At 74.3% G+C, this 57,671-nt stretch carries 44 protein-coding genes and 1 other RNA gene (1 of these 45 running past the window's edge); 19 read left to right on the forward strand and 26 right to left on the reverse strand.

Annotated features, from left to right (window positions below; genetic code table 11):
* Positions 1-1,718, forward strand: a 1,718-nt coding sequence (locus ACFQ11_RS18840; RefSeq protein ID WP_378300278.1) for an ABC transporter substrate-binding protein, incomplete at its 5' end; no start/stop codon positions are given.
* 66 nt (positions 1,719-1,784) lie between these two features.
* Here the strand turns inward: ACFQ11_RS18840 and ACFQ11_RS18845 are convergent.
* Together ACFQ11_RS18845 and ACFQ11_RS18850 are read right to left on the reverse strand one after the other, a co-directional pair.
* Complete coding sequence (locus tag ACFQ11_RS18845; RefSeq protein ID WP_378300280.1) at positions 1,785-3,071, reverse strand: sensor histidine kinase; 1,287 nt, start codon at positions 3,069-3,071, stop codon at positions 1,785-1,787.
* On the reverse strand, positions 3,068-3,721 hold the full coding sequence (locus ACFQ11_RS18850) for a response regulator transcription factor (RefSeq protein WP_378300282.1): 654 nt from the start codon (positions 3,719-3,721) through the stop codon (positions 3,068-3,070). The genes ACFQ11_RS18845 and ACFQ11_RS18850 overlap by 4 nt, the downstream gene beginning before the upstream one ends.
* A 207-nt stretch (positions 3,722-3,928) precedes the next feature.
* Between ACFQ11_RS18850 and ACFQ11_RS18855 the strand changes: the two genes are divergently transcribed.
* Positions 3,929-4,141 carry a hypothetical protein gene (locus tag ACFQ11_RS18855; protein ID WP_378300284.1) on the forward strand — a complete coding sequence of 71 codons (213 nt, stop codon included), beginning with the start codon at positions 3,929-3,931 and terminating at the stop codon, positions 4,139-4,141.
* A gap of 315 nt (positions 4,142-4,456) precedes the next feature.
* Here ACFQ11_RS18855 and ACFQ11_RS18860 read toward each other — a convergent pair whose 3' ends face one another.
* The 3 genes from ACFQ11_RS18860 to ACFQ11_RS18870 all read right to left on the reverse strand — a co-directional run bounded on the left by ACFQ11_RS18860 (position 4,457) and on the right by ACFQ11_RS18870 (position 7,506).
* A complete protein-coding gene (locus ACFQ11_RS18860) occupies positions 4,457-5,266 on the reverse strand; it encodes an inositol monophosphatase family protein (RefSeq protein ID WP_378300286.1) in 810 nt (269 codons plus the stop codon).
* Positions 5,263-6,192, reverse strand: a complete 930-nt coding sequence (locus ACFQ11_RS18865; RefSeq protein WP_378300288.1) for a ferrochelatase — start codon at positions 6,190-6,192, stop codon at positions 5,263-5,265. Before ACFQ11_RS18865 ends, ACFQ11_RS18860 begins: the two co-directional genes overlap by 4 nt.
* Positions 6,193-6,300: 108 nt before the next feature.
* Complete coding sequence (locus ACFQ11_RS18870) at positions 6,301-7,506, reverse strand: lytic transglycosylase domain-containing protein (protein ID WP_378300290.1); 1,206 nt, start codon at positions 7,504-7,506, stop codon at positions 6,301-6,303.
* Between the two features lie 269 nt (positions 7,507-7,775).
* Between ACFQ11_RS18870 and ACFQ11_RS18875 the strand changes: the two genes are divergently transcribed.
* Positions 7,776-9,086, forward strand: a complete 1,311-nt coding sequence (locus ACFQ11_RS18875; protein WP_378300292.1) for a D-arabinono-1,4-lactone oxidase — start codon at positions 7,776-7,778, stop codon at positions 9,084-9,086.
* Position 9,087: 1 nt separating this feature from the next.
* Here ACFQ11_RS18875 and ACFQ11_RS18880 read toward each other — a convergent pair whose 3' ends face one another.
* Positions 9,088-10,173 carry a hypothetical protein gene (locus tag ACFQ11_RS18880; protein ID WP_378300294.1) on the reverse strand — a complete coding sequence of 362 codons (1,086 nt, stop codon included), beginning with the start codon at positions 10,171-10,173 and terminating at the stop codon, positions 9,088-9,090.
* Positions 10,174-10,611: 438 nt separating this feature from the next.
* On the opposite strand from ACFQ11_RS18880, the gene sepH reads away from it, so the two are divergent.
* On the forward strand, positions 10,612-12,456 hold the full coding sequence (gene sepH, locus ACFQ11_RS18885; RefSeq protein WP_378300296.1) for a septation protein SepH: 1,845 nt from the start codon (positions 10,612-10,614) through the stop codon (positions 12,454-12,456).
* A 44-nt stretch (positions 12,457-12,500) separates the two neighbouring features.
* Here the strand turns inward: sepH and ACFQ11_RS18890 are convergent, their stop codons facing one another.
* The gene (locus ACFQ11_RS18890) at positions 12,501-13,877 is read right to left on the reverse strand and encodes a PH domain-containing protein (RefSeq protein WP_378300298.1); all 1,377 of its coding nucleotides are present in this window, start codon (positions 13,875-13,877) and stop codon (positions 12,501-12,503) included.
* 113 nt (positions 13,878-13,990) lie between these two features.
* The gene (locus ACFQ11_RS18895; RefSeq protein WP_378300300.1) at positions 13,991-14,551 is read right to left on the reverse strand and encodes a PH domain-containing protein; all 561 of its coding nucleotides are present in this window, start codon (positions 14,549-14,551) and stop codon (positions 13,991-13,993) included.
* A gap of 235 nt (positions 14,552-14,786) precedes the next feature.
* Here ACFQ11_RS18895 and ACFQ11_RS18900 point away from each other — a divergent pair, with 235 nt between their 5' ends.
* Both ACFQ11_RS18900 and ACFQ11_RS18905 read left to right on the forward strand, forming a co-directional pair.
* Positions 14,787-15,791, forward strand: a complete 1,005-nt coding sequence (locus tag ACFQ11_RS18900) for an ATP-binding cassette domain-containing protein (protein ID WP_378300302.1) — start codon at positions 14,787-14,789, stop codon at positions 15,789-15,791.
* Positions 15,788-16,597 carry an ABC transporter permease gene (locus ACFQ11_RS18905; RefSeq protein ID WP_378300304.1) on the forward strand — a complete coding sequence of 270 codons (810 nt, stop codon included), beginning with the start codon at positions 15,788-15,790 and terminating at the stop codon, positions 16,595-16,597. The genes ACFQ11_RS18900 and ACFQ11_RS18905 overlap by 4 nt, the downstream gene beginning before the upstream one ends.
* Before the next feature lie 102 nt (positions 16,598-16,699).
* Here the strand turns inward: ACFQ11_RS18905 and ACFQ11_RS18910 are convergent, their stop codons facing one another.
* Entirely contained in the window at positions 16,700-18,007 is a 1,308-nt protein-coding gene (locus ACFQ11_RS18910) for an NAD(P)/FAD-dependent oxidoreductase (protein ID WP_378300377.1), read from the reverse strand.
* Between the two features lie 452 nt (positions 18,008-18,459).
* On the opposite strand from ACFQ11_RS18910, the gene ACFQ11_RS18915 reads away from it, so the two are divergent.
* The 3 genes from ACFQ11_RS18915 to ACFQ11_RS18925 all read left to right on the forward strand — a co-directional run bounded on the left by ACFQ11_RS18915 (position 18,460) and on the right by ACFQ11_RS18925 (position 23,671).
* Positions 18,460-19,041, forward strand: coding sequence for a YbhB/YbcL family Raf kinase inhibitor-like protein (locus tag ACFQ11_RS18915; RefSeq protein ID WP_378300306.1), 582 nt, complete (start codon positions 18,460-18,462; stop codon positions 19,039-19,041).
* Positions 19,042-19,254: 213 nt separating this feature from the next.
* Positions 19,255-21,204, forward strand: coding sequence for a hypothetical protein (locus ACFQ11_RS18920; protein ID WP_378300308.1), 1,950 nt, complete (start codon positions 19,255-19,257; stop codon positions 21,202-21,204).
* Positions 21,205-21,409: 205 nt separating this feature from the next.
* Positions 21,410-23,671, forward strand: coding sequence for a SulP family inorganic anion transporter (locus ACFQ11_RS18925; RefSeq protein ID WP_378300310.1), 2,262 nt, complete (start codon positions 21,410-21,412; stop codon positions 23,669-23,671).
* Between the two features lie 81 nt (positions 23,672-23,752).
* Here the strand turns inward: ACFQ11_RS18925 and ACFQ11_RS18930 are convergent, their stop codons facing one another.
* From ACFQ11_RS18930 to ACFQ11_RS18950, 5 genes are all read right to left on the reverse strand, one after another.
* On the reverse strand, positions 23,753-23,980 hold the full coding sequence (locus ACFQ11_RS18930; protein ID WP_378300312.1) for a hypothetical protein: 228 nt from the start codon (positions 23,978-23,980) through the stop codon (positions 23,753-23,755).
* Positions 23,981-24,204: 224 nt separating this feature from the next.
* An RNA gene (gene rnpB / locus ACFQ11_RS18935) (RNase P RNA component class A) lies at positions 24,205-24,591 on the reverse strand.
* A 40-nt stretch (positions 24,592-24,631) separates the two neighbouring features.
* The gene (locus ACFQ11_RS18940) at positions 24,632-25,720 is read right to left on the reverse strand and encodes a bifunctional RNase H/acid phosphatase (RefSeq protein ID WP_378300314.1); all 1,089 of its coding nucleotides are present in this window, start codon (positions 25,718-25,720) and stop codon (positions 24,632-24,634) included.
* Positions 25,717-26,460 carry a zinc ribbon domain-containing protein gene (locus ACFQ11_RS18945; protein WP_378300316.1) on the reverse strand — a complete coding sequence of 248 codons (744 nt, stop codon included), beginning with the start codon at positions 26,458-26,460 and terminating at the stop codon, positions 25,717-25,719. The genes ACFQ11_RS18940 and ACFQ11_RS18945 overlap by 4 nt, the downstream gene beginning before the upstream one ends.
* Complete coding sequence (locus tag ACFQ11_RS18950) at positions 26,457-27,272, reverse strand: Nif3-like dinuclear metal center hexameric protein (protein WP_378300318.1); 816 nt, start codon at positions 27,270-27,272, stop codon at positions 26,457-26,459. Before ACFQ11_RS18950 ends, ACFQ11_RS18945 begins: the two co-directional genes overlap by 4 nt.
* Before the next feature lie 110 nt (positions 27,273-27,382).
* On the opposite strand from ACFQ11_RS18950, the gene ACFQ11_RS18955 reads away from it, so the two are divergent.
* The 3 genes from ACFQ11_RS18955 to ACFQ11_RS18965 all read left to right on the forward strand — a co-directional run bounded on the left by ACFQ11_RS18955 (position 27,383) and on the right by ACFQ11_RS18965 (position 28,742).
* Positions 27,383-27,907, forward strand: coding sequence for a pyridoxamine 5'-phosphate oxidase family protein (locus ACFQ11_RS18955; RefSeq protein WP_378300321.1), 525 nt, complete (start codon positions 27,383-27,385; stop codon positions 27,905-27,907).
* A 90-nt stretch (positions 27,908-27,997) separates the two neighbouring features.
* Positions 27,998-28,315 (forward strand): DUF6191 domain-containing protein, encoded by a 318-nt coding sequence (locus ACFQ11_RS18960; protein WP_378300323.1) that lies wholly within the window; start codon positions 27,998-28,000, stop codon positions 28,313-28,315.
* A 37-nt stretch (positions 28,316-28,352) separates the two neighbouring features.
* Positions 28,353-28,742: a hypothetical protein gene (locus tag ACFQ11_RS18965; protein ID WP_378300325.1), complete on the forward strand. Its 390-nt coding sequence runs from the start codon at positions 28,353-28,355 to the stop codon at positions 28,740-28,742.
* Positions 28,743-28,768: 26 nt separating this feature from the next.
* Here the strand turns inward: ACFQ11_RS18965 and ACFQ11_RS18970 are convergent, their stop codons facing one another.
* The 4 genes from ACFQ11_RS18970 to ACFQ11_RS18985 form a co-directional block, all read right to left on the reverse strand.
* The gene (locus ACFQ11_RS18970; RefSeq protein WP_378300327.1) at positions 28,769-29,998 is read right to left on the reverse strand and encodes a glycosyltransferase; all 1,230 of its coding nucleotides are present in this window, start codon (positions 29,996-29,998) and stop codon (positions 28,769-28,771) included.
* 156 nt (positions 29,999-30,154) lie between these two features.
* Complete coding sequence (locus tag ACFQ11_RS18975; protein ID WP_378300329.1) at positions 30,155-30,577, reverse strand: acyl carrier protein; 423 nt, start codon at positions 30,575-30,577, stop codon at positions 30,155-30,157.
* Positions 30,574-34,884: a beta-ketoacyl synthase N-terminal-like domain-containing protein gene (locus ACFQ11_RS18980; protein WP_378300331.1), complete on the reverse strand. Its 4,311-nt coding sequence runs from the start codon at positions 34,882-34,884 to the stop codon at positions 30,574-30,576. The genes ACFQ11_RS18975 and ACFQ11_RS18980 overlap by 4 nt, the downstream gene beginning before the upstream one ends.
* Positions 34,881-43,316, reverse strand: coding sequence for an SDR family NAD(P)-dependent oxidoreductase (locus ACFQ11_RS18985; RefSeq protein ID WP_378300333.1), 8,436 nt, complete (start codon positions 43,314-43,316; stop codon positions 34,881-34,883). The genes ACFQ11_RS18980 and ACFQ11_RS18985 overlap by 4 nt, the downstream gene beginning before the upstream one ends.
* A 210-nt stretch (positions 43,317-43,526) precedes the next feature.
* Here ACFQ11_RS18985 and ACFQ11_RS18990 point away from each other — a divergent pair, with 210 nt between their 5' ends.
* Both ACFQ11_RS18990 and ACFQ11_RS18995 read left to right on the forward strand, forming a co-directional pair.
* On the forward strand, positions 43,527-44,000 hold the full coding sequence (locus tag ACFQ11_RS18990) for a universal stress protein (RefSeq protein WP_378300335.1): 474 nt from the start codon (positions 43,527-43,529) through the stop codon (positions 43,998-44,000).
* A gap of 70 nt (positions 44,001-44,070) precedes the next feature.
* Positions 44,071-44,877, forward strand: coding sequence for a hypothetical protein (locus ACFQ11_RS18995; RefSeq protein WP_378300337.1), 807 nt, complete (start codon positions 44,071-44,073; stop codon positions 44,875-44,877).
* Here ACFQ11_RS18995 and ACFQ11_RS19000 read toward each other — a convergent pair.
* From ACFQ11_RS19000 to ACFQ11_RS19020, 5 genes are all read right to left on the reverse strand, one after another.
* Positions 44,858-45,442, reverse strand: coding sequence for a hypothetical protein (locus ACFQ11_RS19000; RefSeq protein WP_378300339.1), 585 nt, complete (start codon positions 45,440-45,442; stop codon positions 44,858-44,860). The two genes, ACFQ11_RS18995 and ACFQ11_RS19000, sit on opposite strands and share 20 nt — an antisense overlap.
* A 140-nt stretch (positions 45,443-45,582) precedes the next feature.
* Positions 45,583-46,596 carry a glutamine synthetase GlnII gene (gene glnII, locus ACFQ11_RS19005; RefSeq protein ID WP_378300341.1) on the reverse strand — a complete coding sequence of 338 codons (1,014 nt, stop codon included), beginning with the start codon at positions 46,594-46,596 and terminating at the stop codon, positions 45,583-45,585.
* A 373-nt stretch (positions 46,597-46,969) separates the two neighbouring features.
* On the reverse strand, positions 46,970-49,567 hold the full coding sequence (locus ACFQ11_RS19010; RefSeq protein ID WP_378300343.1) for an FtsX-like permease family protein: 2,598 nt from the start codon (positions 49,565-49,567) through the stop codon (positions 46,970-46,972).
* Between the two features lie 4 nt (positions 49,568-49,571).
* A complete protein-coding gene (locus tag ACFQ11_RS19015) occupies positions 49,572-50,321 on the reverse strand; it encodes an ABC transporter ATP-binding protein (protein ID WP_378300345.1) in 750 nt (249 codons plus the stop codon).
* Positions 50,318-51,361 (reverse strand): amidohydrolase family protein, encoded by a 1,044-nt coding sequence (locus tag ACFQ11_RS19020; protein WP_378300347.1) that lies wholly within the window; start codon positions 51,359-51,361, stop codon positions 50,318-50,320. The genes ACFQ11_RS19015 and ACFQ11_RS19020 overlap by 4 nt, the downstream gene beginning before the upstream one ends.
* 104 nt (positions 51,362-51,465) lie before the next feature.
* On the opposite strand from ACFQ11_RS19020, the gene ACFQ11_RS19025 reads away from it, so the two are divergent.
* Positions 51,466-51,963, forward strand: coding sequence for a MarR family winged helix-turn-helix transcriptional regulator (locus tag ACFQ11_RS19025; protein ID WP_378300349.1), 498 nt, complete (start codon positions 51,466-51,468; stop codon positions 51,961-51,963).
* Between the two features lie 49 nt (positions 51,964-52,012).
* Positions 52,013-52,207: a hypothetical protein gene (locus ACFQ11_RS19030; protein WP_378300351.1), complete on the forward strand. Its 195-nt coding sequence runs from the start codon at positions 52,013-52,015 to the stop codon at positions 52,205-52,207.
* A 264-nt stretch (positions 52,208-52,471) separates the two neighbouring features.
* On the opposite strand, the gene ACFQ11_RS19035 is transcribed toward ACFQ11_RS19030, so the two are convergent.
* Complete coding sequence (locus ACFQ11_RS19035; protein ID WP_378300353.1) at positions 52,472-53,353, reverse strand: MBL fold metallo-hydrolase; 882 nt, start codon at positions 53,351-53,353, stop codon at positions 52,472-52,474.
* A 128-nt stretch (positions 53,354-53,481) separates the two neighbouring features.
* On the opposite strand from ACFQ11_RS19035, the gene ACFQ11_RS19040 reads away from it, so the two are divergent.
* The gene (locus tag ACFQ11_RS19040; RefSeq protein ID WP_378300355.1) at positions 53,482-54,165 is read left to right on the forward strand and encodes a TetR/AcrR family transcriptional regulator; all 684 of its coding nucleotides are present in this window, start codon (positions 53,482-53,484) and stop codon (positions 54,163-54,165) included.
* 234 nt (positions 54,166-54,399) lie between these two features.
* On the opposite strand, the gene ACFQ11_RS19045 is transcribed toward ACFQ11_RS19040, so the two are convergent.
* A complete protein-coding gene (locus tag ACFQ11_RS19045; protein WP_378300357.1) occupies positions 54,400-54,750 on the reverse strand; it encodes a hypothetical protein in 351 nt (116 codons plus the stop codon).
* Positions 54,751-55,943: 1,193 nt separating this feature from the next.
* On the opposite strand from ACFQ11_RS19045, the gene ACFQ11_RS19050 reads away from it, so the two are divergent.
* Both ACFQ11_RS19050 and ACFQ11_RS19055 read left to right on the forward strand, forming a co-directional pair.
* Positions 55,944-56,588, forward strand: a complete 645-nt coding sequence (locus tag ACFQ11_RS19050) for a DUF6932 family protein (RefSeq protein ID WP_378300359.1) — start codon at positions 55,944-55,946, stop codon at positions 56,586-56,588.
* On the forward strand, positions 56,585-57,484 hold the full coding sequence (locus tag ACFQ11_RS19055) for a hypothetical protein (protein WP_378300361.1): 900 nt from the start codon (positions 56,585-56,587) through the stop codon (positions 57,482-57,484). Before ACFQ11_RS19050 ends, ACFQ11_RS19055 begins: the two co-directional genes overlap by 4 nt.
* Positions 57,485-57,486: 2 nt before the next feature.
* Here the strand turns inward: ACFQ11_RS19055 and ACFQ11_RS19060 are convergent, their stop codons facing one another.
* Positions 57,487-57,671: the 3' portion of an HAD family hydrolase gene (locus tag ACFQ11_RS19060; RefSeq protein WP_378300363.1), read on the reverse strand. Its footprint extends 499 nt past the window's final position; only the last 185 of its 684 coding nucleotides appear in the window; the start codon falls outside the window, past its right edge; its stop codon occupies positions 57,487-57,489.

Genomic DNA, 57,671 nt, shown 5'->3' on the forward strand with positions numbered 1-57,671 from the left:
CCGGCGGCACGTGGCCGGGGCGGTCGGGCCCGTCCTGGCCGGGCGGGGAGTTCACCGAGCCGTCCCGGGGGCGCCGCGGACGGCCCCGGACGCGCGTGCTCGCGGGCGCGGGCGGCGCCGCGCTCGTCGCGCTGGTGCTGGCCGGCACCGCGATCCTGGTGCGGCTGGGCGGCGGGGAGGAGACCGGCCCGCCGACCGGGCGGACCGGCGGCACCCTGGCGATGACGGCGCCCGCCCCGCTCGGGTCCGGCGACCGGATCGACCCCTCGCACAGCTACAGCGGCACCGAGCGGTTCCTCGGCAAGCAGCTCTACACCGGCCTGACCGCGGTCGGCGCCGACGGCCGCGTCCGGAACATGCTCGCCACCGAGATCCGGCCGGAGGAGAGCTGCCGGGAGTGGCACATCGTGCTGCGGAACGGGACGACGTTCAGCGACGGGCAGCCGGTCGACGGGCAGGCGTTCGCCCGCGGATGGGCCCGCGCCGCCGTCGCCAAGGAGGGCGCGGGCCCCTACCTGATGGCCGACATCGAAGGTTTCGAGGCCGTCTCGAGCGGCGACGCGGACGACTTCTCCGGGGTCAAGGTGACGCCGAACGGCCTGTCCGTCCGGCTGACCTCGCCGAACTGCGACTTCCCCGCGCGCCTCGCCGACCCCGTCTTCGCGCCGCTGCCGCCGTCCGCCGGCGGGCCCGACAACGAGGCGTTCAACCGGCGCCCGATCGGCAACGGGCCGTTCCTGCTGGAGAGCTACACCCCGGGCAAGGAGGCCGTGCTCGCCCGCAACGGCGCGTGGGCGTTCGGCGAGACCAAGCTGGACCGCGTCGAGGTCAGGCTGGTCCCCGACTCGGCGCTGTCGCGCGGGCTGTTCCAGGCGGACGAGATCGGCTGGGGCCACCTGACCGGCTTGAGCGACGCCGGCGCCGCCGCCGACGACCCGGCCTTCACCACGCGCCCGCTCCCGTACGTCCGGATGCTGGTCCCGCTCACGGCGCGCGGGCCGATGAAGTCGCGGGAGGCCCGGCTCGCGGTGTCGTACGCGCTCGACCGCGCCGAGCTCGCCCGGGTGACCGGCGGGGGCGACCTGCCCGCGCGGGGCCTGGTGCCGCAGTCGCTGCCCGGGTTCGGCCGGCCCGGCACGTGCGCGTCCTGCGACGCGGCGGACGCCGAGCGGGCCAAGCGGCTCGCCGCGGACGCGGACCTCGGGACGGGCACGACCGTCCGGCTGTCGTACCGGACGACGCAGGACGAGGAGAAGCTAGCCGAGGTGATCAAGGAACGGCTGGAGTCGGTGCTCGGCTGGAAGATCGAGCTGAAGGGCACGCCCCTCACCGAGTACGCCGAGTTCCGCGACGGGCTGGTCGCCGACGACGCGTCCGGGCTGGCCCTGTTCGCCTGGGGACCGGACTACGCGAGCCCCTACACGATGCTGTGGCCGCTGCTGGGCGGGACGCTCGTGGCGTCCGGCGACAACGACTACAACAACCTGTCCGGCTGGAAGAACGACCGGTTCGACGAGCTCATGGGGCAGGCCGTCCGCACCGCCTCCGGGCAGGAGCGCACCGACCTGTACAGGCAGGCCGAGAAGTTGGCGCTGGACGACATGGCGCTCGTCCCGCTGATCAACGAGGGCGCCGCCGCGCTGGTGAGCGAGCGGTACGTCAACCTGGAGATGGACTACGACGGCGACCCGACGCTCGCGACCGCCGCCCTGAAGTAGCCCGCCCCCGAAGTGGCGCCGCCCTGAAGGCCGCGCCGGGCCGCGTTCACGACGGGCGCGCGCCCGTCAGCCCGGTGGCAGGCGGACGGTGACGATCAGCCCGCCGCCGGGCCGGGGCGCGGCGTACACGGCGCCGCGGTGCGCCAGCACGACGGACCGGACGATCGACAGGCCGAGGCCCGCGCCCTTCGCCGACTCGACGCGGTCGGCGTTCAGCCGCCGGAACGGCTCGAACAGCCGCTCCACCTCGTACGCGGGCACCACCGGGCCGGTGTTCTCGACCTGGACGGTCGCGTAGCCGTCCAGCAGCCCGGTGCGGATCCACAGCTCGCCGCCGTCCGCGTTGTGCTTGATCGCGTTCTCCACCAGGTTCGACACCAGGTGTTCCAGCAGGACCGGGTCGCCCGACGCGGTGCCGGAGGTCAGCTCCGGGTGCACCGCGACGTCGTTGTCGTGCTCGCGGCGCCCCGAGTGCTTCAGGACGGTCGACGCCACCTCCGCCAGGTCCACCGGCACGCGGGTGGTCAGCTCCCGCTCGCTGCGGGCCAGCAGCAGCAGGCCCTCGATGAGCCGCTCGTGCCGCGCGTTGGTCGCCAGCAGCGTCCGCCCGACGGCGCGCAGGTCGTCCGACACCTCCGGGTCGCCGAGCGCGACCTCCAGCAGCGTCCGGTTGATCGCGAGGGGCGTGCGCAGCTCGTGCGAGGCGTTCGCGACGAACCGGCGCTGGGAGTCGAACGCCTCCCCGAGCCGCTCCAGCATCGCGTCGAAGGTGTCGGCGAGCTCCTTGATCTCGTCCTCGGGGCCCTCCAGCGCGATCCGCTCGTGCAGGGTGCTCTCCGACAGCCGCCGCGCCGTCGCGGTGACCCGCTGCAGCGGGCTGAGCGCCCGGTCGGCGACGAACCAGCCGAGCACCAGGGTGATGATCCCGACCCCGGCGAGCGCCACCAGCGACCGCCCGACGAGCTGCTGCATCGTCTGCTCGACGAACAGGCGCTGCAGCGCCGCCGCCTGCTCCGGCGTGATGGCGGGCCCGATGATCCGGACGTTGCCGAGGATGTTCGCCACCAGGACCGACACCACGAACAGCAGCAGCGCCCCGGCCATGAAGAACAGCAGCCCGTACAGCAGCGTGAGCCGCAGCCGGACGCTCATCCGGCTCGGCAGCCCGTGCACGGCGCCGAACCCGTCGCCCTCCGCGCGCCACACGCCCTTGGAGCCCGGCGCCGGGACCTGCTGCGGCCCCGGGCGCCGCCAGGGGCCGGTGCGGCGCCCCCCGGACACCGACGTCGGCTGCGTGTCGGCCGTCCCGGTCTGCTCGGCCGGGTCGCCGTGGGGTTCCGGTGCCGCCGTCACAGCCGGTATCCCACGCCCGGCACCGTCTCGATGACCGGCGGGTCGCCGAGCTTCTTGCGGAGCGTCATCATCGTGACCCGCACGACGTTCGTGAACGGGTCGATGTGCTCGTCCCACGCCTTCTCCAGGAGCTGCTCGGAGCTGACGACGGCGCCGTCCGCGCTCAGCAGCACCTCCAGGACCGCGAACTCCTTGCGCGTCAGATCTATCTGCCGGCCGTCCCGCGCCACCTCGCGGCGGCCCGGGTCCAGGCTGACGCCCGACCGCTCCAGCACGGGCGGCAGCGGCGCCGCCGCGCGGCGGCCCAGCGCCCGCACCCGCGCGATCAGCTCCGCGAACGCGAACGGCTTCGCCAGGTAGTCGTCCGCGCCGATCTGCAGGCCCTCCACGCGGTCCTCCAGCTCGCCCGCCGCGGTCAGCATGATGATCCGCGCGGGGTACCGCTGGGCGACGAGCTGCTTGCACACGTCGTCGCCGTGGACCTTCGGGACGTCGCGGTCCAGGACGATCACGTCGTAGTCGTTCACGCCCGTCCGCTCCAGCGCCCCGGCGCCGTCGTAGGCCACGTCCACCGCCAGCGCGTCCCTGCGCAGGCCGGTGGCGATCGCGTCGGCGAGCACCCGCTCGTCCTCGACGACTAGAACACGCACTCGTTCCCCCTCCGGTCGGACGGGCCCGTGCAGGTGCGCGGCCGCCCCGCGTTACAGATATGCCATGCGAGCCGTAAGACCCCCGTAAGCAGGCGTTCAAGGCTCCGCCGGGTCCCGTACGCAAGAATCCGCGAAAATTGCATAGGCGAACAGGTTTGCTTCAAGCGTACGTGTGGGTAGGGATGGGCACGATCCGGGAGGAGGCTCATGGGCGAGTTGACGCGCACTATCCAGCAGCGGCTCGACGACGCGTACGCGTCGCTGCGGAGCGCCCACGCAGATGGGGACGCCTACCTGGCGGACATCCGCCGGGAGGAGATCAGCGAACTGCGCCGGATCGCAGCGAACCACGACATCGTGTACCCGGGCGGCGACGCCGTGTGCCCGGGGGGCGACCCCCTGGAGCCCCCGGTGCGGTGATGGGACGACCCCCAGGGGGCGACCCCTGGAGACCGTCGACGCCGGACGATCCTCGCGTGCCGCGGCAGGTGATCGCACCCCTTCGACCTCCGTACGCGCGCTCGGGTCGCCCGGCTCCACGCTTCGCACGACTCCCGGCGCCGGGCGCCTGCGGCCGAGCGAGGCGTGCCCCGTGGTCGATGCTGCGATGTCGGCCGCCTGCCGTGCAGGCGGCCGACTCCGGTCCTTCCGGGTCCGGTCGTGCGCACCGATCGGCGATGCCTCTCTCAGTCGAACGACCCCGTCGTCTCGGGCCCTGCCGGTCCTGGGCCCTGTCTAGTCCTGGGCGGGGTTCAGAGGCGACAGGAGGTCGTGGAGGGCGTCGAAGACGTCCGGGGCGGCCGCGAGGGTGAACTCGGGGCCCGGGGGCGTGCCGTGCATGCCGGCGACCCGGCCGCCCGCCTCCTCGACGATCAGCGCGCCGGCGGCGATGTCCCATGCCTGGACGCCCCGCTCGTAGTAGGCGTCCACCCGGCCCGCCGCGAGGGAGCACAGGTCGACGCAGCAGGAGCCGCCGCGGCGGATGTCGCGGACGTGCGGCAGCACGCCGGTGAGCACGCCGGCCTGGCGGGCGCGGCGCTCGGCGGAGTAGCCGAACCCGGTCGCGACGAGCGCGCGGCCCAGCGGGACGCCGGTGTTGACGCGGAGCTCGCGGGTGCCGGCGGCGGTGTGCAGGAGCGCGCCGCCGCCGCGGGCGGCGGTGTAGGTCTCGCCGCGGCGCGGCATCTCGACCGCCCCGGCGACGGCGCGTCCGTCCACCTCGGCGGCGATGCTGACGGCCCAGTCGGGCAGGTCGTACAGGTAGTTGACCGTACCGTCGATCGGGTCGATCACCCAGCGGACGCCGCTGCCGCCGGCCCGGGTGCCGCCCTCCTCGCCGAGGAAGGCGTCATCGGGCCGGGCCTCCCGGATGCGCTCGATGACGAGCTGCTCGGCGGCGCGGTCCATCTGGGTGACGACGTCGGTCGGGCTCGACTTGGTCTGCACGACGTCCGGGCCGCCGGCGGGACGCTTGTCGACCAGCATCCGGCCGGCCTCGCGGGCGGTCGCGACGGCCAGGTCCAGCAGTTCCTCGGGCAGGCTCATGCGTTTCCCCGTTCGGTGGGAGGCTGTTCGGTGAGGAGCTCGCGGGCCAGCGCGGCGAAGCGGGGGTCGGAGCCGGGCGTGCCGGCCCGCGCGAACGCCATGCCGAGCTCGGCGGCGCGGTCGGCGGCCTCGACGTCGAGGTCGAACTTGACCTCCATGTGGTCGGAGACGAACCCGATCGGGACGGCCGCGACGGCGCGGACGCCCGCGGCGTGCAGGGCGTCCAGGTGGTCGGTGATCTGCGGTTCCAGCCACGGCTGGGACGGGGGGCCGCTGCGGCTCTGGTAGACGAGGTCCCACGGCCTGCCGGGGGCCGCCTTCGCGGCGACGCGGCGCGCGGCCTCCTCGAGTTCGGCGACGTACGCCTCGCGGTTGGGCTGCGCCAGGGGCACGCTGTGCGCGGTGAAGACGAGGCGCGCGTCGTCCGGCAGCTCGCGCAGGGCGCTAATCGCGGCGTCCGTGAACGGGTCCAGGAAACCGGGGCGGTCCCAGTAGACCGGGAGCTTGTCGATCTCAGGGGCGCCCGGGACCTCTTCCCGCGCGCGCGCGATGTCTTCGAGGTACTGGTCGTTGGTCGAGTAACCGCTGTAGGCGGACGTGACGAACGCCGCGGCGCGCCGGATCCCGTCGTCCTTCATCCGGCGGACGGTGTCGGCCAGGTAGGGGGTCCAGTGTCGGTTGCCCCAGTAGACCGGGACGTCGACGCCGTGGGCCGCGAGGTCGGCCTCGATCGCGGCCTTCAGCTCGCGGCAGAGCCGGTTGATCGGGCTGACCCCGCCGAAGAGGTAGTAGTGCTCGCCCACCTCCTCCAGTCGCTCGCGCGGGATGTCGCGCCCGCGCGTCACGTTCTGGAGGAACGGGATCACGTCGTCGGGACCTTCCGGCCCGCCGAAGGAGATCAGCAGCAAAGCGTCGTACGACGTCATGCCTCCATCCAACCAGCCGCCTTCCGGTGGCCGGTTCCGGCGGGGCTCACGTGTCGCCAAAGCCACACGGGCGGCCGGGCCGGCGCGGGGGTCGGAACTATCAGGGTGTCAGGAGTAGGCGTCCGCGTACGCCTTGGCGAGGTTGAGCACCTTCTGCACGTACCAGTCGGCGTGGTTGTAGTGCCAGACGGCCCGGTAGAGCTGCCGCCCGCCCTGCCCGGCGCCGTTCGCGCACAGGTACTTCGCGGCGCCCGGGATGGCGTCGTACGGGTTCATGATGTCGGCCTTGCCGTCCCCGTCGCCGTCCACCCCGTACGCCTTCCAGGTGGCGGGCATGAACTGCATCGGGCCGAGCGCCCCGGCGCTGGACGGGCCGACGTTGCGCCCGTGGCTGCTCTCGACCTGCCCGATCGCGGCGAGGACCGTCCAGGACAGTCCGGGGCAGGTCGTCGCGGCCCGCTTGTAGAGGTCGAGGTAGTCGGTCGCCCGTCCGCTCCCCGGCGTCCGGTACTCGCTCGCGTGGAGGTTCACGACCTCCACGCCGCCGCCGAGGATCCGCTTCACCGCCTTGACGGTGGTGGCCGGGTCCACGCCTGGGGCGTTGACGAGGACGGCGACGTTCGGGACCAGGCCCATGTCCGCGCCGGCCTTCTCGCTGACCAGCATGTTGACGCCGGGCAGCCCGAGCTCGCCCGCTCCGCCCATGACGAGGTTCGGCATCGTCCGGCCGACCACCGGGTAGCGGGTGCCGCGGCTGAGCCGGAGCTCCTCGGCGACGTCGGGGGTGGTGACGAACCGGTCCGCGGCCAGGGCCGTCCACAGGGCCGTGTTCCTGGCGGTGCCGGGCGGCGTCCACGAGCGGAACGCCGACGGGTCGACGGCCAGCGCGTTGACCGCGCGGTTCTGGAGCTGGATCGCGCCGCCCGCGACCGCCGTCACCTCGCCGACCCTCTTGAGCTTCGCCAGCCGCTCGATCTTCGCGTCCGGGATGGTGGCGGCGCCGACCGCGAGGACGTCCGGCGGCACCACCCGGCGCAGCGGCGCGACGTCGCCGCCGTCGGCCACGGTCACCGGCTCCCCGCGGGCGGCGCTCGGCGGGACGGCCGCGCGGCCGCCGGCGTCGCCGCCCGGGCTCCGCGGTTCGCCCTCGGCCGCCGTCAGGGCCGCGTACACGCCGCCGGACGTGCTGCCGGCCGCGAGGACCGCGATCCCCGCGATGAGCAGGGGAAGGCCGCGGAGCGCCCGCCCCGGGGGCCGCGCCCCGGCGCGGTCCCGCTTCTTCTTCTCCGGCCTGCGCTTCGGCGGGCGTGTCACGGATGGAGGAGCCACAACATTTCCCAACGAGCGTCAGTAGCGGTCGGTTACACGTCTGCGCACATCTTGCCCCGACATACCCCCCGATCAAGGGGGTGACGTCGCGGAATGTTCGCCGGAGGCCCGGATCCCCGTGCGCGAGGCGCGCCCGCGGTTACCGGATAGTACGGTATCGCCCCGTCCGTCCCCGGGAGGGCCCTTCCGGGGACGGACGATCGGTCAGTAAACGTGAACTTTCCTCACGATCGATTGCCGAGTAGAGTCGCCGCATGTCACCCGTGAGCAACCAAACGTGGCGGAACTGGGCCGGGAATCAGCAGGTCCGCCCGCACCGCGTCGCGACGCCGCGGAGCGCCGGCGAGGTCGCCGCGGCCGTCCGCGCGGCGGCCGAAGAGGGCCGCACCGTCCGGATGACCGGGACCGGACACTCCTTCACCGGCGCGGCCGTCGCCGAGGGCGTCATGCTGCGCCCGTCCGCCCTCACCGCGGTCCGGTCCGTCGACACCGCGACCGGGCTCGTCACCGTCGAGGCGGGCCTCCCCATGCACCGGCTGAACCGCCTGCTGGACGAGCACGGGCTCGCCCTCGCCAATATGGGCGACATCCAGGAACAGACCGTGGCCGGCGCGATCCAGACGGCGACGCACGGCACCGGGCGCGACGCCGCCGGACTCGTCTCCCAGATCGCCGCCCTGGAGCTGGTCCTCGCCGACGGGACGACCGTGACGTGCTCGCGGGACGAGCGTCCCGACCTGTTCGACGCCGCCCGCGCGGGCCTCGGCGCGCTCGGGATCGTCACCGCCGTCACCTGGCGGACCGTCCCGGCGTTCCGGCTGCGCGCGCGCGAGGAGCCCATGAAGTGGGACGAGGTCCTCGCGCGGATCGACGAGTTCGACGAGGCCAACGAGCACTTCGAGTTCTACTGGTTCCCGCACACCGAGGGCTGCCTCACCAAGCGGAACAACCGGGTGGAGGGGCCCGCGGAGCCCCTGTCGAAGTTCCGGTACTGGCTGGACGACCAGTTCCTGTCCAACACCGTCTTCGGGGCCATCAACCGGCTGACGCACGCCGTCCCCGCCACGACCCCGTTCGTGAACGGGATCTCCGCCAAGGCCCTGGGCGCCCGCACGTACACCGACACGTCCTACAAGGTGTTCACCAGCCCGCGCACCGTCCGGTTCAAGGAGCAGGAGTACGCGATTCCGCGCGAGGAGCTCGTCCCGGCGCTGCGGGAGATCCGCTCCCTGTTCGCCCGGCGGGACTGGCGGGTCAGCTTCCCGATCGAGGTCCGGCTGCTCCCGCCCGAGGACGCCTGGCTGTCGATGGCGTACGGCCGCCGCACCGCGTTCATCGCCGTCCACGTCTACAACCGCGACGCCCACGAGGACTACTTCGGCGGCGTCGAGGACGTCCTGACGGCGGTCGGCGGCCGCCCGCACTGGGGCAAGCTGCACACCCGCGACGCCGGGTACCTGGAGAAGACCTACCCCCGGTTCGCGGACTTCCGGGCACTGCGGGACGAACTCGACCCCGACCGCCGCTTCGCCAACCCCTACACCCGGCGCGTCCTCGGCGACTGACTCAGTTCCCGGTGCCGGTCGAGGCGTCGCCCGGCCGCCGGCCGTCCGTGCCGCCCTGCTGCTGCTCCTCGCCGCCGGACGTCGCGGACGGTCCGGGCGCGCCCGGCGTCTCCGGCGCGGACGTCGTGGGCCTGCCGGTCGGCCCGTCCGTCGTCCCGCCGGTCGGCTCGCCGCCGGTCGGGCCGGGGGTCGCGTCGCCGGTCGGGGCGGTCTCCGACTCGTCGCCGGACTCGCCGGCGCCGCCGGTGGGCGCCTCCCCCGCCGGGCTCCCGCCGGGGGACTCGGCGGGCGCGGTGCCCTCGCCGGTCGGCGCGTCCGCCGGGGTCTCCTCGCCCCCGCCGCCGGTCCCGTCCCCGTTCCCGCCGAGGACGTGCGTCACGGTGAGGCCGCCGCCGCTGCCGCCCCCGATGGGGCCGCCGGTCGTGGCCTCGTACATCGTGATCCCGCCGAGCACCACGGCGAACACCGCCGCGGACGTCGCCGCGAGCTTCACCCAGTTCTGCCTGGCCCACGCGAACGTCTCGTCCAGCGCGGTGCGCCGCGCGACCCGCCGCCGGGCGTCCGCGCCCGCCTCCGCCGCGAGCGCGCCCGCGACCGTCCGGGACGGGTCGAGGCGCGTCGCGGCCGGGTCGCCGTGCGGGCCGTCGAGGCGCGTCGCGTTCGGATCGCCGAGCGGGCCGTCCAGCCGGGTGGCGTTCGGGTCGCCCGGCCCGGCGCCGGACTCCAGCCGCGTCCTGTTCGGGTCGCCGCCGGGCGGCCGGACCATCGTGCGGGACGGGTCGGCGCCCGCGGGCCAGGCCACGGTCCGGGTCGGGTCGGCGCTCGTCGCCTCCTCGGCCGCCTCGTCGGCCGCGTCCCGGCGGCGCACCGCGCCGTGCACGTGGGACATGTCCCTGATCTGGTCGCGGCCCTGGTCCAGGTAGTGCTTGCAGACGGCCGCGCCGGCGGTCGAGATGACGCTCATCAGCGCGGTGCCGATGACCGTCCCGTACACGCCCAGGAAGGACGCTCCGATCGCGGCGACGGCCGTCGCGACCCCGCTCGCGATCACCTGCGTCGTGCTCAGATCGGGAAGCTTGCGGCGCATTACCCCGATTCACCCCCGTTGAATCCCCCAAAGTACCCGGAATCGAAACTAACGGGACGATCACGGTGTTCCGTCCGGCAACGTGACGCTCGCTACGCGAACGGGTGGAGACGGACGTCCACGTGCGGCACAGTGGGGAAAAGGTTCCTCAAGATTCGCACAGAGCGCCTTCGGCCGGACCCGGGCACCGGCAAGCTTGGTCGGGCGCCCTCTTCCGCGACGTGGAGGGGGCTTCGAGAGCGGCGATGTTCGGACATGCCGGGTACGGTGCTGGCAGCAGGTGTGTCCGGAAGAGAGACTCGGGAACCCGGGGGAAGGGCACGCATGCGCCCTCGGTGGGCAACGGACGGCCGAGCGGTGCGGGAGCGGTGACGCGCTCGCACCGGACTCGCGGTCCGGCGCCCTCCGTGCCGTCAGGACAGGGCAGGAAGGACACGCATGCAGGAGCTGCGCCTCGTCGCGGTCAGCGAGGACGGTACGTACCTCGTCCTGGCCACCGCGGGCCGAGGCACCCGGTTCACCCTGCCCGTCGACGACCGGCTCCGCGCCGCGGTCCGTGGGCACTTCTCCCGCCTCGGCCAGTTCGAGATCGAAGTGGAGAGTCCCTTGCGCCCCAAGGAGATCCAGGCCCGCATCAGGTCCGGCGAGACCGCGGAGGAGATCGCCGAGTCCGCCGGCATCCCGGTCGAGCGGGTCCGCTGGTTCGAGGGTCCGGTCCTGCAGGAACGCGAGTACATGGCGCAGCAGGCGCAGCGCGTCACCGTCCGGCGGCCCGGCGAGTCCACGCCCGGCCCGCCGCTCGGCGAGACCGTCGAGGAGCGCCTCGGCCGCGGCGGCGTCGACCTCGAGGACGTCGAGTGGGACGCCTGGAAGTGCGACGACGGCACCTGGCGCGTCCGCCTCTCCTTCTTCGACAACGGCCGCCCGCACGCCGCCGAATGGGCGTTCGACCCGCGCCGCCGGAACGTCTCCCCGCTCGACGAGATCGCCGCCCGGCTCACCGCCGGGGACTGGGACGACGACGACCTCTCCGACACCGTCACCCCGCTGGTCCCCCGCCGGCCCGCGATGAAGGTCGTCACCGACGGCCGCGACGTGGGCCGCGAGATGCGCGAGGTCGGCCCCCGCGACTTCGGGCGCGGCCTGCCCGCCGAACCCGAGCAGCCGCTCGAGCGCGCCTCCGAGCCGCCGCTGCGCGCCGCCGAGCCCCGCGAGTACATCGTCGAGCGCGGCCGCATCGTCGACCCCCGCCCCGCGTTCCCGCCCGGGCAGCCCGCGCGTCCCCGCGACGCCGGCGCCGACCGCGAGCCCATCCGCCCGTTCGACGACCCCGAGCCCGCGGCCCCGTCCGCCGCTGCGCGCCCCGCCGGGGAGCGCCCCAGCGAGGCGCCGTGGCTCCGCGCGCCCGAACCGTCCCTGGAGGAACTCGAGGAACTCGAGGAGCGCACCGCCCCGGCGGACGCCGAGGAGCCGGAGCCCGCGGACGCCGCACCGGCCGAGACCGCCGAGTCCACCGAGGCCGCCGCCCGGCCCGCCGGGCCCGCCGAGGAGCCCGCGGCCGAAGGGCAGCCGCAGGAGCGGGCCGCCGCCGAGGACGAGACGGCACCCGAGCCCGCGGACGAGGCCGACGGGGCGAGCGGGGACGCGCGTCCGGACGCGGCCGACGACGCCGCCGAGGCACCCGCCGACGAGCCCGCAGAGCCCGCCCCGGCGCGGCCGGAAGGCGACGCGGACACCGACGCCGGCCCGGCCGACGAGCCGGAGAAGCACCGGGAGGCCGCGGCCGGCCCGCCCGCCGAGGAGCCCGAGTCCGCCCGCGAGTCCGGAACCGCAGACGACACCGGGACCGCAGGCGACACCGGGCCCGCCGCGCCGGTCGCCGAGGAGCCCGCCGAGCCCGCGCCCGGCCCCGAACAGGGCGACGAGCCCGCCGCGCGCGAGCAGGCGTCCGACGAACCGGCGCCGCGCGAGGAGGACCGCCGCGAGCAGGACCGGCGCGAAGAGGACCGCCGCGAGCAGACCCGCGAGCAGACCCGGCCCGCCGCGCCGCAGCGCGCGCCGCGCCGCGAGCCCGCCCGGCCGGCCCCGAAGAAGAAGCCCGCCACCCGTCCGACCATGCCCGCCGCGCAGGACAAGCCCGTCACCGGCCCTCCGGCCGCCGCCGCCGCGGACGCCTCCCCGGCACCGCAGCGTCCGGCGCGCGCGCGGCGCAAGTCCAAGGGCAAGCGGGCGTCCGTGCCGTCCTGGGACGAGATCATGTTCGGCGCCCGCCGCCCGGAGTGACCCGCGCCCGGCGGCGGGCCTGACGCCGGGGCGCGGAGCTCCGGTCAGTCGTCCAGGAAGGGACGTACCCAGGCGGGGGTGATCTCGGCGGCGAACGCGATCGCGTCTTCCTCGGCCATGTCGATCGCCGGATAGCCGCCGTCGCCCGCGCCCACGGCGACGTCCAGGGTCGCCAGCCCCAGCCGCCGCTGGAACAGCGTCCGGCGGAGCCGCCAGCCGACGATCGCGCCGTGCTCCACCACCACCTGGCGCCGCCTCAGCGATCCCGAGCGGACGCTCAGCCGTTCACCGTCGGTGACGTGGCCGAGCTGCCGGTACCGGTCGATCCCGAGCGGCACCGCGAGCACCGCCAGGACAGCGCAGGCTGCGGCGATCCACGGGCGGCCCGCCGCCACCGCCAGCAGCCCGACGGCGAACGGCGGCGCGACCGCCCGCAGCACCCGGCGTCCGCGCGCGGCCCGCGGATGGGGGCGCAGCGGGCCCGGCACCGCGCCGACGACCCGCGCGGCCCGCTCCTCGTCGACCCGGCGCGGCGCGGCGGGCAGCAGCCGGCCGCGGTGCGCGGCGTCGCCGAGGCCGGTGACGAGCGCGCCGGTCCGCAGGACGCCGCCGAGGCGTTCGAGGGGGTTGTCGGCCAGCTCGACCCCGCGCAGCCTGCGGCGTTCCAGCGACACGCTCCGCCGGGTGGCGAGCCCCCGCTCCGCGACGATCGAGCCGTCCCGCTCCTCGACGGTGAAGTTCCAGTTGAACAGGCTGAACGCGATCACCGACATGACCGGCAGCGCGAACAGCGCCAGCACGGCGAGCGCGACCACGGCGGCGGGCGGCAGTCCCACCACCTCGTGGCCGACGGTCTCGACCCGCTCCCGGGTGATGAGCCCCAGGTCGTCGCCGAGGTTGTAGAGCGTCCCGAGGAGGCTGCCCGCCAGCGCGAACGGCGTCAGCAGGTAGGCGCCGCTCAGCGGCGCGTACACGTACCAGCGGCGCCGCATCCCGGCCAGGACGCGCCGCGGCGGGGCGCCCTCCGGCTCGTCCGGGGCCCGGTCCAGCAGGACACGGCGCAGCCGCTCCGCCTCGCGCCGCGAGACGGCGTTCAGCGCCGCCTCCCCGCCCTCCGAGCCCGCGTCGATGTGGACGACCGCGAGGCCCAGCGTCCGGTGCGGCAGCGACGTGCTGACGTCCACGCCGCGGATGCGGTCGCGCGGGATGGTCTTCACCGACCGGCCGATCAGCGTCCGGCGGAGTTCGATGCGGTCGTCCCGCAGCGCGTACGTGAACGTGGCCCAGCTCGCCACGTGGAACACCAGGCCGATCCCCAGGCCCGCGAAGGCGAAGTAGAACGCCGTGGACAGCCCGCCCACCGCGAGACCCGTCGCCCCGGCCGCCAGCAGGGCGATCAGCTCCCGGACGGCGCCGACCACGAACGTCAGCGGATGCAGGCGCCGGACGCCCTCGCCGGACTCCGATGAGTCCGGGACGTCCGGAGAGTCGGAGACACGTGGGGTTTTCGCTTCGTCGGGTGTTTCGGGAGGCGTCACGTGGCGTCGTCGCGGAGGTCGTGGGCCCGGTGGGCCAGGTCGTCCGCCAGCCGGGTCGCGACGCCGGCCGGGAGGCCGGAGACCTCGGACGAACCGGTGTGGGAGGCGGTGTTGATCTCGATGGTGGCCAGGCCCAGCAGGCGCTCGATCCAGCCCTGCTCGGTGTCCACGGTCTGGATGCGGCTCACCGGCACCAGCAGCCACTCGCGGCTGAACCAGCCGGTGCGGGTGTACACGACGTCGGCGCTGACCTCCCAGCGGTGGACGCGATAGCGCCAGACGGGCGCGACCGTCACCATCAGCAGCCCGGCGGCGCCCACGACCCACGGCAGGAGGCCGACGCGGTCGGAGAGCCAGCGGGGGAGCCAGTCGGCCTCCGCGTCGCCGAGCCAGGCCGCCACGCCGAGCGACAGCCCGAACGCCAGCCCCCACAGCAGCAGGTACTCGATCGCCCAGTGGGCGATCGCGCGCGGCGAGACCCGGTGCGCGGGCGGCCGCAACCGCGGCGGGCGCGACCGCCCGCCGTCCCCGTGCAGGTCGCGCCGCACCGACGTCACACCGCGAGTGTAAAGGGCCCGGCGCGGCGGGGCGCGGTCGCGGTCGGGGTCGCGGGGGAGCAATCAGCGGCGCGTCAGTGTTCTGTCAGACACGGGTGCCAAGCTGAAAGGACGCCGAGCGCCGGCGTATGGGCGGCGAAAACCGAATGCATCCGGCTCGGGGCAGGCCGTAGGTTGGCGTGCCCGCGGGCGGCGGGATGCACCATCCGGCACATCACTTTCCCTAGGAGAACTCATGTCCTACGCGATCCAGGCCGAGGGCCTGGTGAAGCGATTCGGCGACACGCAGGCGCTGGCGGGCGTCTCGCTCACCGCACAGGCCGGAACGGTGCTGGGCGTGCTGGGGCCCAACGGCGCCGGCAAGACCACCACCACGCGCATCCTCGCCACGCTGATCGAGCCCACCGAGGGCAGCGCCCGGGTCGGCGGCTTCGACGTCGTCCAGGAGGCGCACAAGGTCCGCCAGCTGATCGGGCTCACCGGCCAGTACGCCGGGGTCGACGAGATGCTCACCGGCACCGAGAACCTCGTGCTGATCGCCCGGCTGCTCGGCATGTCGCGGCGCGACTCCAAGGCCCGGGCCGCGGAGCTGCTCGACCGCTTCCAGCTCACCGACGCGGCCGAGCGAGCCGCGAAGACGTACTCGGGCGGGATGCGCCGCCGGCTGGACCTCGCGGCGAGCCTGGTCGGGCGGCCGCAGATCCTGTTCCTGGACGAGCCGACCACCGGCCTCGACCCGCGCAGCCGCAACGGCCTGTGGGACATCGTCCGCGGCCTGACCGACGACGGCGTCACCGTGCTGCTCACCACGCAGTACCTGGAGGAGGCCGACCAGCTCGCCGACGACATCATCGTGATCGACCGCGGCACGGTGATCGCGCACGGCACGTCCGACATGCTGAAGGCGCAGGTCGGCGGGCAGGTGCTCGAGGTCAGGCCGATCAAGGAGACCGACGCCGACGTGGTCGCGCGGATCGTGGGCGAACTGGCCGACACCGTCCCGGAGCTCAAGGACGGGCTGGTGGCCGCGCCGATCACCGACCCGGGCCTGATGCCCGCCGTGGTGCGCCGCCTCGACGAGGAGGGCGTCACGGTCGGCGAGATGTCGCTGCGCAAGTCGAGCCTGGACGAGGTGTTCTTCGCCCTCACCGGCCACCACACCGAAGAAGTCGAAGCCGAGGCCCAGGAGGACGCCGGGGACGGCGACCGGGCCGTGGAGAAGGAAGGGGCCTCCCGATGAGCACCGCGACGCTCACCCCGCGGAACCTGTCGAAACGGGTCTCGCCCGGCACCGGCGCCCGCAACGTCGCCACGCTGGCGTGGCGGAACCTGGTGCAGATCAAGCACAACCCGATGGAGCTGCTGGACCTGTCCATCCAGCCCATCATGTTCGTGCTGCTGTTCGCCTACGTGTTCGGCCCGGCGATGGTCGGCAGCGTGGAGGCGTACCTGCCGGTCCTCATTCCCGGCATCATCGCGCAGAACGCCCTGTTCGCCGGGATGAGCACCGGGTTCGGGCTCAACACCGACATCACCAAGGGCGTCTTCGACCGCTTCCGGAGCCTGCCGATCTCGCGCCTCGCCCCGCTCGCGGGGCGGATCATCGCCGACACCGCCAAGCAGGCGTGGTCGATGGCGATCCTGCTGCTGGTCGGCTTCGCGATCGGGTTCCGGCTCGAGACGAACGTCCTCGCGCTGGTCACCGCGTTCTTCCTCCTGCTGGCGTTCGCGGTGCTGTTCTCGTGGATCTCGGTCTACATCGCGATGATGGTGAGCGAGCCGGAGAAGGTGCAGATCTTCGGGTTCGTGGTGATCTTCCCGCTCAGCTTCCTGAGCACCGCGTTCATCCCGAACACCGACGGGGTTCCCGGCCCGGTGGCGTTCTTCATGGACAACAGCCCGGTGACCCAGCTCGTCGAGGCGCTGCGCGGCCTGCTCGTCGGCGGCCCGGTCATGGACCACGCGCTGCTCGCGTTGGTCTGGGGCGTCGGCTTCTCGCTGGTCTTCGCCCCGCTCTCCCTCCGCGCGTTCAAGAAGCGCGCGTGACCCGGCGCGACACGCCGATCCAGCGGGAAATGCCGGACGCCCCGGCGGTCGATCGACCGCCGGGGCGTCCGGCTTGCGGGTCCGCCGCCGCGGGCGGGGACGTCAGGCCGCGTTCTCCCTGGCCTTCGCCTCGCGGATCTTCTGGTCGTCGAGCGCGGCGAGGAGGAAGTCCGCACGCGGCTGCTCGACCGTCGCGAGCGAGACGGTCTCGCGCTTGAGGAACAGCGCGAGCGTCCAGTCCGCGATGACGCGGATCTTGCGGTTGAAGGTCGGGACCATCGCGCCGTGGTAGCTGCGGTGGAAGAACCACGCCGGCCAGCCCTTGAGCTTGAAGCCCATCGGGTTCGCGACGCCCTTGTGCAGGCCCAGCCCGGCGACGGCGCCCAGGTTGTTGTGCACGTACGGCTTGAGCGTCTTGCCGCGCAGCGACCGGACGATGTTGTCCCCGAGCAGCTTCGCCTGGCGCACCGCGTGCTGGGCGTTCGGCGGGCAGAACTGGCCCTCCTGCGTCAGGTCCGGGATCGCGGCGTTGTCACCGGCGGTGAACGCCCGGACGAGGCCCTCGATCGTGAGGTACTCGGTGCCCTTGACGCGGCCGCGCTCGTCCACCGGCAGGTCGCCGTTGCGGACGACCGGCGACGGCTTGACGCCCGCGTTCCACACGAGCGTCCCGGCCGGGAAGCGGCTGCCGTCCGACAGCTCGATGATCTCGTCCTCGGCCGACTGCAGGAACGTCTTCATCTTCACGTCGATGCCGCGGCCGCGCAGCTGCTCGGCCGTCCACTTGCCCATGTCCGGGCCGACCTCCGGCAGGATGCGGTCGGCGGCCTCGACGAGGACGAACCGCAGGTCCTCCGGGGTGACCTTGCGCATGTACTTGGTGGCGTCGCGGGTCATGTCCTCCAGCTCGGCGACCGCTTCGACGCCGGCGAACCCGCCGCCGACGAAGACGAACGTCAGCGCCTTGCGGCGCAGCTCGACGTCGTCCGTCGACTCGGCGATCTCGAGCTGCTCGAGCACGTGGTTGCGCAGGTGGATGGCCTCACCGACCGTCTTGAGGCTGATCCCGTGCTCGGCCAGGCCGGGGATCGGCAGCAGCCGCGGCACCGCGCCCGCCGCCATGACCAGGTAGTCGTAGGAGATCCGCTCCGGCGGCCCCGCCAGCGGCTGGACGATCGCCCAGCCCTCGTCGTGGTTGAGCTCGGTGACCCGGGCCTTGCGCACCTCGCACTTCGGCAGGACGCGGCGCAGCGGGACGACGACGTGCCGGGGCGAGATGTTGCCCGCGGCGGCCTCGGGAAGGAACGGCTGGTACGTCATGTACGAGTTGGGGTCAACGATGGTGACCTTGACCTCGCCCCGCTTGAGCTCCTTGCGGAGCTTCTTCTGCAGGCGGAGCGCGGTGTACATGCCCACATAGCCGCCACCCACGATGAGGATGTGGGGAGCGCCAGGGGTCCCCTCGGCGGTCCTGGCCATTGCGGCCCTCCAATGTCACGGTCGGCTTGTGAAGACATTCACAAACTACTCGATGAATGCTCCTTGCACCAATCGGCAACCACGAAAGATCTACAGAACTTCCCGATTCGGCAAAGCAGGCCGCTGCAGGACCTGTGAACTTCGCCACTCCTTCGCTGGATTCTCGACGATCGGGCACGAAGCACGCATGATGCACCTCACATCCGTCCGTCCGGCGGACGCCTCCGCCTCACGGCCCGAAAGTCCCGACCCATCACCGCCGAACCCCTAAGGTTGGGGCGGACGAGGGAAGGGAAGGGGGCGCCGCCCGCGCGGGCATCCGGCCGGGACGAAGTCGGACCGGCGGAGCGCGCCGTGCGAACTCGCGCGGGAGCGTATCGATGATGAGCAGAAAACGGCGTCCGGTCCTGGCCGCGGCGGCCGCGCTGGCGCTCGCGGGCACGCTGAGCGGGTGCGGGCTGATCGGCGGCCCCGAGCAGGAGAGCGCCGAACTGTCGGAGTGGTTCACCGTGACGAGCCCGGTGTTCCGCGATGGCGGCGACTTGCCCACGCGGTACGGCTGCACGACGTACCCTGGCGGGCAGGGCAAGACCCCGCCGCTCATCTGGTCGGGGGCGCCGGCGAACACCCGCTCGTTCGCGATCGTCGTGGACGATCCGGACGTCGAGGGCGCCTACGTCCACTGGGTGATCGCGGGCATCGACGGGACCACGCACGAGATCGTCGAGGGCGCCAGGCTGGACAACGCCGTCGAGGGACTGACCACGGGAGACAAGGTGGGCTACGCACCGCCGTGCCCTCCGCGCGGGGAACGGCACCTGTACCGGTTCACCATCTACGCGCTCGACAGCGACGCGCCGTTCGAGGAGGGCGCGTCACTGGCCGAGTCGCTCGGCGCCATCGCCGAGCACACCGTGGGCCGGGGCCGGATCACCGGGAACTTCGGCGCCGAGCGGGCGCGTTGACCGTGGAACCTGACGGCGGGTCGAGGACCGGCGGGTTCGACCGATCGGTGCGGACCGTGTGAGGGTGTCTATGAGCACTAAGGGTGTGACAACGGTCATAGCGGTCGGACAGAATCGGACCGGCTCCGAGGACGACCGGCCGTCGGCGGCGATCGGGACGGACCACGCGTCCGCGCCGGCGGCGTACGCCGGGCCAAGGCATTGGGTGGTGGCATGACTTCAACAATCGTGGTCTTCGGCCTCTTGGTCGTCGTCGTCCTCGTCGTCGTCCTCGTCGTCCTGGGTCTGCGGGCGAGCAAGGCGGGTCGCGACGACGACGACTGGATGGACGACGAGCAGCCGCAGCCGCGCGGACGCCGCGGCGCCGCGCCGCAGGACGAGATGAACGGGCCGGACGACTACGGCTACGACGACGGCGGTTACGGTGCGCCCGCTCCCGGCCCCGACCGCCGCGTCGCCGGCGGTCACGGCCCGCTCGCCGCGCCCGCCGGCCAGCAGGGTCCGCCGGCTCCCCCGCCCTCCGGTCAGGCGTCCGACGAGATGGAGGACGACGACTACTGGGCGACGATCACCTTCGACAAGCCCAAGTTCCCCTGGCAGCACAACCAGGAGGGGCAGCGCGCCGAAGGCGAGCCCGCCGCCGGGCCGGTGCACGCGCAGGGCGGCGACGACGGTTACGGCGACCAGCAGTACGGCGATCAACCGTACGGCGACCAGCAGTACGGGGACCAGTACGCCGAGCAGCAGTACGGCGACCAGTACGGGGACCAGCAGTACGGCGACCAGTACGCCGAGCAGGACCCGCAGGTCCCCGACCACGGGGTGAACCAGACGGTCACCCTGGGCCAGGACGGCGGCGCCTTCGGAGGCCCGGGCGGGCCCGGCCAGGGCCCGCACAACCAGGGCCCCCACGGCCCGGGCGGCCCCGGCCAGCCCGCTCCGACCGGCCCGCAGCAGGCCCCCGGCGGGTTTCAGGGCGGCTCTCCGTTCGGCGGCGGCGACCCGGGCGCGACCGCGCTCGACCCGATCCCCGCCGACCTGTCCGGCGGCCCCGGCAGGCAGGGCGGGCACACCCCCTACGGCCCCCCCGGGACGCCCGACCAGCACGTCTACGGCGGCCAGGACCAGCAGCCCGCGTACGGCTCCGCCGAGCCGCCGTACGGCGGACCCGAGCAGCAGTCCCCGTACGGCGGGGACCAGCCCGGCCGCGACCGGCCGCCCTACGGCGGTCAGGAGCAGCCCGGCAGGCCGCCGGAACCGACCCCGTACGGCGTGCCCGAGCAGCCGCAGCCGTACGGCTCCGACCCGCTCGCCTCCGGCGGCCGTCCGACGCCCGCGTCTCCGCCTCCGGGGCGTCCGGACGCCTTCGACATGCCGCTGGGCGCCTCCGGCCCCGGCTCGACCGGCCCGAACCAGGGTCCCGGCTCGACGGGTCCCAACCAGGGCCCGCCCGCGCCGCCGCCGTCCGACCCGCTCGGGCTGCCCCTGGGGCGCACCGACGAGCCCGGCGCCGCGCCGCCGCCCGCGCCCGCCGCGCCGCCGCCTCCCGCGCCCGCCGCACCGCCGACGCCGTCCGCTCCGGCGGCGCCCGGCGGCTCGGGGCCCGACACCGACAACCACAAGCTGCCGACGGTGGACGAACTCCTCCAGCGCATCCAGAGCGACCGGCAGCGCTCCGCGGGGACGTCGACCGGCCAGTCCGACTCGGGCGGCTCGTCCTACGGCGGGTCCCTGGGCGACCCGCTCGGCGACCCGCTCGCGACCGGCTCCTTCGGCGGCTCCACCGGTTCGGTGACGGGCCAGGGCTCGTCGACCGGGCCCTGGTCGTCCGGCGGCGGCCCCGGCAACACCGGCGGCTACTCGCAGGGCGGCCAGAACGAGGGCTACCCGGCGTCCCCGGGCTACGGCGAGGGCGGCCGCTACGACGATCCGCTGAGCGGCGGCCGCGACTCCTACGGCGGCGAGTCCGGGTCCGGCGGCGCGGGCGCCTACGGCGACTTCAGCGGCAGCAGCTACAGCGGCGGCGACCCGCTGTCCGCCCCGCACGACCCGGGCGCCCAGGGCGGCGACCCGAACTCCACCCAGGCGTACGACCCCGGTTACGGCCGTCAGGGCGGCTACCAGGGCGACGACTGGGAGAACCACCGCGACTACCGTCGCTGAGCGCGGGCAGCGCCGCTTCTCCGAAGGGCCGCCGGACGCTCCGTCCGGCGGCCCTTCGCGTTCCCGTGGCCGGGGCCACGTGACCGGCGCCACATGCCGTCATAACGGTACGTTCAGGACATATGCACCGACCGTGTCGGACTGCGAGTCGATATCGCAACGCAACGCTGGTTATATACGTTGAGTGATATCAAACACACTCAACGTGTCCACATTGCGGCGCGACGTGCTCGCGTCGTTCGTGGTCTTCCTCGTCGCGCTACCGCTGTCGCTCGGCATCGCCGTCGCCTCCGGCGCCCCGGTCGCGGCCGGGCTCATCGCCGCCGTCGTCGGCGGGATCGTCGCCGGCGCCCTCGGCGGGTCCCCGCTGCAGGTCAGCGGCCCCGCCGCGGGCCTGACCGTGATCGTCTTCAGCCTCGTGCAGGAGTACGGCTGGCGCGCCACCTGCACCATCACGCTGCTCGCCGGAGCGCTGCAGCTCGCGCTCGGCGCCGCCCGGGTCGCCCGCGCCGCGCTGGCGATCTCCCCCGCGGTCGTCCACGGCATGCTCGCGGGGATCGGCGCGGTCATCGTCCTCGCGCAGGTGCACGTGGTGCTCGGCGGCAACCCGCAGGAGTCGTCCCTGGACGACCTGCGGGAACTGCCCGGCCAGCTCGCGGCGCCGCACACCCACACGACGCTGCTGGGCGGCCTGACCATCCTGATCCTGCTCTGCTGGAACCGGCTGCCGAAGCGCGGCCGGTTCGGCGCGCTGCCCCGGCTGGTGCCCGGCCCGCTGCCCGCCATCGCCGCCGCCACCGCCACCGCGTGGGTCCTCGGGTGGGAGACGGCCCGCGTCGACCTGCCCGCCACGCTCCTGGAGGACTGGACGCCGCCGGTCCTGCCGCACGGGCCGCCGGGCGGGATCGCCGGGGCCGTCGTCTCCGTCGGCGTCGTCGCCGCCGTCGCGTCGCTGCTGTGCGTCGTCGCGGTCGACCGCATGCGGCCCGCCGGGGTCCCGCGCTCCGACCTCGACAAGGACCTGCGGGCCCAGGGCGTCGCGAACATGGTGTCGGGCTTCCTCGGCGGCCTCCCCATCGCGAGCGTGATCGTGCGCAGCACCGCCAACCTGCAGGCGGGCGCCCGCACCCGCCTGTCGTCCGTCCTGCACGGCGTCTGGGTGCTGGTGCTCGCGCTGGCCTGCGGGCCGGTCATCGAGCAGATCCCGCTGTCCGCGCTCGCCGCGCTGCTCGTCGTGCTCGGCTGCCGGCTGATGGACCTCGCGCAGGTCCGCGACCTGCGCCACCACCGCGAGGCCCCCGCCTACTTCGCCACCCTCGGCGGCGTCGTCGTCCTCGGCCTCGGCAAGGGCGTGCTGCTCGGCATCGGCGTCATGGCGATCCTCGCCCTCCGCCGCCTCACCGCCCTGTCGGTGCGCTCGGAACAGCTCGTCCCCTCCCCCGGCGACGGTCCCGCCCGGCCCCGCTGGCACGTCGTCGTCGAGGGGACGTTCACGTTCCTCGGCGTCCCGAAGGTCACCGGGCTGCTCCAGCAGATCCCCGCGGGCTCCAGCGTCGACCTCGACCTCAACGTCGACTTCATGGACCACGCCGCGTTCGACGCCGTCCACCAGTGGCGGATCGCCCACGAACGGCAGGGCGGGCGGGTCGACATCGACGAGGTGCACGAGGCTTGGTATGAAAGGGCGGTGACAGGCGACACCAGCCCGCCGAGCAAGAGTCCGCCGCAGACGCCCTGGTGGGCGCCGTGGTCGAACCGGCGGAACTCCGAATCCCCGTCCGACCCCGAGCACCTTCCGGCGAGCGACCTGCTGCTCGCGGGCGTCCGCAGGTACCACGACAGCACCGCCCCGCTCGTCCGTCCGATCATGGCCGAGCTGGCGCTGGAGCAGAAACCGCAGAACCTGTTCATCACCTGCGTCGACTCCCGCGTGGTGCCGAACATCATCACCGCCAGCGGCCCCGGCGACCTGTTCATCAACCGCAACGTCGGGAACCTCGTCCCGCGGCACGGCGCCTACCCGGCGGACGACTCGGTGATGGCGACCGTCGAGTACGCGGTCAACGTGCTCGACATCCGCACCATCACGGTCTGCGGGCACGGCAACTGCGGCGCCATGGCCGCGCTGCTCGCCGGCGGCACCGAGGTCAAGCACCTGCACCACCTGACCCGGTGGCTGGAGCACGGTCGGCACAGCATCGCCCGTTTCCTGGGCTCGGAGCTCGCCGAGGACGAGAACCCGCTCGTCCACCTCTGCAAGATCAACGTGATCCAGCAGCTCGACAACCTGCTCACCCACCCGTGGCTGGAGCACCGCGTCGAGTCCGGCGAGATCGAGCTCGTGGGCCTCTACCTCGACCTGCCGACCGCCAACGTCGAGATCCTCGACCGCGCGACGGGGACCTTCGCCCCCGTCCCGGGCGAGGCCCCCGCCGGCGACCGGCAGGACACGCGAACCCCTTCGTGACCCTGCACGCATGGGCCGTCCCGCGCGGACGGCCCATGCACTTCGGCGCCGCACCGCCACGCGGCGCCCTCACCATCGCCGTCAGCGCCCGACGAGCTCGCCCTCGCGCCCGGCGTCCCGCGGCTCGTCCCGTCCTTGCTGGTAGTCCCGCACGTACATGCCCGTCACCCGGCGCGCCATCCGCGCGCTCCGGCCGCTCGCGGGCAGGAACAGCGCGTCCCGCCGGCTGGCCCGCGCGAAGCTCCACAGCACCGCCGGCACCGTCACCGCCGCCGCGCCGAGCACGAAGATCGTGAACGCGATGAACATCTGCGCTCCTCTCCACGGGACCGGTCCCCGCGGTCCCGCCGCCTGTCGCCGACCGAGGCCGATCGGCTCCATACCAGGACGTTAAGCGCGCCGCGTCCGCCTCACTGTGTCGTGTGACCCGAAACCGCCGACTTTCCACACCGACACCCGATCCCCTGCACATCTCCCACCCACCACGCCCACACGAAGGCGCCTGAGGAGAGGGATGGGGGTGGGGGCGAGGGTGGACGAGTCGGCCTGTAAGCCGGGTTCTGTGCCCGCCTTGGCGGCGGGTGACGGCCATCCATCTCGGGCCGCCGTTGCCGGCGGCCTCCAGCGGTCTACCCGCAGGCTCGGGCGGGCCGCCCTCGAACGCCTGCGCGGGGATCCTGCCGGATCCCCTTCTTGACCTTGCTCCGGGTGGGGTTTACCTAGCCGCCCACGTCACCGTGGGCGCTGGTGAGCTCTTACCTCACCGTTTCACCCTTACCACCGGCGGACCGGTGGCGGTCTGCTTTCTGTGGCACTGTCCCGCGGGTCGCCCCGGGTCGGCGTTACCGACCACCCTGCCCTGTGGAGCCCGGACTTTCCTCGACGGGATCGCTCCCCGACGCGGCCGTCCGGCCGGCTCGTCCACCATGCCCCAGGATAGACCGTTCCCGGGGCGTCCCGTCAGCGGTCGGTGTGGTGGGTGTCGTTGAAGGTGCGGAGGGTGGCGGGGCCGTCGTCGTACCAGTCGATGGACGTCAGGGACGCGACGTCGAGGTGCATGCGGTAGATCGCGGGCATCGGGGCGCCGAGGGCCTCGCGGACGAGCAGCTTGATCGGGGTGACGTGGGAGACGACGAGGACGGTCCGGTGGCGGGCGCGGACCTTGAGCTTGTCGAGGGCGGTGCGGACGCGGCGGGACGTGTCGGCGAAGCTCTCGCCGCCGGGCGGGGCGGCCTCGGGGTCGGCGAGCCAGGCGCGGAGCGCGGCGGGGTGGCGGTCGCGGGCCTCGGCGAACGTGAGGCCCTCCCAGTCGCCGAAGTCGGTCTCGCGGAAGCCGTCCTCGACGCGGACGTCCAGGCCGGTGACGGCGGCGACCTCGGCGGCGGTGTCGCGGCAGCGCGCGAGGGGGGAGGTGACGATCGCGTCGAGGCCGCGGTCCTTGAGGGCGAGGGCGGCCGAACGGGCCTGGGCGAGGCCCGTGGCGGTGAGCGGGACGTCGCCGGCGCCGGCGAACCGCTTCTCGACGGAGAACGTCGTCTCGCCGTGCCGCAGGAGGAGCGTGGTGGTGGGGGTGGTGGACGGCGGCAGCGGCGGGGGCTCGGGCTCCGCGGGCGCGGCGGGCGCCCACTCCTCGCCGCGGGCGGCGGCGTCCATGGCCTCGTTCGCGAGGCGGTCGGCGTGCGCGTTGCGGTTGCGCGGGATCCAGCCGTAGGAGACCGCGCCGAGGCCCTCGGCCAGGCGGCGGGCCCGCGTCGCGAGGGGGATCATGTCCGGGTGCTTGATCTTCCAGCGGCCGGACATCTGCTCGACGACGAGCTTGGAGTCCATCCGGACGTCCACGCGGGCGGCGCGGTCGATGGAGGCGGCGGCGGTCAGCCCCGCGATGAGGCCCCGGTACTCGGCGACGTTGTTGGTCGCCTTCCCGATGGCCTCGGCCGTCTCGGCGAGGACCTCGCCGGTGAGGGCGTCGCGGACGACGGCCCCGTACCCGGCGGGTCCCGGGTTGCCGCGGGAGCCGCCGTCCGCCTCGACGATGAGCTTGCGGCTCACAGGCCCGACTCTGGGGTGCGGACGAGGATGCGTCGGCACTCCTCGCAGCGGACGACCTCGTCCTCGGCGGCGGCGCGGATGCGGTTGAGGTCCACGGTGTTGAGGGCGAGGTGGCAGCCCTGGCAGGCGCCGCGGAACAGCTTGGCCGCGCCGACGCCGCCGAACTGGGCGCGCAGCTTCTCGTAGAGGGCGAGGAGGTCGTCGGGGACGTCCTTGGCGACGGCCGTGCGGGCGGTGCTCGTGGTCCCGGACTCGTCGTCGATCTCGCGCTGCGCGGCGTCGCGGCGCTCGGTGAGCTCCTCGAGTTCCCGCCGGGCGTCGCTCTGTTCGGCGCGCAGCTCGGTGACGCGGGCCTCGGCGGCCTCGGCCCGCTCCATGATCTCCAGGACGACCTCTTCCAGGTCGGACTGGCGGCGCTGCAGCGACTCGATCTCGGCCTGCAGGCTGCCGAGGTCCTTCGCGGAGGTCACCTGGCCGGAGTCGAGGCGTTTCTGGTCGCGGTCGGCGCGGGTGCGGACCTGGTCGACGTCCTGTTCGGCCTTCTTCTGCTCGCGCTGCAGGTCGCCGACTTCGGTCTCGGCCGCCACGATCGCGTCGCGCAGCTCGGCGAGGCGGCCCTCGGCCCGCTCGATCTCGGCGAGCTCGGGCAGGGTGCGGCGGCGGTGCGCCAGCCGGTCCAGCGAGCTGTCGAGGTCCTGCAGGTCGATGAGGCGAAGCTGGGCTTGCGGTGCGGCTTTCACTGTGCTCCTTCGTCGTGGAGGCGCCACGCGTCGGTGACGAGCGTGGACACCCGGGTCTGCAACGTGCCCCCGGCGGCCTCGGTCAGGCGCCGCTCCGCGTCGGCCAGCCACGGCCACTCGGTCGCCCAGTGCGCGGCGTCGATCAGGGCCGGGCCGCCGTGCTCGGCGAACTCCGACGCGGGATGGTGCCGCAGGTCGGCGGTCAGGTAGACGTCGACGCCCGCGGCGCGCGCGGTGTCGAGCAGCGAGTCCCCGGCGCCGCCGCACACCGCGACCGTCCGGACGGGGCGGTCGGGGTCGCCGGCGGCGCGCACGCCCCAGGCGGTGGACGGCAGTCCCGCGGCGGCGCGGGCGGTGAACGCGCGGAGCGTGACCGGCTCGGCGAGGTCCCCGATGCGGCCGAGCCCGCGGCGGGGATCGTCGGCGGCGGGGACCATCGGACGCAGCTCGCCGGTGAGCCCGACGGCGCGGGCGAGGGCGTCCGACACGCCCGGGTCGGCCACGTCGGCGTTGGTGTGCGCGGTGTACAGCGCCGTCCCGTTCCGGATCATCCGGTGGATCGTCCGGCCCTTGGGGGTGGTCGCCGCGACCGAGTGGACGCCGCGCAGCAGCAGCGGATGGTGCGTGATCACCAGGTCGGCGGACCAGCCGAGGGCCTCGTCGGCGACGGCGGCGACGGGGTCGACGGCGAACAGGACCCGTTCGACGTCCTGGTCGGGGTCGCCGCAGACGAGTCCGACGGCGTCCCAGGACTCCGCCCACGCCGGCGGGTAGAGCTCCTCGACGGCCGCGATGACATGGGAAAGACGCACGTTCCGCAGGCTACCGCGCCCGGACGCCCCGCCGTGGTCACCGGACATCGCCAGGGGACGGTCGCGTCTGAAACGATACTTGCGGAGTGCCCGACCGGAGGGAGATCGTCATGTCGGCTTCCGACGCCCAGTCGGAACCGGAACCCACGGCAGAACGCCCGTACATGCCGGGTTACGGCATCCAGGGGCCGAACGAGGGGAGCGGCCTGCTCCCGTGGTCCTGGGCCGTGGAGCGGATGCGGGCGGCGCGCAACTTCTGGCTGTGCACGGTGCGCCCGGACGGGCGGCCGCACGCGATGCCGGTGTGGGGCGCGTGGTCCGGGGAGGCGCTGATGTTCAGCAGCGCCGTCCCGTCCCGGAAGATGGTGAACCTGCGGGCCAACCCGGACGTGGTGGTGACCACCGAGGCGGCCGAGAACCCGGTCGTGATCGAGGGGCGGGCGGAGGTCGTCACCGAGCCGCGGGCGCTCCAGCGGTTCATCGACCTGGTCAATTCCAAGTACGCCACCCGCTATCGTGTGGACTTCCTGGACCCGGAGGTGAACGCGACCGTCGCGGTCCGGCCACAGCGGGCGTTCGGGCTGCGGCAGGGAGATTTCACCGGTTCTCCCACCCGGTGGAGGTTCACGGCCTGAGCCGTCGCCGGGATTTATCTGGCCACTCATCGCGTTGGAGAGTGTGTGAAGTCACCCTTTCGCCGCCGTAAGCGCGTCAAGGGCCGCCCGATGGGCAACCGGCCCGAGCCCGCCGAGCCCGAGGTCGTCGACTGGCCCCACGAGGGGACCGGCAAGACGTCCCTGATGGGCGCCATCCGCGGTGACGGCGAGACCGGCGCCGGGTTCGGGGGCGCCATGTTCGACGAGCTCGGCGCCATGTTCGAGGGCTCCCGGAAGGTCAAGCAGGAGGAGCAGGAGCGGCAGCGCCTGCTCCGGGAGGACGACCACGAGCAGGCGGGTTCCGGGCGCGACGACCTGGACTCGGGCAAGATCCGCATCCGCCGCACCGGTCCCGCCGAGCCCGGTTCCGCCGAGCCGCCGGAGTAGTTCGAACACGCTTTCGACGCGGGAGTATCCTGGACGGGTGAGCACCTCCGTTCCGCCGGGCTGGCCCGCGCAGGTGCACCCGCCGGGCACCGAGCGCTTCGAGGACACCGCGATGGCCTGGCTGCTCGATCTCGTCCCGCCCGAGTACCGCCGGTACGGCGTGCTGCGCCGCTACCCGCCGGTCCTGGCCCGGATGGCGCGGCATCACGTCGACGCGTCCGTCGAGGCGGCCCGGGAGGGGTTCCGGACGGCGCGGGTCGACCTCGGCGCGGTCGTCCCGCCGCACGGCATCGAGGCCGTCCTGGAGGCGTACCGGCGCGAGGGCGCCCGCCTGGTCGCGCTGCAGCGCGCGGTCGGGCTGGTCGAGTCCGCCCTGCGGAGCCGGACGGGCCCCGCCGCGGCCGGCGGGGGCCCCGTCCCGGGCTGACCCGCTCCGCAGGGGGGCGGCCCGGGTCAGGCGAGCTTCTCCAGGCGGTCGGCGGCCTCCGCCATTCCCCCGGCGGCGGCGAACGAGTCGCGGACGCGCCCGGCCGCGTCCCGGTACGCGGGGTCGGTGAGGACCTCGCCGAGCGCGGTGCGCAGCTCGCCGGGCGTGACGCGGGCGAACCGGACGGGGATCCCGGCGCCGGCCCGCTCGACCTGCCCGGCGACCACCGGTTCGTCGTCCCGGGCCGGGGCGAGCACCATCGGCAGCCCCCGCGCGAGCGTCTCCCCCACGGTGTCGAAGGCGCCGCCGCAGACGACCGCCGACATCCGCTCGAGCAGCTTGATCCGCGGGACGTGCTCGCGGACCAGCACGTTCGGCGGCGGGTCGGCGACCGTCCCGGGCGGCGCGACGAGCACGGCCTGGACGTCCAGGTCCCGGACGGCCTCGGCGGCGGCGCGCAGGAACCGCGTTTCCGCCGGTCCGCCGGGCGCCCCCAGCGTGATCAGGACGCCGGGACGCCCGTCGAGCCGCTCCCACGGGAACGCGCCGCCGACGGCCCGCCCCGGCGCGGGGCCGACGAACGCGAAGTGGTCGGGGAAGAACGAGACGTCCCCGATGAGCGCGCCGGTCGAGAACACCAGCACGAGATGGTCGGAGAACCGCAGGTCGAGCAGGTCCTCGATGCCGTGGTCGAGCTGGAAGTCGGCGATCTGGTCGCGGACCCACCCCTCCAGCAGCGGTGTCGCGGCGAGCGGGCGGGCGAACTCGGCGGGCGTCGTCGCCGCCGTCGCCCACGGGAGCCCGCGCAGCCGCGCCGCGACGGGCCCGGCGAGGACCTGCTGGTCGCAGACCAGCGCGTCCGGGCGGAACCGGTCGATCGCGGCGTCGACGCCCGGCAGCATCGCGTGGCCGAGCGGGACGACGACGTCCTCCCAGTGGGAGCGGAGCGCGGCGGGGCCGCGCAGCCGCGCCCGTCCCTCGCGGGTCTCGCGCAGGTGCGCGGTGAACGCGTCGTCGGACGCGGAGTAGATGCGGGAGCCGGGCCGCAGCAGCGGTTCGAGGACGGTGCGGTCGCCCGTCCAGGCGACCTTGTGGCCGCGGCCGGCGAGTTCGGCGGCGAGCGCGGCGGTGGGGGCGACGTGCCGGGCGACCGGCGGCACCGCGAACAGGAACCGGCGCTTGGGCGTCTCGGCGCGGATGCCCTGCTCCCCGAGAAGGGACGGGACCTGCATGCGGCGGGCGCGGCGGGCGCTCATCGGGCGCCTCCCTTCCGGGGTGTGCGGTTCGGCCGGGTCATCGTGACCTCCTGCGGTTCGGGGGTCCCCGCGCGCGGCGGGGCCGGGGCGTGCGGGCGGGCCGCGTGCGGGCGGGCCGCGTTCGGACGGGCCTCCCGCGGGCCGGCCGGGGACGGCTCAGCCATCGGGCTCCTCCTCGGCCGGGGCGTGCCGCGCCACGGCGATGTGCCGGGCGAGGTCGGCGACGGTGAGGTCCGCGAACGCGTCGACGTCAAGTTCGGCGGCGATCTCGGTGAGGTCGACCCGGTCGCCGTGGCGGGCGCGGATCCGGCCGGCGAGCGCGGCGAACTCGATGCTCTCCAGGCCGATGTCCTCGAAGAAGGTGCTGCCGGGGCCGATGGGCGCGTCCGGCGGCTCCTCGCCGAGCACGGCGGCGAGGTCGTCGGTCAGCACGCGGACGACCTCGTCGACCTCCGCCGCGTCGACCTCGATCTCGTGCCCGTCGTCGATCTCGTGCCCATCATCGATCTCGTGCCCGTCGTCGATCTCGTGCCCGCCGTCGGTCCGGGGTCCCGGTCCCGCCGGGTTCTCGTTCGTCATGTGGTGCATTCCTCCGTGTCGGGGGCGTCGTCGACCGTCCAGGCGACGACGTGTCCGTCGATCTCGCGGGTCTCGACCGCGGTGAGCGTCCCGTCGCCGGCGAGCAGCATCCGGTGGGGATCGGAGGCGGCGACGACCAGGGCGGACCGGTCGGCGGCGGGCAGCGACGCCAGCACGGCCCGCTTCGCCGCGCGGACCCGGCCGTCCCCGTCGTGCACGGCGAGCCCGATGCCCGCCGGCGCTCCGCCCGGCCGGACGAGCGCCACGCCCAGCTCGTCGTCGGACGCGATGCGGACGGTCAGCGGCTCGTCGAACGGGCCCGTGACGGCGTCGCCGGGCCCGACCGTCAGCTCGGCGGGGAACAGCGGGCCGTGCCCGTCCCGCCAGAGGCGGTCGCGGACGGCGTCCTTGGCGGCGATCCGGCCGAGCAGCCACGGGCCCCGCCGGGCCGCCGGGAGCCGCTCGTACTCGGCGCGTTCGGCGGCGCACAGGTACCGGCGCATGAGCAGGTCGCGGGACGCGGTGCCGCTCCAGCGGCGGCGCGCGAGGCACCAGCCGCCCGGCTGCGGTTCGCCCGTGCCCGACACCTCGGGCGTGAACTTCATCCGCCAGAGGGCCTCGTCGGTGTAGAAGCGGCGGGTGGTCCAGCCGTCGATGCGTGCCCACACCGTACCGTCGGCGCGGACGAGTTCGGCGTCGCAGCACATGGTCGAGTCGGTGAGGGACGTGTTCCACACGGTCGTCTCCAGCGATTCCCCTGCGGGAGGCAAAGGCCCGAAGAACGAGATCCTGTCGATGCCGATGGGGAAGACCGTCTGGTCCGTGTCGCCGTAGACCTGCATCCAGTGGGCGCACAGCTGCCCGGCGGACTCCACGAGCGCGCCGGGGGCGGGCAGGGACGTCAGGACGCCGCGCGCGCCGTCCTCGGCCAGCGCGGTGATCTCCGCGATGCCCCGGAACCGCGGGCCGTGGAACATCCAGCGCTCCTCGTACAGCCGCGCGGCGGTCACGATGGGCGGGTTCTCCACGGTCAGCGCCGTGCCGTCCGGGCGCGGCGGGCCGGGGTGGCGGGCGGCGAGCAGGACGGTGCCCTCGGCGTGCCCGGCGATGACGATGCGGACGCGGCGGACGCCGCGCGGGGCGTCCGCCCGCCGGGACGCGCGGACCTCGGCGGTCGTGGGCGGCGCGGCCACCAGCCAGCGCACCGCGCGGACGTCCTCCAGGCCGATGACCGTGAGGCCGGGCAGCAGGGCGCGGGCGGCGTCCGCCATGACCTCCAGCAGGGTGCCGAGCGGGACGACCGGGAACCGGTCCGACATGTCGGGCCACCCGGGGGCCTGCGGGACGACGCAGTGGTCCTGCAGGAACGGCATCGCGTCGAGGGAGAACACCCGCGAGACGACGAGGTCGGCCGGCTCCGCGGCGCTCGTCCCGCGCCCGCCGGCGCCCTCGCGGGCCGCGGTGCCGCCCGGGACGTCCGCGGGCCGCTCGAGGGACACGCGGCCGTCCGCGGGGTCGCCCGCCGCGTCCTGGTCGGGCGGCGCGGGCGGCCCGGCGCCCAGGGCGTCCGCCACCGACTGGGCGCCGGCCGCCGCGTCGTTGAGGAGCGCCTCCAGCTCGGCCATGATCGGGTCGTCGTCCGGCAGCGGCGGGATCGACGGGGCGAGGCGGACGGGCGGCACGGCCCCGGCCAGCCGGACGATCGGCGTGCCGAGCTCCAGCCGCATCCCGGACCGGGGCGGCGCCGCCGGGGACGCCCCGTACCCCTCGGCCCACAGCGCGGCCACGACGCGCCGCAACTGGGCCGTCCCGTCGCGTTCGGGGACGTTCACGGCCAGCGCGAGGTGCTCGCGGTCGCCGAGCCGGTCGCCGACCAGGCCGGTGAGCCCGCCCGGCCCGACCTGGACGAACGCCCGCACGTGCGCCGAACCGTACAGTTCCTCGATCAGCTCGCTGAACCGGACTGGCTCCAGCAGGTGCCGGACGGCCAGGTCGCGGGCCGCGCCGGGCGCTCCGGGGAAGGGCGCGACGGTCGTCGCCGACCACACCGGCACGCGCGGTTCGCGGACGTCCAGCGCGTCGAACGCGTGCCGCAGCGCCTTCTCGCGCGCCTCGGCGTGCGGGGTGTGCAGGCCGAGCCCCAGGGGCAGCTCCCGGCCGAGGACGCCCTCGGCGCCGAGCCGCTCCAGCACGTCCCGCACGTCCCGCGCGGGCCCGCAGATCACCGACTGGTGCGGGCCGTTGTCGTGGCTGACGAACACGCCGGGGCGGCTCCCGACGGCCTCCTCCGCGCGGGCGGCCCCGCACCCGAGCGCGCCGTACACGATGTCCGGGTCGTCCGGTTCGAGCGCGGCCAGCAGGTCCGCGGCACCCTCCCCGTCCCACATGCCCGCGGCGGCCATCGCCGCCCACTCCCCCGGGCCGTGCCCGGCCGTCACGTCCGGCTCCACGCCCAGCTCGGCGAGCGCGGACGCCAGCAGCGCCCCGACGGCCAGGACGTCCGCCGCGCGCCCGGGCGGGTCGGCGCGGCCGGTCAGCACCGGCTCGGGAAGCCCGAAGCGCGCGGCGACGTCGGCGACCCGCGGGACGAAGGCGGGCTCGAACCCCGGGAACAGGAAGGCGACGCGGCCGCCGTCGGCGAGCAGCGGCCGCGGCGAGAACCACACGTCGCTGCGGCCCCGCCACGGCGTCCCCCGCTGCACGACGGCCCGCGCCAGATCGAGGCGGCGGGACGTCGGCGCGACGATCGCCACCCGGCACGGCAGATCGGGGACGTCGCCCGCCGCCCGCGCGAGCAGTTCGCCGTCGGGGGCGTCGAGCGCCGCCGCGAGCTCGTCGGCCGTACGGGCCGCGAGCCGCAGGACGGCCTCCTCGGCGCCCGGCGGCTCGATCCGCCGCCGCGTGCGCCGCACCCGCGCCGCCCGCCCGGGCGGCGCCTCCTGCAGGATCACGTGCGCGTTCGCGCCGCCGAACCCGAACGCGTTCACGACGGCGCGGCGCGGCGCCCCCTCCCACTCGGCCGTCTCCCGCAGCGGCCGCAGCCGGCCGCCGTCGAGCGCCGGATGCGGGTCGGCCACGTGCAGGGTCGGCGGCAGGACGCCGTCGCGCAGCGCGAACGCCGCCTTGATCAGCCCCGCGATCCCCGCGGCGGGCATCGCGTGCCCGATCATCGACTTGACCGTGCCGAGCCCGATCGGCGGCCCGTCCGTCCCGAACACCCGGCGCAGCGTCGCGAGCTCCGCCTCGTCCCCGGCGGGCGTCCCCGTGCCGTGCGCCTCCACGAGCCCCACCGCGCCGGGCGCCAGCGGGTCGAGGCCCGCGTCCCGCCAGGCCCGCTCGACCGCCCGCACCTGCCCGTCCACCAGCGGGCTCAGGATGCCCGCCGCGCGCCCGTCGCTCGCCGACCCCGCCCCGACGATCACCGCGTGCACCCGGTCGCCGTCGCGTTCGGCGTCCGCCAGCCGCTTCAGCAGCACCACCCCGGCGCCCTCGGCCAGCAGCGTCCCGTCCGCCGCCCGGTCGAACGGGCGGATCGTCTCGCTCGGGCTCAGCGCGCGCAGCCGGCTGAACGCGCTCCACACCGTCGGGTGATGCCCCACGTGGGCCGCGCCCGCCAGCATCGCGTCCGCCTCGCCGCGCCGCAGCGCCCGCACCGCGTGCTCCACCGCCACCAGCGCCGACGCGCACGCCGCGTCCACCGTGTACGCCGGACCGCGCAGGTCGAACCGCTCGGCGACGCGCGCGGCCGCCGACCCCGCGGGCACGTCCGGGCCGTCCGGCCCCAGCCGCGCGCGGAACGCCCGCCGGATCTCCGCCAGCCGCTCCGCGCCGAGCTCCGGCACCAGCTCCGCCAGCACCCCGGTGAGCTGGTGCGCCGTCATGATCCGCTGGTCGGCGCGCGCCGCGCCGGGCGTGAGGTGCCCGCCCCGGCCGAGGACGACGCCGATCCGCTCCCGGTCCGGGAGGCGGTCGTCGCCGCCCGCGTCCGCGATCGCCTCCGCCGCCGTGCGCAGCGCCAGCAGCCGGTCGGGTTCCATGGCCGCCACCGCCGCGGGCTCGATCCCGAACCGCTCCGGGTCGAACGTCGCGACGTCGTCCACGAACCCGCCCCGGCGGCAGTAGAACAGGTCGCCCTCCGGACGGCCGTACGCGCCCGGGTCGTAGAACAGCGCGGGATCCCACCGGCCGGGCGGCACGTCCGTGATCGCGTCGAACCCGGCGAGCACGTTCCGCCACAGCTCCGCCGCCGACCCGGCGCCGGGGAAGACCGCCCCGGCGCCGACGATCGCGATCGGCTCCTCCGTCACCGGACCGGCCCCGAGAACACCACGCGCGTCTCGTCCCCGTGCGCGATCTCGCGGAACAGCGCCGCCACCGCGGGCTCACCGTCCAGCGGCGGCGCCAGGTCGGCGACGAGCACCCGGCCGTCCAGCCGCGTCCGCCATCCCCGCGCCAGCGCCTCGCAGGCGTCGTCGGCGGCCGCGCGGTCCGCGGGCACCCGGCCCGAGGCGGCGCCGAGCACCACGAAGAACCCGACGTCCGGACGGACCGCCGCCGCGAGCGCCGCCGCGCCGTCGACCTTCGTCCGGTACGCCCGCTCGAACGACTCGGGCGACTTGTCCCGCACGAGCCGCCCCTCCGCGACCCCCGCGCCGTGCACGACACCGTCCAGGCGGCCGTGGCGCACGTACACGTCCTCGACGACGTTCCGGATGAACCGCGCGTCCCGGACGTCCCCCGCGTGGTAGCGGACCGACGCGGCCCGCACCCGCAACGCGTCCAGGTTCTCCTGCACCTCCCGTTCGGCGAGGATCCGCCGGATCGTCTCCTCGATCTCCTCCGGGCCCCGGGTCCCCTCCGCGACCAGCGCGCGCCGCAGCGCCGCCTCGTCCAGCGCCTCCGAGAACACCGTGCGCCCCACCGGCTCCGGCGTGCGCCCCACGACCTCCAGATGGCACCCGGCCGTCCGCGCCAGTTCCCGCGCCACCCGCGCCGGCACGCCCCGCGCCCCGCCCGTGAGCAGCACCACGCCGTCCGGCCCGACCGGGACGCGCGCGTCCCCCGCCAGTTCCACCGGGACCAGCGCCGGCGTCCGCCGCCGCTCCCCCTCGTACCCGACGGTCACCGGCGCGTCCGCCGCCAGCAGCTCCGCCATGATCCGCAACGCGATCATGCGCGGCGTCTCGCCGGTGTCGACGTCCACCGCCCGCACCATCGTCTCCGGGAACTCCCGCGCGACCGTCCGCGCCAGCCCCCGCAGCCCCGCGCCCGGCCCCGGCTCCCCGGCCCCGCCGCCGAACCGCCGCTCGGACGTCCCGCCCGCACCGCCGACCGCGACGAACCACCGCAGGCCGCCCAGCAGCGCCCGCCGGATCTCCCCGTACGCCTCCGGCAGCACCGCCGCCCCCGCGGGCCGCAGCGCCCCGAGATGCACGAGCCCGTCGCACGCCCCGTCCACCTCGAGCGGCGTCCGCACCCGCGCGCCGAACCGCTCCAGTGCGTCCGCCAGCTCCACCGCGACCCCGCACCCGTCGTCGACGACGATGAACCGGCGTCCGGTGAACGCCGTCCCCGAATCCGACGGAAGCGGCAGCGGATCGAGCACCGTGTCGCGCACGACGAACCGTCCGATCCCCGCCTCGGCGGCCACCCCACCGACCGTGGACGCCGCACCGGCGGCGAGCGCCGAGCCGGTCGCGGGCACCGCACCGTTCTCGAGCCGCGCCCCCGTAGTGGGCGCCGCCTCCGTGGTGAACGCCTCGCCCGCCGCGGGGCCCCCGTCCGTCGTGGACGCCGCACCCGTTTCGAGCCCGGCACCGCGAGTGGACGCGTCCGTGACGGGCACCCCGCCCGTCACGTCCGCCCGGCCCGAGGTGGACGCCGCACCACCAGCGGACCTCGCGCCGGCTTCGGGCGCCGCATCGGTCGCGCCCGCCGCGCCGGAAGCGGACGCCGCGCTAGGAGCGTGCGTCGACTCGGACTCGTGGATTCCGCCACTGGCGTGGAGCCCGATCGCATCCGCCGCTCCCGCCACCCCGGCAACGTCCGCGGCACCGATCGCGCGCTCCGCACCGGTAGCGTGCGCTGCACCGGACGTGGACGCCGCGCTGGGCGCGTGGGCCGCACCGGTGACGGACCCCGACTCGGGCCCGTGCATCGACTTGGGCGCGTGCGTCGTGCCCTTCGCGTGGGGCGCGCTCGTCGCATCCCCCTCGCCCGGCCGCCGCGCCACGTCCGCCCCGCTGGTCACGGGCCCGGAGCCGCCTGCGCTTGCCGAGGTCATCGCGTTCCGCGCGCCGGACGCAGCCGACATCCCGCCCGGGCTCGCGGCATCGACCGTACCCGTCCCGCTCGTCGCGTCGGCCTCCCTCGGCCGCCGGGCCACGTCCGCCGCCCCGCCGGCCGTGGGCCTGGAACCACCCGCGTTCTCCGGGCTCGTCGCGTTCTGCACGCCGGACGCAGCCGACATCCCGCCCGGGCTCACGGCATCAACCGCACCCGTCCCGCTCATCGGCTCGGCTTCCCCCGGCCGCTGGGCGACGTCCGCTGTCCCGGTCACCGACGCATTCGACGTCCCGCCCGGGCTCGCGGCATCGGCCGCTCCCGTCCCGGTCGTCCCGTTCGTTGCGTTCGGCGCGCCGGTCGGGTTCGTGGCGCCGCTCGCGGGCGTCGCGTGCTTCGCGTCGGAGCGCGGGTGGATCACCCGCACGGACTCGCCGTGCCCGGTCGGTGCGTCGTGCGTCTCACCGGCGCGTCCGTCCTGGCCGCGGAAGGCGGCGCCCGCGACGACCACGTCCGGCGGGCCGTCCGCCGCGCGCTTGCGGGGCGTCCCGGGCTGGCCGTTCCCCTGGTCACGCGGCCGCTCCCCGGGGGGAATGACCCGCACCGACTCGCCCACGAAACCGTCGCCGCGCGGCCGGTCGTCCGAGGGACGATCCCGGACGGGCCTCTGCTCGGTGCGGACGGGCGCGGCGTCTCGACCGGGCCGCTCGCCCGGCGGGATCACCCGCACCGACTCGCGCACCAGGTCGTCGACGTTCCCCGAGGCGGCGCCCTTCGTGCGGGGCCGCTCGCCCGGCGGGATGACCCGCACGGACTCCTCGACTTCGGTGGCCGGGTCCGCGGGTGCGTCCGCGCCTTCCTCCGCCGGGGGCCGGCCGGGCCGACGCGCGTGCAGCCGCCGCCGTCCCGTCTTGGGCGAGGAACCGTTCTCCGCCTGCGGCCGCCGACCCGGCGGGATCACCCGCACGGACTCCACGTCCTCACCGGACGGCGTCTCGTCGGCGCCGCCGGGGTGCGTCATCGCCGGCGGGTGGGCCTCATCGGGCGAGGCCGTCTCGGGGCGGCCGGGCGCACCCTCTGCGGGCGCCGGTCCCTCCCCGGCGTGAGGCGCGGCCACCCGTCCGGAGGACGACGCGGGCTCTGCGTCCTCGACGGCCGCGCCCGGCGCGGACGTCTCGCAGTGTTCGCCGGGCTCCTCCGGTGCGGGACGGGGCGAGGTGCTCGCCGCGTGGCCTCGGCCGTCCTCGGGCGACGGGGCGCCGACGGTGACGGTTTCCGGCGTGGAATCGTCGGCGGGCGCCTTACCGGCCGGGTCCGGCGCCGCGGGCGTAAGCCCGTCGCCGCCACGGCCGGCCTCTCCCGACCGCGTCGCCTGCGACGGGTGGTCGGCCTCCGCGGTCGCCGTCTGCACGCCACGCCCGGAGGACGGCGCGGGCGCCGGGTGGCGGTCGTCGTCGCCGTCCGTGGCGGCATCGGCCTCGCGCGAGCCGCCCGGGCTCGCCGGCGCGCGGGTCCCGGCGTCCTCGGGTTCGGCGGGCGGGCGCGGGGACGGGGGTGTCGGGCCGCCGGACAGGGCGGACGTCCCCACGTGCGCGGACGGTGCGGGCGGGAGCAGGCTCTCGAGCCAGTCGACGGCGTCGCCGATGGTCGCCACCCCGGACGGTTCGCCGGTGCGGGGGACGACGCCCGCGCGGGCGGCGAGGTCGTGCAGGAGGGCGGTGAGTTCGCCGGGGTCGATCGCCAGGTCGGCCTCGAGGTCGAGGTCGTCGGTGAGTTCGGCTTCGGGACGGCCGGTGCGGGCGGCGACGGCGGCGCGCACGGCCGTGCGGGCGTCGAGCGGGACGTCCGGCAGGGTCTCGCCCGGCAGGACGGGGCGCGGCGCCGGGACGGGCGTGTCGGCGCCCGCGAGGTGCCGGAGGATCACCTCGCGCTGGGCGGCGATCAGTTCGCGGCCGGCGCGCAGGTACTCCAGGACGGCGGCGTCGGAGCGGCGGCGGCCGCCGATTCCCTCGAGGCGGGTGGCGGGCCGCGGCGCGCCGGGCGGGGCGGCGCCGTCGGCGGTCGTGACGGTGCGGCCGTCGACGAACCAGGCGGGTGCGGGCGCGGGCGCGTCGACGGGCCGGGCGTCGCGGCCGGCGAACAGCGGCAGCGGGTCGACGGGGACGCCCGCGGCGGCGAGGCGCGCGAGGGCGTCGAGGAGGCCGTGCAGGCCGTCGCAGCCCGCGGTGGTGTGCGGCCGGTCGCCGAGGACGGCGTCCACGAGCCGGGTGAGGACGCCGCCGGGCCCGGCCTCGACGAACGTGCGGGCGCCCGCGGCGTACATCGCCTCGATCTGTTCGGCGAACCGGACGGGCGCGGCGAGCTGGCCCGCGAGGGTCGCGGCGAGGTCGGCGGGTTCGGCGTCGTAGGGCGCGGCGGTCGCGCCGGACCACACGGGGAACGCCGGGGATCGCAGGTCGCGGCCGGCGAGCAGGGTGCGCAGGCCCCCGGACGCGGCGGCGACGAGCGGGCTGTGCAGGGCGCAGCCGACGGGGAGGCGCTCGGCGGGCAGGCCGCGGTCGCGCAGGACGGCGAGGGCGCGGTCGACGCCCGGGGAGGTGCCGGCGATCACGATCTCGCGGGGCGCGTTCTGCGCGGCGACCGAGATATCGGATACGTCGGACAGGGCGTCGCGCACCTCGTGGAGCCCGCCGGTGACGACGGCCATGGCGCCCGGGTCGTCCCCGGCGGCCGCCAGGATCGCGGTGGCGCGCGCGGCGCTCAGCTCGATCAGGTCGGCGTCGTCGAAGACCCCGGCGGCGCACAGCGCGACCATCTCGCCGTGCCCGTGCCCGGCGGCGAGGTCCGGGTGGACGCCCACGGCGGTGAGCAGCCGGTGGACGGCGAGGCCCGTGAGCCCGAGGGCGGGCTGGGCGACGCGGGGGTCGGCGAGCGCCGCGCGGCGGCGGCGGGCCTCCTCCGGGGTGAACGAGGCGGGCGGGAACATCGCGGGGACGTAGTCCCGGCCGAGGCGCAGGAGCCGCTGCAGGCGGGGGAACGCGATGAACAGATCGGCCTGCGCGCCCGGCCGCGGCCCGAGGAGGCCGGGGAACAGGAACGCCACCTGGCCGGGGTCGCGGTCGATCGGCCCGCCGCCGGCGGCGAGCCGTTCGCGCAGGTCCTCGGGGGAGGTGGCGGCGAACGCGGTCACCACCGGGCCCTCGTCGGACGCGACGGTGCGGGCGAGGTCGCGCAGCCGGTGCCCGGACGCCGCGAGGGCCCGCAGCCGTTCGACGTCCGTGCCCGCGCGGACCACGAACAGCTCGGCGGGCCATTCGACGAGGCCGGAGACCGGTTCGGGCGCGCCGTCGTACCCGGACAGGACGGCGTGGTAGCGGGTGCCGTGGCCGGATCCCGCCACGCCCGCGTGCCGGTCGCCGGGCGGGACGGCCCACGGGCGCGGGGACGTCCCGAACGCGAGGGGCCCGCCGGCGTCCCAGGCGTCGTTCGGGCGGGCGAGGTGCGGGGCGCCGGGCAGGACCCCGGCGTGCAGCGCCCGCGCGGTCTTGATCAGCCCGGCGAGCCCGGCGGCGCTTCCGGTGTGCCCGATCTGGGACGTCACCGAGCCGAGGGCGACGGAGCCGGGCGCGGCCTTCGCGAACGCGGAGGCGAGCGCGCCGAGCTCGGCGCGGTCGGCGGCCTCGGTCGCGGCGCCGGACGTCTCGACGAGCCCGGTCCGCTCGGGCGCGACGCCCGCGCGCTCGTGCGCCCGCAGCGCCGCCCGCGTCCGCCCGTCGGCCGCGGCGACGCCCTTGACGACCGCGTAGATCCGGTCGCCGTCGCGTTCGGCGTCGGCGAGCCGCTTGAGGACGACGCACGCGACGCCCTCGCCGGGCACGGTCCCGTCGGCGTCCGCGTCGAAGGGGGCGCAGCGGCCGGACGGCGACAGCGTCCCGGCGGCCGCGACGCGCAGGTAGTCGTGGATCGCGGTGCGCAGGTCGGCGGCGCCGCACAGGACCATGTCGCTGCCGCCGGAGGCGAGTTCCTTGCACGCGGCGTCGAGGGCGGCGAGCGAGGACGCGCCGCCGGCCGCGACGGTGTGGGCGGCGCCGCCGAGTCCGAACCGGGCGGCGATGTCGCCGGGCCGGACGCCGACGATCGACCCGGCGACCGGGCCGGGGAGCCGTTCGGCGATCTCGGCCGGGACCTCGCCGAACCAGGCGGGAAGCTCGGCGCGGAACGCGTGGGCCGCGGCGAGCGCGCCGCCGTCCTCCGCGCCGAAGATCACCGAGGTGCGGGCGCGGTCGAAGGTCCGGTCGCCGTACCCGGCGTCGTCCAGTGCCCGGGACGCGACCTCCAGGGCCAGCAGGTGCGCGGGGTCGATGCCGCCGAGCGCGTCCGCGGGGACGCCGTGCGCGTCCGCGTCGAACGGGACCTTCGGCAGGAACCCGCCCCATTTCGACGGCGTCTTCCCGTCCTCGGCGGCGCCGTGGTAGACGTCCGGGTCCCAGTGGGGGACCTCGGTGACGGCGCAGGTGCCGCGCAGGACGTTCGCCCAGTACCGGTCGGCGTCGCGGGCGCCCGGGACGACGCAGTCCATCCCGATGATCGCGATGTCGGCGGGACGGGCCGCGGCGCCGCCGTCCAGTCCGAGCTCGGCGGCGCGGGCGGCCAGCAGCGCGGTGGCGCCGGACGTCACCTGCTCGTGCAGGACGGCGACGCCGGTCTTCGCCGACCGCAGCGTCGCGACCTGCCCGAGCATGTAGAGGCCCTCGGCGCGCTGCTCGTCGGTGTCGACGGGCGCGCCCCGGCGCAGCCCCTTCCCGGCGATCCGCAGCCGCCCCAGGTTCAGCTTCTCCAGCCGCCGGAACGTCTCGTGCCGCGACATCCCCGTGCCGAGCAGCTCGGTGCGGGTCTCCTCGAACGTCCGCACGTACGGCGTGACCGCGCAGCGGGTCGCGTGCCCGGGCGACGTCTCGAGCAGCGCGGTCGCGGTGCAGTCGATCGCCGTCTCCTGGTAGCCCGGACGGACGGCGCCCGCCGCGACCGCCTCGGACGTGAACAGGTACGCGGTGCCCATCAGCACGCGGACGTCCGCGCCGCGCTCGGCGAGCGGCCCGGCGAGCGCCGCGACCATCGCGGCGGAGCGCTCGTCGTGGATCCCGCCCGCGAACATGACCGAGAGCCGCGGGGCCTCGTCGGGGTGCGCGTCGCAGAAGGCGTCGAGCCGGTCGAGCTGCGCCTCCCACAGCGGGAAGCTCGGCAGCGGGCCGACGTGGCCGCCGCACTCCCTGCCCTCGAACACGAACCGGCGGGCGCCCTCGGCGAGGAAACGGTCGAGCTGCTCGGGCGCCGGGACGTGCAGGTACGTCCGGGTTCCGGTCTCTTCGAGGGGCTCGGCCTGCACGGGCAGGCCCCCGGCGATGATCGCGTACGGGGGCGCGGCGGCGCGGACGGCGGCGAGCTGCGCGGCCCGCAGCTCCGGCGGGACGAACCCGACCATCCCCACGCCCCACGGGCGCCCGTCGAGCCGGTCGGCGGTGTCGCGCAGCAGCTCCGCGACGGCGTCGCCGTCCATCGCGCCGAGCGCCAGGAACGGCAGCCCGCCGTCCTGCGCGATCGCCGCGGCGAACGCGGACGTGTCGCTGACCTGCGTCATCGGCCCCTGCACGACCGGGTACTCGCGGCCGTGCGGCCCGTCGTGCGGGGCGAGCGGCGCGGACCGGACGGCCGCGCGGACATGCTCGGCGATCCCCCGCCGCACGGCCTGCACCACGCCGCCCGCGGTCTTGTACCGCGCCGCGAGCGTCCCGTCCGGGACGGCCGGCCCGTCCGCGACGGCGCCGTCCGTCTCCGCGACCCCGGCGAGCTGGACGTCCAGGACGACGCCCGCGGCGCCCCCCGCCACCGCGGCGGCCGCGGTCCGTGGCCCGATCCCGCCCGCCGCGTACGCGGGGACGTCCAGGGCCAGCAGGTGCTGCAGCAGGACGAACGTCGTCACGTCGCCCGCGCGGCCGCCCGCCTCGCGGCCCCGCGCGACCAGCCCGACGCCGCGCGTCCCGTCGACCTCCCGGGCCGCGTCCAGCGCCGCCGCGGCCTCGGCCGGGTCGACGACCTCGACCAGCAGCCGCCGCCCGCGCGCGAACGCCGCGACGTCCGGGCCGTCCGCGGCGCCGAGCAGCGGAGCGTCCACGAGGACGGTGCTCACCGCGTCCGGCAGCTCGTCGGGGCGGACCCGGCAGCCCGCCGGGACCCGGGTCCCGAACGGCCCCGTCCACCAGCGGACCACCTCGTCCAGCGCGGCCAGGCCGGACGCGCGGTCGGTGCCGAGGTCGAGGACCCCGAGCCCGCCCGCCCGCGCGACCGCCACCGCCAGGCGCGGCGCCGGGCCCCCGGACGGGGCGACCCCGATGATCTCGGCCTGGGGGGCACCCCCCGGCCCGCGTCCGTACCGGTTCTCGCCCCTGTCCGCCGTCATGCACTGCCCCCCGACGTCCCGCGCCGTGACGGGCGCGGCTCGACAACGATTCGTCACACTACGTTCGGCAACCGAGCGAATACCGGGACGACACACCCGTGGACGCGCCCATGGCGTCACCGCAAAGGAGATTGGGACGTCCCTTGACGGATCCGAGACGCTCGCCGCCTCCCTCCCGGCCGTCGCGGCGCGGCCGATACCCTTGCTCGGGTGACCGCCGAAGGACGGCCCGGCGAGGCCCCCGACGCGGCGCCGTTCGAATACGGCGCCGACGGGCCCCGGGTGATCGTGACCGGCGTGGACGGGTCGGACACGTCCCTGCGGGCCGCCGCGTACGCGTGGGGGCTCGCCCGGCGGGGCGGCGCGCGGCTGATCTTCGTGCACGCGACGCCGATCGCCGCGCTGTCCATGCTCGCCCCGGGCGGCGCGGCGGTCATGCGGGACGCCGCCGAGGAGATCGTCGGGCAGCTCCGGCGGGAGATCGGGCGCGCGCAGGCCACCGTCGACCACGAGATCGTCACCGCGCAGGGCGACCCGTACGCGGTCCTGGCGCGCGTCGCGGACGAGTCCCGCGCGGACGCCGTCGTCGTCGGGGCGTCCACGCAGGCCGGGCACCGGCTGGTCGGGTCGGTCGCGGTCCGGCTGGTGCGCGCGGGCCGCTGGCCCGTCACCGTCGTCCCCTGACCGGTAGAACGACCGGTTCGCGGGAAGGGACCCGGGTGCACGTTTCGGGGCGTCCGGGAGGCGAACGGGGATGTCGGATCCCTACCTGACCGAGGTCGGCTGGGCGGGCACGGCCCTGCGCATCGCCGGACGGCTCGACCACGCCGGCGGCACCCGCCTGGACCTGCTGCTGCGCGAGCGCGGCGGCGACGCGCTCGTCCGCGTCCCGGCGACGGCCCGGACGGACGGGACGCGCGTCGCGTTCGAGGCGCTGATCGACGTCGCGGCCGTCGAGGGCGGCGACCCGCTCCCCGGCGGCGTCTGGGACGTCGGCCTCTCGATCGGCTCGGCGGACCCGGTGCCGCTCGGGCGCGCGCCCGGCCTCGACGCCTCGCCGCGGCGCAGGTTCCTCACCGGCGGCACGACCGTCGCCGCCTACCTCAGCCCCCGCGGCACGCTCGCGATCGACGTCGGCGGACGGCCGCACGCCGCGGGCGCCGTCCGCGCCGACGGGCTGGCGTGGGACGAACGCGCCGAGCACGTCGAGCTCAGCGGGCGCCTCGACCTCGCCGGGCTCGCGACGCCGATCTCGGCGACGCTGAACCTGCGGGAGCGGCGCGGCCGCGCCTACGAGGTGATCTGCATGCTCGACGACCGCCCCGAGAGCCTGCACTACACCGCCGTCCTGCCCGTGACCAGGACGTTCATCGACCATCCGCTCCCCCGCGGCGCCTGGGAGGTGTGGCTGTGCCTCGGCTTCTCGGGCATGCACCGCGAGCTGCGGGTGCTCGCGCCCGCCGAACCCGTGGACGTCCGGGTGTGGCGGCGGCTGTGGCACGTGCGGGTCGCGTCGACGGCCGCCCCCGACCCGCTCACGATCACCGTGGGCCGCGCCTGAACGCCATCGACGCCGACACGACCGCGCACAGCAGCACCACCACGGCCGACCCGCCCGCGAGGTTGATCCCGGCGGTGACGACCCGCGCGGCCGGCGGCCCGTTCAGCAGCAGCGGGACGACCGCCATCAGCGCCACCGCGAGCCCGCCGATGAACGCGAACGCCCGCACCGGCCGCGCCGCGCCCGCCAGCAGCAGATGCATCAGCGCGGTCCCCTGCACCGTCGCGGCGAGGACGCACAGGGCGTAGCTGGTCGCCGCGCCCTCCACGGCGACGTCCGTCCCCGCGAACACCGGGACCTCGATGCCGAACATCCCCCGCAGGGCGAACACCGCCGCGAACGTCAGCAGCGACCCGCCCACCGCGCACGACAGGCCCGTCCACCAGAGCTGCCGCAGCGGCAGCTCGGGCTCGTCCTCGGCGTGCAGGGCCACGAACTCCTCGAAGCGCCGGGCCGGGGCCTCGCCCCGCCCTCGCACCGCCGTCGAGGGACACCGGAACGACCGCTCCCACGGCCGTGCCGCCGGGCGGCTCCTGCCGGGCCGCCCGAATGACGAATCGGGCATGTCCCCTCCCCCGCTGCGAACGACCAGGTACTACCCGGGCCCGTTCGCGGGAACTCCCCGAAGCCAACAATTTGCAGACGTTTGGCGGCATAACAGCACGACGCGCCGCCCCTCGGGGACGGCGCGCCGCGGCGGGAGTCTCAGATCTGGCCGGCCTTCTCCAGAGCCTCGCAGCAGGTGCCGGTGATCAGCCGCGTCACCACGTACGGGTCGATGTTGGCGTTCGGGCGGCGGTCCTCGATGTACCCCCGCTTGTCCACCTCGACCTGCCACGGGATCCGCACCGACGCGCCGCGGTTCGACACGCCGTAGCTGAACTCGCTCCACGGCGCCGTCTCGTGCATGCCGGTCAGCCGCCGCTCGATGTCCGCGCCGTACCCCTCGACGTGCGCCTGCGCCTTGGCCCCCAGCGCCTCGCACGCCGTGACGATCGCGTCGTACCCCTCCCGCATCGCCTTCGTGGAGAAGTTCGTGTGCGCGCCCGCGCCGTTCCAGTCGCCCTCCACCGGCTTCGGGTCGAGCGTCGCCGAGACCCCGTAGTTCTCCGCGATCCGGTAGAGCAGCCAGCGCGCCACCCACAGGTGGTCGCCGACCTCGACCGGACCGGCCGGACCGATCTGGAACTCCCACTGGCCCGGCATGACCTCCGCGTTGATCCCGGAGATCTTCAGCCCCGCCTCGAGGCAGGCGTCCATGTGCGCCTCGACGATCTCGCGCCCGAACACCTCGTCCGCGCCGACCCCGCAGTAGTAGAACCCCTGCGGCGCGGGGAAGCCCCGCTCCGGGAACCCGAGCGGCCGCCCGTCCTTGAAGAACGTGTACTCCTGCTCGATCCCGTACCAGGAGTCCTGCACCTCGTACTTCTCCGCGATGGGACGCAGCTCGGCGCGCGTGTTCGTCTTGTGCGGCGTCCCGTCCACCAGGTACACCTCGGACAGGACGAGCTTGTGGTCGCCGCCCCGGATCGGGTCCGGGCACACGAACACGGGCTTGAGCACGCAGTCCGAGTTGTCACCGGGCGCCTGGTTGGTGCTCGACCCGTCGAACCCCCAGTCGGGCAGGTCCGCGCCGTCCGGAAGGATCTTCGTCTTGGACCGCAGCCGGGCGGTCGGCTCGGTGCCGTCGATCCAGATGTACTCGGCCTTGTAGCTCACGTCGGTCCCTTCGCAGGTATCGGGCTCTCACGAACGTGCCAACCAGCCGTTTCGCACCCATTGCCCATTTGTGAACGACGTGTAAAACGCGGAACGCGGGCGACGCTTCGCATGCGCCGCCGAGCCGCGCGGCTCTCGGCGGGTCAGACCTGCCGTGGCTGTGACGCGACGTTGACCGCGAACACCACGAACCTGCCCGCGCACTGGACCGCCGGCAGGCCCGTCAGCCAGGCCCGGGCCCCAGCGCCGCGGGTGCCGCAGGAGCAACGCCAGCCACGCGTAGGCCAGGCCCCAGACCAGGTGGAAGAGATCCGTGAAACCGTGCGGCGGATGGATCCAGGCGAACACGTGTCCGGGTCGGATGCGCTGCGGCTCACTCGGCCTTGGCGGCTTCCAGGACGGGCACGGCCGCGGCCCGCCGTGCGGGCAGCGACGAGGTGACCAGGGTCGCCGCCGCCGCGCCCGCCGCCACCACCGGGAACAGCCACCACGGCGGTTCCGGGCGCAGGAACGAACTGCCGGTCGTCAGGTGCAGCAGCGCCAGCGTCCCCATCGCGATCAGGAGGCCGAGGACCGTGCCGAGGACGACCACGGCGGCCGCCTCCCAGCGGACGATCGAGCGGATCTGCCTCACGGTCGTGCCCACGGCGCCCAGCATCCCGAACTCCCGGGTGCGTTCGGCGACGCTCATCGACACCGTGGTCGCCATCCCGAACAGCGCCAGCAGCAGCGCCATGCCGACGAAGCCGTAGGTCGCGCGCAGCGGCCGGGTGAGCGAGTCCGAGGCCGCGTCCGCGTAGGCGTCCCCGTCGAGGACCTGCACGCCGGGGACACCGGCCACGGCACGCGCCAGGGCTTCTGCGGAGCCGCCCCGCACCAGGACCACCCGGGTCGCCGCGTTCGCGTCGAGCCGATCCATCGTCACGGGCCCCACGAGCGCCTGCTCGGCGAACAGGTGGGACGGATCGTGGTAGGCGTCCGCCACCATGAGCGTGACCCGGCCCTGGGCGCCCCGCACGACGATCTCCTGGCCGCGCCGCAGTCCCCGTTCCTTCATGACGGTCGACGACAGCGCGATCTGCCCGGGGCGCAGCGCGGGCGGCCGGCCGCCCAGCCGCAGGACGTCGCGCAGCCCTGTCTGCTCCGCGCCGCTGACCAGGAAGTGGAAAGGCTCGGGCTCCTCTCCCGAGTCGGGACGGCCCGGTGGCGATACGAGCTTGACCTCAGTCTGCGTGAGCGCGGTCACCCGCGACACCCGCGGCGTGTCCGCCGCCCGGCCCGCCACGTCCCGCGACAGCGGCGCCGGTGCGCCCTCGGAGGTCCTGGCCGTCGCGGTGATCGCGTGGTCGGCCGCCATGACCTGCCGTCCCGCCTCCTGGAACCGATCGTGCACCGACAGGGTGGCCAGCACCACCGAGGCGACCAGCGCGACGCCCAGCATCAGCGACGAGGCGGCCGAGGAGACCCGGCGCGGGCTGCGGGTGATGGTGGCGTGCGCCAGCCGCCCGGTCTCCCCGCCGACCAGCATCCCGAGGCGGCCCACCAGCCCGCCCAGCGGCCCGACGAAGAACGGGGTGAGGACGGCCAGGGCGGTCACGGCCAGCATCGAACCGAAAAGGACCATCAGCGAGACCGCGAACGTGCGGTCCTGGCCGGGCGGTTCGCCGACGCGGACCGCGACCGCCACCGCGTACCAGAAGCCCGCCCCGGCGAGGATCGCGACCGCGGCCGACAGCCGAGGCCGGCGTCGTTGCGGGGTTTCGGTGACGGTGGTGCGCAGCGCCTGGACGGGCGATACGCCCCCGGCGCGGCGGGCCGCCCGCCAGGCGGCCGCCTGGGTGACCAGTATCCCGGCCGCGGCCGGGAGACCCACCGCGACCCAGCCGAACTGGGCGCCGGCGGCCGAGACGTCGAAGCCGTCCCGCGCGAACAGCCAGACGATCAGCGTGGACAGCGGGTAGCCCGCGGCCACGCCGCCCACCGAGGCGATGGCGCCCAGGACCAGCGCCTCCAGCCGGATCAGCCGTTCGATCTGCCACGGCGTGGCGCCGATCGCGCCGAGCAGCGCCAGCCGCCGAGTGCGCTGCCGCACCAGCGTGCCGAAGGTGTTGGCCACGACGAACAGGCCGACGAAGATCGCGACGGAGGCGAGCATGCCGACGACGCCGGCGATCGAGGCGCCCTCGCTCGCCGCGGCGTCGGCCTGCGCCCGCCGTACGGACTCCGCGGTCCGCACCGTGGCCCGTCCGCTCAGGTCCCGGGCCAGTTCGCCGCGCAGCCGGTCGGCGGGCACGCCCGGGGCGGCCTTGAGCCAGACGCTCTGCCAGGCGCCCGCGGGCAGCATGGCGGCCCGCCGCACGCTGTCGGGCGGGGCCAGGACCAGGTCGCCGACGGCCACCGCGTCACGGCCCTGGACGGTGACGATCCCGACGATCCGCACCTGGCGGGTCCGCTGGGGCAGTGTCAGCGTCATCGTGTCGCCGACACGCATTTGCCCGGTACGCGACATGTGCCGGACGATGGCCACCTCGCCGTCGGCGGCGGGTGCACGTCCGGCCTCCAGCCGGTAGGGGTTCAGCCGCTGGTCGGGCACCCAGGGACGCAGCAGCGTACGGCCTTCGGCCGCCGCCATGATCGCCCGTCCGTCGGGACGGGCGGCCGTCACCGCAACCGCGGCGTCCCCGGCGGCCGCCGCCACCCCGGGCCGGGACGCGACCCGGTCCAGGCGGACGCGGCCGTCGGGTGCCGCATACGGGTCGTCCGGGTCCACCGTCCCGCCCTGCACGAGCACATCCGCGCGGGAGTACTCGCTCGCGTCGCTGCCTGCCACCGCCTCCTGCGCGCGCAGCGCGAACTGCAGCGAGCCCGCGATGAGCGCGATCGATCCCAGCGCCGCCAGCAGCGTGGCGGCCAGGCGCGGCCGGTCGTCGGCGAACGACCGGCGCACCATGAGCCACAAGGGGTCGCCCATGGCCTCAGCCCTCCATCTCGCGCATGCGGGCGTGCACGGCGTCGACGGTGGGCGCGGCCAGCTCGTCGGCGATCGTCCCGTCGGCCAGGAACAGCACCCGGTCGGCGTGCGCGGCGGCCACCGGGTCGTGCGTCACCATGATCACCGTCTGCCGGTAGGAGTCGACGGCGGTGCGCAGGAAGCCCAGGACCTCCGCGCCGGAGCGGGAGTCGAGGTTGCCGGTGGGCTCGTCGGCGAACAGCACCTCCGGCCGGGTCAGCAGGGCTCGTGCCACGGCGACCCGCTGCTGCTGCCCGCCCGACAGGGGCCGGTGGTCCAGGCGCTCGCGCAGCCCGAGCGCGTCCACGACCGTGTCGAACCAACGCCCGTCCGCGTCCCGCCCGGCCAACCTCCCGGTGAGCCGGATGTTCTCCTCGGCGGTCAGCATCGGCAGCAGGTTGAACGACTGGAAGACAAAACCCATCCGGTCGCGGCGCAGTTCGGTGAGCCGGGTGCGGGACAGGCCGGTGAGGTCGACCCCGCCGATCGTGACGATGCCGGAGGTCACGGTGTCCAGCCCGGCCAGGCAATGCAGGAAGGTCGACTTCCCCGATCCGGACGGCCCCATGATCGCGGTGAACCGGCCCCGGGTGAACTCCGCTGACACTCCGCGCAGCGCGGTCACCGAGCCGTCCCCGTCGCCATAGGTCTTGACCACGTCGTCGGCGACCATGACCCGGTCGCCGACGGGCTCGCCGGGTGTGGACTCGATCATCGACGTCCTCCGGGAAGGCCGGGAAGCAGGCGCAGCGCGTTGTCCCGGGCGATGGCCTCGTGCTCGCGGCGGTTCAGGCCGGGGTCCCGGTCGAACCGCGCGGTCTCGCGGGCCACCTCGGAGGCGGGGTTGGCCGGCCAGTCGGTCCCGAACAGCACGCGGTCGGCGCCGACCGCGCCCAGCAGCGTCGGGGTTGCGTACGGGGACATCGGCAGCGCCGTGTCGTAGTAGAAGCGCCGCAGTGCCCGCCGGATTTTTGCCGGGTCGGGCGCGTCGTCGTCTTCCCTGCCCCAGCCCTCGGCGCGGCCGGCGATGTACGGCAGGAACCCGCCCGCGTGGGACAGGATGATCGACAGCCGACGATAGCGGTCCAGGGCCCCGGCGGCGATCAGGCTGAGCGCGGTGCGCGTGGTGTCGAGCAGGAAGTCGGCGACATGGTCCGCCACCCCAGGCACCTCGACGATCCCCTTGGGCGAGAAGGGGTGGGCGAACACCACGGCGCCGCGGCGGTCGAGCTCGGCCAGCAGCGGGTCGAACGCCCGGTCGCCGAGGTAGCGCCCGGCGGCCGAGGTGGTGAGCAACACCCCGTGGGCGCCCAGTTCGTCCAGCGCGTACGCGGCCTGCTCGAGGGCCAGGTCCGGGTGGAGCATGGCCACGTTGGCGAAGAAGCCGAACCGGGTGGGGTGGTCGCGTACCAGCTCGGCCAGCGACTCGTTGCACACGCGCACACCCGACTCGGCGGTCTCGCGGTCCGCGAACACTTCGGGCGGCACGGGCGCGGAGGCCACCCCGACGGCGATGCAGTTGGCGTCCATGGTCGCCAGCGTGCTCGACAGGGTCCACTGGGCCCAGTCCGGGCCGCCCGTGGGCGGGATCATGCCCTGCTCGACCGCCCATTGCCGCATCTTGGGCGGCACGGCGTGGTGGTGGGTGTCGATCCGTCCGTACAAGGGCCGGTGGGGGCTCGCGGCGGCGCCACGTGCCGTCGGCGGCACGGGCGCGGCGGCGGCCATACCGGCGGCGGCGCTCAACGTGAGCACGCGCCGACGGGACAGCTCGGGCATGAACGTCTCCCGTTCGATCGTGAATACCCACCTGAGATAGTCTCAAGTGAGACTGTATCAGATGGCATTAGAATGAGCGCATGCACGACGACCTGCTCGAACGCCTCCTGTCCGGGGACGGCGGCCCGGAGGCTCATCACGTGGGGCTCGGCATGCTGCTGGCCGCGGCCCACAACCAGAGCAGGGAGCGGCTGAACCAGGCGCTGCGCCCGCTGGGCGTCGACGTCCGCGGATTCACGGTGCTGCTCGCACTGCCGATGTACGGCCCGGTCAGCCAGCGGGACCTGATCGGCCACATCGGCATCGACAAGTCCACCATGGTCCGGCTCATCGACGAGCTGGAGGACGGAGGGCTGGTCTCCCGCGAGCGGACGCCGCGGGACCGGCGGGCGTACTCGATCGTGCTAACGCGCCGCGGCCAAGAGACCCTGACCGAGGCACGACGGACCGCCGAGCAGGTGGGCGAGCACATCTTCGGCCGGCTCACCGAATCCGAACGCCGGGACCTCGTCGATCTGCTGCGCCGCCTGACCGAGCGCACCGCCCCGCCCCGGCCCGACGACACCCGGCCATGCTGATCCGGCAGGTGCCCGCCGACCACAACCGAGGCAGCACGCCTTCACCCACATGAAGTTCTGCTCCGGCGGCGGGACCTCCGGCGCTGGCTCCGGTCCCGGCGCCGACGGGGCGCCTGCGCGCGGCGGGCGGCCGATCTACGGGCTCGGGGCGGACGCAGGCGGCTTCGACCCGGTCACCGACTCGTTCTCCACGCAGACCTCCGCCAACTTGAAAGCACAGGCGGCAACCGCATCGCTCGGCTGATCGATACCGATCGCCTGTCGGCGCCACAGGCACGTGGGCCGCCTCGGAGAGACCCTGCTCGTCCTGGCAGACCTCGAAGTCGATCGCCGACAGATGACCTGCTGCACAGACAGTCACCGACCAGTGCGAGCACCCCGAGAACCAGTCACCCCCGCCCTTCGAGCTTTCAGTCGACGCAGGTTCAGTGACGCCCATGCCGTCGCGCCTGAGCTGACCGGGCCGACCGGGTCGGCAACGACGGCGATGTCATGGACGGTGAAGGGTTCAGCGTGCGGCGGCCTCATAGAACGCCCGCGCCGTGTGGCCGATCCACTCGGGACGCTCCCAGGTGCTCCAGCGGACGCGCGCCACCCGGTCGATCGCGGACGCCGTCTCGTCGGCCGAGGCCCCGGCCGCACGCAGCCGGGCCGCCTCGGCGCGGACGTAGGCGAGGTAGTCGCGGACGTCCTGGATCAGCGACACGTCGGTCACCTCGCCGTGACCGGGAATCACCACCTCGGGAGCGAGGCCGATCAGCCGGTCGAGCACGCCGATCCAGCGGTCCCCGTCGACGTCCACGTCGTGCGGCGGGAAATACGGGGTGATCGGGAAGATCCGGGTCTCGAACAGGTCGCCGCCGAACAGCACACGGTCGTCCACGACGACGATCTGGTCGGAGCCGGTGTGCGCGGGCCCGACCGCACGCAGCGTCGCGGTGCGCCCACCGAGATCGAGTTCGAGCTCGCCGTCGTAGACGATGTCGGGATCGACCAGCTCGACGCCTTCGAGTTCCGCCGCGACCGCAGGGCCGAGCCCCTTGAACATGCCGAGGTACGCGGCACCCTTGCGGTGCAGCTCGTCCCGCTGACCCCGGTTGTAGACGATCGTTGCAGCGCCCTTGAACACCTGAGCGCCGAACCCATGCTCGGGGTGGAAGTGCGTGACGGTCAGATAAAGGCTCCGCCCACCGGCCAACTCCCGGGCCGCCTCAAGAACGCGAGCGCCGTTGCGCGGCCCCATCCCCGAGTCGATGACGAGCGCGGCATCGTCCCCCACGACGATGCCCACGTTCGGGACGAGCTCAACGCGCCCGTCGGGGATCACATGGACGCCGTCGCGGATCTGAACCGGCTCACCTCCCACGACCGGCGGCGGGGCATCACTCACATCGGGCACGTCCGGCGCGACAGCCCCCGTGTTCCGCTGGGCTTCGGTAGGGCACATGACCCACTCCAATCTGATCACCGTTCAGATCACGAGCGTAGCACCAATCTGAACGCTGTTAAATTTGCTCCATGACGAAGGAGCGCTACCACCACGGAGACCTGCGGAGCGCGTTGCTGGACGCCGCGGAGGCACTGGTCCGCGAACGCGGCGCCGACGGCTGGTCGCTGCGCGAGGCGTCGGCCCGCGTCGGCGTCAGCCCCAGCGCCGCCTACCACCACTTCGCCTCGCGGGAGGCCCTGGTCCGCGCCCTGTCCGCCCGCGTGCTCACCCAGCTCGCCGAACGCATGAACGCGCCGGACCCGGCCCCGGCGCACACCGAACACGATCGGCTGGTCGCCATCGGCCGCACCTACGTCACATGGGCGGTGGAGGACCCGGCAGTGTTCCGCCTGGCTCACGGAACGGGGTCCCCGGGGCCGGACCTGGACGTCTCCCCGCACCCACACGACGTGCTCGACGCCGAACTCGACCGACTCGTCAACGCCGGCGTGCTGCCCCCCGCGTCCCGTCCGGGCGCCGAGTTCGTCGTCTGGGCGGCCGTCCACGGCCTAGCCGCCCTCCTCACCGAAGGGTCCATGGCCCTCAACGGCCCCGACGCAATCGATCACCAAGTCGAACGCGTCGTCCGCACTGTCCTCAGCGGCCTAAAGCAGGAACCAACACCATCGCCCCCCTGGCCGACCGCCCACTCCCCCCACACCGACCGCCGCGAAAGAGCCAACCAGCCCCACCCGCAGAACCTCGACCGATAAAGCCCCCCGCCCGCGCCGCCGCCCTCCCAAGGCGCTCTGCCCCCGCCGCTGATCTTGGCCGACCCTTCCCTGCGGCGCCTTCGCCCCGTCTGGAACACCAATGGCACGCACCGCTACACGCCCCACCGCGCAAGGACGAATCATGCGAACGAGTACCCCTGCTCGCCAGTGGTCCAGGAAACGGCGCGTCCCTTGGTCAGCGCACGCTCCATTCCCGCGAGCAGGGCGGCCAGTTCACTCGTCGTAGTACTCGCCCTCGTCCCCTTGGACGCGGGCGCCTAGCTTCTTCGCGATCTCACACATCTTGGCGATCAGAACTTCATCCGGGTTCTTCACATCGATGGAACCGTCCGTCCAGTCGATCCAGGCGCCGTGCTCTTCGAGCCTGGGGTGCGTGACCATCTGAGCCAACCACTCGTGGGTGTAGGTCAAAACGACCTCGCCGTCGATCTTCGCGTGCGCCACCCCGACCATCTCCAGCTCTGGGTCGGCGGCCACCACACTCCCCCACTCCTCCGCAGTGATCTCAGGGCCACCTTTGTCAAACCAGTCGGTCTTACGCGTGATGTGCAACTCGTAACCCATCCCAGCACGCTAGGACACGCATGGGACAGGTAGCGGCGGCTCGAACCCCGTGGACGGTGGCACCCCCAGGGGATCATCCCGGACCTGCGGCGACATCTCGGCAAGTTCGCCGGCGACGAGGACAGCGCTGGTCTGCACGCGCGTGCGGGATGGTGCGCTGCGGCGAGCGAACTTCCGGCGGGCCACCAAGTGGGGCGAGACGGTCGCAAAGCTCGGTGCGCCGAACCTGCACTTTCACGACCTGCGGCACACAGGCAACACCTTCGCCGCCGACTCCAGCGCCTCGCTACGGGACCTCATGGAACGGATGGGGAACGACAGCGTCCCGGCCGCGCTGATCCACCAGCACCGGACGGAGGGCGGTAACCGGACCATGCACAGCAAGACCAACAGCGATGCCACGGACGACGACGGACGGCCGGAGGGCTCGCGCTCGTGGGCTAATGCCACGAACCCGTTCCCACTCCCGGGAACGGGGTCTTTCTGCTGGTGGGCGCGGACGGTTTCGAACCGCCGACTCCTCGCTTGTAAGGAGCCGTGATCAAGAAGACGACACCGGTGACCAGGGCCGCCCCACCGCTCCCGGCACCGTCCCGTCCGCACCCGCCGCCCCCTAATGGCACGCGAATGGCACGCCCGCACCACCGTTGATCTTGGCCAACCCCTCCCCCTACCTGCGGGGCCTCCCTCCCCATCTGGCACACCAATGGCACGGATCGCCCCACGCCCCACCGCGCCCGCCACAGGCACCCCCGCGAGGCACCTCCCGCACGATCGCACCACGCTCCGGGGTGCTCGTTCGCGCGATCGGCCGGCACCACGCACGGGCAAATCGCGCGAACGAGAGCCCCGGCTCGCCAGGGGTCCAGGGGACGGCGCGTCCCCTGGTAAGCGCACGCTCCACCCCCGTGACGCAGCGACCGTAAGCCGGGCGGCGGCGCGAACCTCGTGATGGCGGCTGGCCGGGAGCGGACGCCCAGCGGCGCGGCGCGCGGCCGCCCGGGCCGCCGGTCGGTGACCGGCGCCCACGCCGCACGCGCCGACCGGCGGAGCCGGGCGGCCGTAACGGCGACGCCAGCGCCGCCGCCCTTGACCCTAGATGGCCAGATTCGGCAAGAAGCCGAGGAGACGGCACCGTGATCGATGTGCCTGACGTAACGTAACGAAGTTAGATCTTTCAGTACAGATGCCATATGGACGCAAAGCAGTCCGCACCGTCACATCGGTCCTGGATCGTTGAGGGAGTCACCTCCTTGGTGCCAGAGTTTGACGAGGCCACCGGTTGCCCGCCCCCAGGGCGCTACAGAGTCACTCCTGAGCAAGCTTTCGCGATGCTCGTGGAAGCGGAGCGGTTCGCGGAGTCGACGACGAGGCGCCAGCTTTGGAGTGGCCTGGAGAGGTACCTGGTTCGCTTCTTCACTCTTGAAGACATGCACTCCGAACTTCTTCCTGGCATGAAGATCGTTCACTGTCTGTGGCTGGGCGGTAGCTATGTCAGCACCAAGGTGAATCCTGACAACATCGATCTCACGGTGTTCATCGACGACGAGGCAGCCAAGGCCTACAGAGGGAAGGCCGGTGCCCCGTGGCTACGCGAAGCCTTCGACCGACGCAAGATCAAGGAAGACTTCGGGCTGTCTCCCCTACGTGTCGCCTACCGTCCGATAGCGTCCGTCTTCCAATCCGACAAGCTTGCGACGGAGGATCAGGGGTACCTTCGTGACCGAGGGGCCTGGGACGACTGGTGGCAGCGCCGCCGCCAGGAAGGCACCGAGAAGATGGCTCCGACGGTTGAAACGGCACATCCCGCCCGCGGCTACCTGGAGGTGACGCCATGAGCACTTGGCGTCAACGACTCATAGGCCAGCATGGCGAAGAAGCCAGGCATCAACTCAGAACGCTTGGCGAAGATACGCTGGATGATGACACCCACGACACCATCATCCGCCAGCAATGGCTCGATTCAGTCAAGAGTTTCTCCTCGGACGCCAGCCTAAAAGAGGAGCTACAGGTACGCCTTTCGGGCAACACGACCACCACTGGCTCACTTGATTTTAAAATCGGAGATGCTCTACTAAAGCCACTCGAAGACAGCATCTCCACCGCAGCAAAACGCGACCTTGAACTTGAGATCGTCGGCCTTTCCGCTGGAAGTACCGTTCTCCACGTGCGGGCAACGCCAATGGGTATATCAGAGGACAACGCCGATCTCATGCCAGATACCGGATCATCGCCAGCCGACATAGCGATCAGAAATTTCATCAGCCTCATAAAGGCCGCCGAATCAGGCGAAGACCTACATAAATGGGCGTCGGCGCAATGGTCGCTATACCGACTGGTTGAGGCTCTAGATAGATTTGATCTGGCGCTCGGCCTGCGCTGGCTCTCCCGCACAGGCACGGTACGTTCATCACGACTGACGAGTCGCGGTCGCCAATATGTACACACACTACACGACCTTCGCGACGAAAAAACAAGTCAAATAGTTCGGGGTCGTATCACCGAATTGCGCGAAGCGGGCACAGCCAAAGTCAAAACCGGCTCCTCCAGAAACTCGCCCGCCTACGACGTGCGCATCCCAAAGGATGCACTCATTGGCATGCATCTCGAACTTGGACAGCAAGTTGCCTTCAGAGTTCAAGTGATAACCAAGTACGACAAGCTCGACAATGAGCGTTCGCGCGAATATCATTTCGTCGAACTGGCAGACACGGAAACATCTACCATATTCTAATGTCACATTACTGGCATTAGATCTACTACCGCAGTGAGGTCATCTATAATGATGCGCGCTCCTGCTTCACATAGTTGCGCCCGGCCAACTCCTCCTGTTGTGACGGCAATTATCTGACTTCCTCCTTCTACGGCCGCTTCTACATCGCTGACTGTGTCTCCGATAACGTACGTGTTTCTCTGATTGA

The organism is Actinomadura sediminis (assembly GCF_042675525.1).
In the GTDB taxonomy this organism is placed as follows: domain Bacteria; phylum Actinomycetota; class Actinomycetes; order Streptosporangiales; family Streptosporangiaceae; genus Spirillospora; species Spirillospora sediminis.

Coding starts and splice junctions, on each gene's coding strand:
- ACFQ11_RS18970 (WP_378300327.1), bottom strand. CDS start 29,998: ATGAGCGCCCGCCGCGCCCGCCGCATGCAGGTCCCGTCCCTTCTCGGG.
- ACFQ11_RS18915 (WP_378300306.1), top strand. CDS start 18,460: ATGAGCAGAAAACGGCGTCCGGTCCTGGCCGCGGCGGCCGCGCTGGCG.
- ACFQ11_RS19055 (WP_378300361.1), top strand. CDS start 56,585: ATGAGCACTTGGCGTCAACGACTCATAGGCCAGCATGGCGAAGAAGCC.
- ACFQ11_RS18880 (WP_378300294.1), bottom strand. CDS start 10,173: ATGCGCCGCAAGCTTCCCGATCTGAGCACGACGCAGGTGATCGCGAGC.
- ACFQ11_RS18905 (WP_378300304.1), top strand. CDS start 15,788: ATGAGCACCGCGACGCTCACCCCGCGGAACCTGTCGAAACGGGTCTCG.
- ACFQ11_RS19030 (WP_378300351.1), top strand. CDS start 52,013: ATGAAGTTCTGCTCCGGCGGCGGGACCTCCGGCGCTGGCTCCGGTCCC.
- ACFQ11_RS18860 (WP_378300286.1), bottom strand. CDS start 5,266: ATGAGCCTGCCCGAGGAACTGCTGGACCTGGCCGTCGCGACCGCCCGC.
- ACFQ11_RS18960 (WP_378300323.1), top strand. CDS start 27,998: ATGGGCAACCGGCCCGAGCCCGCCGAGCCCGAGGTCGTCGACTGGCCC.
- ACFQ11_RS19050 (WP_378300359.1), top strand. CDS start 55,944: ATGGACGCAAAGCAGTCCGCACCGTCACATCGGTCCTGGATCGTTGAG.
- ACFQ11_RS18985 (WP_378300333.1), bottom strand. CDS start 43,316: ATGACGGCGGACAGGGGCGAGAACCGGTACGGACGCGGGCCGGGGGGT.
- ACFQ11_RS18920 (WP_378300308.1), top strand. CDS start 19,255: ATGACTTCAACAATCGTGGTCTTCGGCCTCTTGGTCGTCGTCGTCCTC.
- ACFQ11_RS18930 (WP_378300312.1), bottom strand. CDS start 23,980: ATGTTCATCGCGTTCACGATCTTCGTGCTCGGCGCGGCGGCGGTGACG.
- ACFQ11_RS18995 (WP_378300337.1), top strand. CDS start 44,071: ATGTCGGATCCCTACCTGACCGAGGTCGGCTGGGCGGGCACGGCCCTG.
- ACFQ11_RS19015 (WP_378300345.1), bottom strand. CDS start 50,321: ATGATCGAGTCCACACCCGGCGAGCCCGTCGGCGACCGGGTCATGGTC.
- ACFQ11_RS19045 (WP_378300357.1), bottom strand. CDS start 54,750: ATGGGTTACGAGTTGCACATCACGCGTAAGACCGACTGGTTTGACAAA.
- ACFQ11_RS18855 (WP_378300284.1), top strand. CDS start 3,929: ATGGGCGAGTTGACGCGCACTATCCAGCAGCGGCTCGACGACGCGTAC.
- ACFQ11_RS18955 (WP_378300321.1), top strand. CDS start 27,383: ATGTCGGCTTCCGACGCCCAGTCGGAACCGGAACCCACGGCAGAACGC.
- ACFQ11_RS19010 (WP_378300343.1), bottom strand. CDS start 49,567: ATGGGCGACCCCTTGTGGCTCATGGTGCGCCGGTCGTTCGCCGACGAC.
- ACFQ11_RS18900 (WP_378300302.1), top strand. CDS start 14,787: ATGTCCTACGCGATCCAGGCCGAGGGCCTGGTGAAGCGATTCGGCGAC.
- ACFQ11_RS19025 (WP_378300349.1), top strand. CDS start 51,466: ATGCACGACGACCTGCTCGAACGCCTCCTGTCCGGGGACGGCGGCCCG.
- ACFQ11_RS18865 (WP_378300288.1), bottom strand. CDS start 6,192: ATGACGTCGTACGACGCTTTGCTGCTGATCTCCTTCGGCGGGCCGGAA.
- ACFQ11_RS19040 (WP_378300355.1), top strand. CDS start 53,482: ATGACGAAGGAGCGCTACCACCACGGAGACCTGCGGAGCGCGTTGCTG.
- ACFQ11_RS18975 (WP_378300329.1), bottom strand. CDS start 30,577: ATGACGAACGAGAACCCGGCGGGACCGGGACCCCGGACCGACGGCGGG.
- ACFQ11_RS18910 (WP_378300377.1), bottom strand. CDS start 18,007: ATGTACACCGCGCTCCGCCTGCAGAAGAAGCTCCGCAAGGAGCTCAAG.
- ACFQ11_RS18875 (WP_378300292.1), top strand. CDS start 7,776: ATGTCACCCGTGAGCAACCAAACGTGGCGGAACTGGGCCGGGAATCAG.
- ACFQ11_RS19000 (WP_378300339.1), bottom strand. CDS start 45,442: ATGCCCGATTCGTCATTCGGGCGGCCCGGCAGGAGCCGCCCGGCGGCA.
- sepH (WP_378300296.1), top strand. CDS start 10,612: ATGCAGGAGCTGCGCCTCGTCGCGGTCAGCGAGGACGGTACGTACCTC.